Genomic DNA, 57,671 nt, shown 5'->3' on the forward strand with positions numbered 1-57,671 from the left:
CTGGTGACTTTAAACTTTCCAAACTAGATGAAGCTCCCAATATGTTGACGTTATCGGAGGCTACTTACGCTCTTAGAGAACAAATGGCTAAGTATAACGTTGCTGCAATCACCAAGGTAAATGAAGAGAGCCTTAACATCATTTTTGGTGGGATTGCCGATAACCACTGGGGATTGTAATTAACCATAATTCAACGATTCCAACTTCTGGCGATTATAGCCATATCGGTTTGAAATACGATGTTGTTCAAAAAGTTTCAGACAACAGCTTTTACTATCAGACTAACTAAAAGTGGTTATTTCGCTTCTCAGTCGACTAATAGAGGTCCCCAAAATCGTAGGGACGACTCTGGTTTGACGTTTTATTTTACTATTTGCAGCGTTTGCTCGTTGTTAATTTGGGCAAATTCGCCCAGCTAGTGCTTGTGGGAAATTTCTTTCTAACGCTAGATTTTCTGCTCGTTCACTAATTTCCAATTCCGTTAAGTGGTTGCTAATAGAAACGACGCTGTTGAATGCAGTGTTGCTCGGCAACAACCCTTGCTCAATCAAATTATTGATAATGGTATGTGCCGCGGGTAATGCGGAAGACGCCTTAACAATCTCACATCTCGCATATTTATTTTGTTGAAAAGAGACGTCGGCTACCCGTAACGTCGGATCAACTCCAGGTATTTGTTGTGCGCCGAACATGGGAGGGCCGCCGACCGATGCGTCGCCAAAATTTGGAATAAACCCGGCCACTTTACCAATTGCTTTAATGGTTCGGTTATTAATGATTTGCGGATCCCATTGGCTATTTATTTTTGTTAAATATTTAGTTGGCAGTTGAGGCTGCGCGCTGCCTGATTTTGATGAAACAATGCCGTCTTTAAATAAGGTAACTTCAGGGGTCATTGCATGTATTTGAAAATAACCATTAGGGTATGGCGTTAATTGTGTCATGCCATGTTTGGTCCCTCTAGCACCATAAAAAATAATCTCAGGCCAATTATTCTGATGACTAGACCAATGACTAATATAGGCCGCTTTAAATTCCACCATACGTTTTGGTAGCAGGCCAACCATGTCGTCGATGGTACCAGTTTGAAAACCGCAGGCATTTATTAGGTAGTCGACTTCAAAGGGCTGTTTTTTTCCTTCGCGTTCTGCTTCGATTACCCATTTATTCTTGGCGCTATCTTGAGTAACAGAGGTGACTTTAGTATTTGTCAGTAGTTGACAGTTTTTGCTCTTTTCAAGCGCTAAACTTGTAATTGCCGCGAGTCGGAATACGCTGATCCCGTATTCTTGGACCAATATTAACGGAAACTTCAATTGTGTTAAATCGACGTTTTTGGCAAAGGCAATCATCCATTGCTCAGGTGTTTCGGGTTGGTTTGGTGTCGGTAACTGAGCTAGGATTTCGATTTCTTGACGTTCAAACAAGGTAAAATATTGCGAGGCTGGGCCCAAAACTTGGTTTTCTGGATCCGTGTTTATTAACTTCGCATATTCAGTCTGGAGCTTCTTTAGCCGCGTAATGACATCATTGGGGTGACCTTGATCGTGAATAGGTACTGAAACAATCGTTGGTCTATAGTCAATTGCATCGCGATAAAGTCTTACTGTACTTATCGATTGTTTTAACAACTCGATACATTGCTGATCTGAAATTTCTCGATATAGATTACCACCGGCGTGCAGGTGACACATTGGTGGCCCGTTGACTAAACTCGTTTCTTTTTCGAATAGTACAACATTTGCACCTTGCTTACTCAACTGCAATGCGATGGTTGCGCCCCCGACACCACCGCCAATGATACCAATGCGGATATTTGATTGTTTAGTATTTTGATCCAAAACGATTAGCTATTATTTGAAGTTAGATTACGATTGATGAAAACGCCGTGGTACTTCATTAACGAGCAACGACTGTTGTAGGTTCTAAAGAACCAAGGATATCTGCAAAACTCTCCAATACTAGGCTTGCTCCGTGCGTGTTTATGTCTTCACCATGGTTATAACCATAGGTTAAACCGATGCTTTCCATATTAGCGGCAGTCGCGGCAAAAATGTCATTTTTGGAATCCCCAATCATTAGACACTTTGATGGCGCAACGGATAGCTTGTCACAAACGTATTCTAACTGCATTGGATCTGGTTTTCGTTTAGGCAAACTGTCGCCACCAACCACTATTTCAAATAGGTTGTTTAAGCCTAGCTTTTCAAGGATTGGACGAACAAATTGTTCAGGCTTGTTGGTGACAATCATTAAGCGGTAACCGCTACTGTAAAGGCTTTCTAAAGTCGCTTTAACGTGTGGATAAACACTGGTATCTACACAAACATTTTTTTCATAGAAGTCTAAAAATATAGTAAGGGCCTTTGTAACAAATGAAGGATCAAGTTCTGGGTTTATTTCAATATTTCCAGATAAGGCTCTTTTGGTTAAAACCTCTGCACCGTTACCCACCCAGCTGCGGATCACCTCGGTAGAAAACGCAGACATGTTCAATGCTTTTAACATCTGATTAATGCTAAGTGCCAAATCAGGTACGCTGTCAATTAACGTCCCGTCCAAATCAAATATCAGCACTTCTTTATTTGTAAATTTCAACGTCAAATTCCAATGTTTTCTCACATAATAATGTGATGTATTCTATCTTTTATCTAGGTGGGTTTCTACGCTTTAACTCTGACAAAGAGGAGCTGTGGGGTCAGAGTTGGTGAAAATTAGCGCCATTTTAAAACGAACAATAAAATTCACTAGGACTTGGTTTGATATACGAAGAATTGCTCCGCTTCCTATTGTCAAGTTAATAGCCTATTGGCAAGTTAATATCAATGCTAACTAATTAAACTTGCCATAGAATTGAGACTATATTTTGTTCGTTTTACCCACTATCGGTCTATATTAAGCGATGTCCTAAGGAAGCAATTGCTCAATTTTTTGGCAACAGTTGTTAACGATTCCTGACCTGTTAGACAAATGTCCGCTTGGTCTTTTTGCGCGACAATATATTGTTTATAACCTAGGATAACGGTTTCTTTAAACTGTCTTTCGACACATTCTTCGGTCCGGCCACGTTCAACTATATCTCGACGTTTTCGGCGTTCTAAACAGGTTTCGATGGCGATATCCAAGTAAAATTTGAGGTCGTAACTTTGCGCTAACTCGTCATTGCAAATCGGTAAAATGCCTTCAATAATGCAGATATCTAAAGGTTCAATTACGTCAGTTGTCTGACATCGGGTATGCACAGTAAAGTCATAATTAGGCTTATAAACGTGTTTGCCGGATTTTATTTGCTCAAGTTGAGTCGCCAGTAAAGGTAAATCAAATGCCGCTGGCTGGTCGTAATTTGTACGCTCACGTTCAACCATTGGTAGGTCGTCTTGCGCATTATAATAATCATCCATGCTGATGATATCGACGTTGTATTTTGAACCCAATTGGCTTTTTAGTTTTTCTGCTAAAGTTGTTTTACCAGAACCCGAAGCGCCGGTTATCGCGATAAGAATGGTCATTATCAGCGTTTCCCCTGCTTGATCTCGTCAATCTGACTTGGTGTTAAATCGGTAAAGTCTAGGGTTCTTTTTGGTTTGGCCGTTAGGTAAAGCCCAACTGCAAAAATTAAAAGAATACCGGCGATAATAGGCCAGTCTATATAAAAAAGGTAGCCACTAAGGACTGCTGCAAAAATCGCGGTAATAACAGGCATGTGTTCGGTTCTGCTCTAATCTGTTTTTTCTTTAAATTCACAAAGATCTTCAATTATACACGCACCACATTTAGGTCTGCGAGCCGTGCAAACGTATCGACCATGTAAAATAAACCAATGGTGAACGTCAACTTTGAATTCTTTAGGAACAAATTTAATAAGTTTTTTCTCAACTTCTACCACGTCTTTCCCATGGGCAAAACGGGTTCGGTTGGATAATCTAAAAATATGGGTGTCTACAGCAATTGTAGGCCAACCAAATGCGGTATTTAGTACCACATTTGCCGTTTTCCGACCTACACCTAAGGCAAAGCTTCGAGTGCTTCGCGGTTTTCTGGTATTTGTGAATTGTGTTGTTCAACCAAAATTCGACACGTTTTTATGGTGTTTTCAGCTTTTGAATTAAATAAGCCAATTGTTTTAATGTGTTGTTTTACACCATCGACTCCAAGTTTCAACATTTCGTCTGGGGTTCTAGCAATTGGAAATAATTTCGCCGTTGCTTTGTTAACACTTACATCAGTGGCTTGGGCCGACAATAATACGGCAATAAGTAGCTCAAAGGGTGAAGTAAAATCTAATTCGGTTGTCGGGTTCGGATCATTAGCGCGCAACCGAGTGAGGATTTCGTAACGTTTTTCTTTATTCATAACGTATCTTTTTACTAATTAACGTGAGTAACACGGGCGCGTGTAACTGACTTTTTCGGTTTCGAACTTGCTTGACGTTGAGCGATTTTGTTATCGATGTAGTTTTTTCCAGCGATAATAAATCCCATACCGATAAAGGCGCCTTAGCGGTAAAATCGCGAGTAAGAACGCTTGGTCTACTTTAAATACTTCTATTTTTAGTGCTTTTGCCCAATCCCCCAGTAAAAGGTGAGCACCGTCAAATAATGTACCTTGGCCTAGTACTTCACGGATCGCGCCTAAAAAGACTAAGACGATAGCGAACCCAAGCCCCATCATTAAGCCATCTAGAGCTGCTTCTTTTGGAGGGTTTTTAGAAGCAAACGCTTCCGCTCGTCCTATAATCGCGCAATTGGTAACGATTAAAGGAATGAAAATACCAAGTGATAAATATAACTCATAGGTATACGCGTTCATAAGCAACTGCACAATGGTGACAAAAGACGCAATGATCATAATGAATACTGAGATTCGGATTTCTTTTGTAACCCAGTTTTTGACAAGGGATACTGTTAGATTTGAGACAACCAAAACCAGTAATGTTGCCAAACCTAAACCCAACGCATTTGTGACACTATTAGTAACCGCGAGCAAAGGACACAAGCCAAGCAATTGCACTAACGCCGGGTTATTTTTCCATAACCCTTGGAAGGTAATACTGCGCCAGTCAAATGAGCTAGCCTAGGGTTGGTCATTATCGACTAAATCATCGATAGGGTCAGCGACATTGCTGTCATTACTCATCACTATTTTCCTTAGCTGTTAAGGACTGGTTTTGTTTATTTGACGAAGCCAAGCAGTCGTTGGGTGAGGCAAATATGTTATCGAAATTTTGTTGAGCTTGAAAAACGGACTGTCTTAGTTGCTTAACTATAGCCCGCGGGGTAATTGTTGCCCCAGTGAACTGGTCAAATCGACCACCATCTTTTTCACATTCCACTTGTCATCATCTTCACTGCGAACTGACTTTTGGTTAAAGCTTAAGATCCAGTCAGATTTAGCAAGTTCGATTTTGTCTCCAAGACCAAGGCGTTTCTTGATGCGTTAACGTTCGTGTACCTTGAACGACACCGTTATTATCAATAGCGACTAATAACTCAATTAACCCGTTGTAACCTTGTTCTGTGCGAGTTTGGAAAACGGTGGCGTAAGGTTGGCCATTTAATGTGGCGCGATAAAACGTTTGTGGCAAATCACTGCCTGTTATCTTAGGTACGCTTAATTTTGTGCAATTTAACAGAGGGTTATTGTCAAATTTTGCAGGATCTAACAACTCGTTTAGACTGTTTAGCACGGCTATCTGCTTTTGCTGCTCAATAAGCGGCGCTGTCCACATATGAGTAAGCGACACTGCAAGCGTACAAACTGTTGCAAAACTTGTCAGTAATAGGGCGTTTTGTTTTGTTTTAAGAAACGCTAATTTGTTTTTCATGATTTAGCTTCCCGACGACGTTTGTGGCCGTATGTCACCGGTTTAGTGTAGTGGTCAATTAATGGCACACACATATTTGCCAATAACACAGCAAATGCAATGCCATCAGGGTAACCGCCCCAAATTCGAATAATGTAAATCATAACGCCGATAAAGCAGCCATATACAATACGACCTTGATTTGTTGTCGACGCAGATACGGGATCAGTTGCGATAAAAAACGCCGCAAACATCGTTGCGCCGGATAGCAGACTAAAACTTAGTGGGTAAGTTTGATCGGGCGCAATAGTAATTCCTAACAAAGCACAAACCCCTAAACTACCGATAACAGCAGCTGGGATATGCCATCGAATAATTCCCAGTTTTAACAACGCAAGGCCACCGAGCAAAAAGGCTAGGTTTACTTCCAGCCAGCCGGTACCGCCATATTCACCATATAAAGGGGAATTAAGTATTTCGGTAGTTGTGTAATTTAAAATTTGTTCTGTTTTAAAATGGTCTAACGGTGTCGCCATCGTAATGCCATCCACTGACATTTTTAACTGCGTTAAATTGTAACCATCATAAGTAAAGCCGGTAAATACTGCTAAAAACGCATCACCAAAGGCCATCGGGTGTTGCAATAATTCTGTTGGTGGTAACCAATTTGTCATTGCTACTGGGAATGAAATTAATAACACGACATAACCTGCCATCGCAGGGTTAAATAAATTAAATCCCATTCCGCCATACAACTGTTTGACTACGATTATCGCAAATACAGTACCTATTACGGCAATCCACCAAGGCGCTAATGGCGGGATACTCAGTGCCAGTAGCAAGCCGGTTAACATTGCAGAACCGTCGGATAACGTTCGACGAATTGGTTTTTCTCGCAAACTTAACACCACCGCTTCTGGCAATAAGAGCGGTGCTAATACACAAAATAGCTTGAATTAGGCTACCCCAACCAAAAAATAAATTTGTGCTGCTAGGCCTTAGTAACGTTGCATAGGCAACAATCCGCATCATCTGATTTGTTGTAAACCCTAAATTTCCATGTGGGGAACTAACAAACATATTAGTGAGTAAACTCAAGAGTTGTTGCTCCCATTGTCTGTGTCATTATTGGCATTTTTTTTGCTTTGGCCTTAGCTATTGCCGCAGCAACCTTATCTTTTCGAATTTGTTCAGGTGTTTGACTCAAACCGTCTGCAACGTTTAAATCAGGTGTTTCTTTATCACTAGTATTGGTTGAATTTTCGCTTTCAGTTGCTTGCTTTTTGGCTTTGGCTTTAGCTACTGCTGCGGCAACCTTGGCTTTTCTTTCATCATCAGCAGAGCGTTTTTTATCTTCATTAGATATTTTGGCACTTGCTTTATCGACGAAGTCTAACGTTGGCTCTTGATTAGGCTCATCGGCAGCCGCTTTTTGTTTTTTGGCCTTTGCCTTAGCAACAGCAGCCGCGACTTTGGCTTTTCGTTCTTCCGCAGCTGTTAATGTCTTGTCAACTTGCGCTTCGCTGACGGGCTTGTCAGCAGCGTCTGCGTTACCTTTATGGTCGGTCTCGTTTTTAAGTTCAGCGTCATTTTTGACTTTTTCTTGCTCTTCTTTGGCAAGCTTTTTCGCTTTGGCGCGAGCGACAGCTGCGGCAACACGATCTTTATTAGGGTTTGTCGTTGGTGCCGTATCCGTTTCTTTTAGCGATGTTTCTAGGGATGCTTCTGGCGTTGAATCGGCTGAGTTATCAACAGATACCTTACTCGATTTTAACTTTTTGGCTTTCGCGCGGGCTATTGCTGCTGCAACTTTATCCTGAGGTGTATCACTCGCTGCTAAATCATCAGTATTTTCAGATGTTGCTTTTTTGGCTTTTGCTCGAGCAAGGGCCGCTGCAATTTTATCTTTTGCACTACCGTCTTGAGCCAATGCTTTTTTGCGTTTTTCAGCGGATTCTTTATGCCTTAATAACCGAGCTTGCTTGTCTCGCTCTAGTCGCTCTTGACGAACTTCAAATCTGCGTTTCGCTTTTTCAGCTTTGAGCTTTTCTTCTTCAGCTTGACGAATATCAGATTTTGCAATTCGATAATATTGCACTAAAGGAATTTGTGATGGACAGACATAGGCACAAGCACCGCATTCGATGCAATCAAACAAGTCGTATTCTTTAAGCTTTTCGTGTTCATCAGCTTTCGCAAACCATTGTAATTGCTGTGGCAATAATTCGGCAGGGCAAGCGTCAGCACATTGACCACATCGGATGCAGTTTTGCTCAACACCACGCTCTGGTAAATGAAAGTTACTAGGGGCCAAAATACAGTTAGTGCTCTTCACAACCGGCATCATGTCGTCGACAATATTAAACCCCATCATAGGTCCACCCATTATCAATCGAGGTGTTTTTTCTGGAGAATAACCGACGTTTTGCAGTAATGTTTTAATTGGTGTCCCTAAAGGCACCCATAGATTTTGTGGATTCTTCACCCGTTCGCCAGTTACTGTTACTACTCGAGAAACCAAGGCTTCGCCATCGATTGTTGCTCGTTTTACAGCAAAACTGGTTCCGACATTTTGCATCACAATACCAATGTCTGCCGGGATACCGCCTGATGGAACTTGCAGACCCGTGATAAGTTCAACTAACTGCTTTTCACCGCCAGAAGGGTATTTGGTGGGAACAATTCGTAGTTCAATATCAGCAACGTCAGCTAACACTTTTTCAATTGAAGCAATCGCTTCTGTTTTATTATCTTCAATTGCAATTACGCAGAGTTTAGCTGCAACTAAATGCTGGATGATTTGTGCACCCTGGACAATTTCATTGGCGTGATAACGCATTAAAACGTCGTCGGCTGTGATGTAAGGTTCACATTCAACGCCATTTAAAATGAGCAGGTCAATATTCTTATGGGGAGATAATTTGACGTAGGTCGGAAAACTCGCGCCACCAAGTCCACTAACTCCAGCGGCTTGTATATGCTTTACCACTGTATCTCGGTCGAGTTCTTGCCAATTTAACAGCGGGTTTTTGTTTACCCAAAGATCTTTGCCATCGGCTTCAAGGACAATAGTTAATACGGTTTTACCAGACGGATGTGCGTCTACGTGGTCAATGATATCTGAAATGACGCCAGACGTTGGTGCGTGCACTGGTAACGAAAGGCCTTCACCAGGACTCGTTAATGCCTGACCTTTTAATACGGATTCACCCTTAGTAACTAATAGGCTCCCGGCGACACCAATATGTTGTTGGATAGGGATATATAAAGTATGAGTGGTAAAATTGCCAATCTCAGTTTGGTTTGACAACGACTTTCGCTCAGGTGGATTTATGCCACCGGGAAATTCCCAGATCTTGCCGAGTTTAACTTGTTCAATAAGGGTGAGTTCAGATTGCACTATTTACCTACCGACTACGCTACGGTTTTTGTTGGGATCACAAGCGAGTCCCATTTCCAATTTGCTGCTCCAGTATGAAGCGGTACCATGTCGATACAGTCGACAGGGCAAGGCTCTACGCACAAATCACAGCCAGTACATTCGTCTACAATAACGGTGTGCATAACTTTTGACGCTCCGACAATGGCATCGACTGGGCAAGCTTGAATACACTTAGTACAACCAATACATTCATCTTCTCGAATGTAGGCGACTTTTTTAACATCTTCTTCGCCATGTGCGGCGTCCAACGAGACGGCTTCGACTCCCATTAGGTCTGCGATTAGTTTAATCGTCGCGTCGCCACCAGGAGGGCACTTATTTATGTCATCGCCATTGGCAATGGCTTCGGCATAAGGTTTACAGCCCGGATAGCCACATTGGCCGCACTGAGTCTGAGGCAATAGCTGGTCGAGCTGTTCAACTAATGGATCACTTTTAACTTTAAATCGAACCGACGCATAGCCTAAAATAGCACCAAAAATTAATGCCATTAAAACCAGAGCAGACAAGGCATAAAATACACTAACCATTATATTTTAACTAACCCCGTAAATCCTAAAAATGCCAGAGACATCAAGCCCGCAGTGACCATTGCGATAGCGGAGCCTTTAAATACTTGTGGAACGTCGGCAAAAGCTAAACGTTCACGCATTGACGCAAACAAGACGAGAACAATTGAGAAACCAACTGCTGCGCCAAAGCCATATACAATAGATTCTAAAAATCCATGGTGCGCATTTACATTGAGAAGGGCAACACCTAATACAGCGCAGTTCGTTGTGATCAGAGGTAAAAATATACCTAATAAACGGTAAAGCTTAGGACTTGTTTTGTTAACGACCATTTCAGTAAATTGCACGACAACAGCGATAACTAAAATAAAGGCGATGGTTCTTAAGTACTCTAGGCCTATCGGCATAAGAATATAGTGATTTAATAAGTAAGAAAACGTCGATGCCAAGGTCAATACAAACGTTGTCGCCATTGCCATGCCTATGGCCGTTTCTAATTTACTAGAAACCCCCATAAATGGACAAAGGCCCAAAAACTTTACCAAGACAAAGTTATTAACCAGAACTGTACTAACGAGAAGTAAAAATATTCAGACATTGATCAGTTTACCGTAAAAATTCACTCGACATTATCCGGTTTTAACGACCTTTTAACAACAGTTGAATCGGTTGGTTATTGGAATATTTTGTTGAAACAACTCAAAAAAGCTAAATTTTTGATGAACTATAGGGATAAAGCCATTTACTACAGGTAAAGTCAGTGATGTAAAAATTATTATAGGATCCGCATTCGGGTTTCAAAACGACAATGAATTTGAGCGGCAGATCTGTCTGTTCGTTAGAATACGACGGGTTTATGCTTGGGATGTGATTTTGTCAAAGCCTTACTGTTGTTCAATAATAACAGTAAGGCCGAATGACCTATAACGGTCCAGGTATTACCTAAATAATAGCCCTGACAACCGTCAACAAACAATTTCTCTAATACGTGTTTTTCTTCTTGAGTTTCAACACACTCAGCCAGTACGTTTACACCGATACGATGCGATAAATCGACAATCATACGAATAAAGTACTGATTGTTCTTTTCATCTTCAATGTTGCGAGTGTAACTGCCATCAAGTTTGATGAAATCAGGTTTAAGTTCTTGGAAAAACTTAAAGGATGTAATACCTACGCCAAACTTCTCAACCGTTACCCGAGCACCGGCACGATGGATCATGTTGATGAAACGACGACTTGAATTAATATTTTGTTGCAAGCCAAACTCACTCACTTCAAATACTAATTTTGTCGCTATTGACGCTTCTTTTAATAATTTTCTTTCCAACCAAATCATAAACTGGTCATTGTGAACTGAGGCCGGCGTTACATTGATCCCAAAAAATTGGTCAGTAATGCTCTTCGTTTTAATCAGCTCTAGGACTTTTTCAACTATGAGTTGGTCAATCTCAACCACGCGGTTCAATTTTTCGGCCATAGCTAAAAATGACGCTGTCGGCAACACTTGCGCATCGTCTGATTTAAATCGAGATAAAACTTCAGAATAGGCTTTTGTTCCGCGATTTGCCGCTTTAATTGGTTGGAACAGCAAAGTGACATTGCCATTGCTAATGACATCATCAATAACAGCACGCCAATTTTGGTTACCAAATGTGGTTGCTGATGTTTGACCGAGGTTGTTGTCTTTATGCACATGCCAAGCATTTACGTGTTTGGTTTGCGCTAAACTAATTGCGGTATCGGCAGATGCCAGTAACTCGCCCAAAGGTTTACCATGACCATAAGTAACAATGCCCATGCTGCCAACAGCTGATAATTCAGAAATTCGCATATATTCGTTCAATCGAGAGTGAATATTTTGCGCCATAGTGTCTGCTTCTTTTGCCGTAATATTTGGCAAAATCATGCCAAAGTCTGAACCATTTAAACGGTAAAGTTTGGCGTTAGAGTATGTACCAACCACGCTGACCAGAATATCTGAGATGCCCTTAACGTATTTATCACCCGACTGATAACCTTTAGATTGGTTAATATGCTGCAATTCCGTCGCACGCAATAAAAGTAAGACGCCAAATTGATTATGTTTGTCTGGCTGGCCAATTTCTTGTTCAAACTCTTCAACAAATCGTGTGCGGTTTGGCAAGTTCGTCAGGCTATCTTTATATGCTTCTGTTTTTAATTCAGATGCAGAGTTTTCAAATTCGACTAATTGATTTTCAAAAAGGCTTTTAATTTTGCCGTTGATTTTTCAATTAATTTAAATTGTTTAGGTAACTCCTGTAGCTCTACTTCAGATTTGTCAGTCATGACACTTTCAATATTTTTAGCGCAGTCTTGCGCAACTTGTCTAAAAATTTGACCCATTGAAATTCGAAACAGCAAAAAGCTAATTAAGACAATGATGAGTGGCGTTGAAATAGCGACGATAAGCGCAGAGAGGGCAGGGGTTAATATGTCGTCATAAGAAGAGTGGAAGTCTATTAACAACGAACCTTCAGGGCTTGCTAAGGTTTTTGGTGTGGTGTGTAAATCGGCTTCTTTCAAAATACTGGTCAACACAGGCATGTCTTCTTGGGCTTTATTGAAGCTATAAAGCACATGGCCTTCACGATCTTTGATCGTTAAATATTCAAACTCAATTGATGCTTTTAACTGTTTGGACAGCAGCTTAGGTTCATCAATTAAATTACCAATAGAAAATTGTTGGATCAATTCTTTATGATACTGCTGTTCGCTATGTATTAATGTAGAAATTGTAAAGAGGCCTGCGCCGGCAACAGCTACACCTATTAAAAGTCCTGTTAATAATTGAATTAAAAGCAGATTTCTCAGCTTATTCATATTTGCTCCCTCAAACAGCACGGGTATTTGCATTTGATTTTAAATGCAGTGGAAATAATAAGCACTTATTTAAACAGAAAAGGTCAGTTAAATAAACAATTTAGAGTGAATAGCGGACAGTTTGTTTGTTAACAAATATTGCGGTGGCTTAAGGGAATCGTGATTTTAGCCAAAAGAAGTGGCTCCCCCTCCCCGACTCGAACGGGGGACCTGCGGATTAACAGTCCGTCGCTCTAACCAACTGAGCTAAGGGGGAACTATAAAACGGTATATATTGTAAATGATATTTTGAAGTGGCTCCCCTCCCCGACTCGAACGGGGACCTGCGGATTAACAGTCCGTCGCTCTAACCAACTGAGCTAAGGGGGAACAAATATCAAATTGTAGTACGTTGAAGTGGCTCCCCTCCCCGACTCGAACGGGGGACCTGCGGATTAACAGTCCGTCGCTCTAACCAACTGAGCTAAGGGGAACAAAGTGCCATCTGACAACGGGGCGCAATGTTAATTACCCGCCCCTACCTGTCAACCTCTTTTATGGCTAAAGTGACAGTTTTTTAACTGTTTGCTCAGTTCCTAATCAAATTTGTCAAACCATAAGTGAAAAGTGGCACGATAACGTCAATCGATATTGCAATTATTGCAATTGAAATCTCAAAAATATAATTATTTTTTTGCCAAAAAGATCCGTTGATCTTTGTTACTCATGGCTTACAGAATGTTATCCACTGTTTCTGTGGATAAGTTTGTGAATGAGTTTGTTATATATTGCTTCAGGCCAGTAAGAACGTGTGTCAATACTCTAAGTTGAAAAAATGTTACATTTTTAATATATCCATTTATATCAATGGGTTAAATTGTTTTTGTGGGTAACTTTCATGATCGGGATGAATATTAACCGTAATGTCATTTTTGTAAACAACCGCTGTGCACAACGCGCCATTTTTGTGCAATAAATAGGATCAATATGCCTAAATATTATATTAAACCACATATTAAAAGTGGGCATCATTTGGGCCACTTTGCGCGGCAATACCATAATGATATAAGAAACGCATTCGATATTAGATCAAGTTTCTTACATTTATTTAAAATCAATAGGTGTAACCACTTGAGAAGTTCTTTAAAATGGCTTTTTTAAATTAATGGCTCAGAAAATATGTCTGCTCAGCAGGATCTATTAACCGCTCCAATTTCTCCAATCTTGTCTAAAATGACTAAACAAGTCGTGGTCGGCATGCTGATGTTGATGTCATTCAATTTGATTGATACTTATTTTATCGGTTTATTAGGGACTGAGCCGTTGGCTGCGATCAGTTTTACCTTTCCTATCACATTTACCATAATCAGTTTATCAATCGGGTTAGGTATCGGAACATCCGCTGTTATTGCTAAAGCCCGCGGCAGCGGTAACATAGATGCAGCAAAAGATGACGGATTTGCCGCTCTGATTTTGTCGTTTTTGTTAGTATCTGTTTTAGCATTTGTGACCTTTTTATTCACCGATTTGATCTTTACCTCACTTGGCGCTGGTCCAGAATTATTGCCACTCATCCACGAGTACATGGATATTTGGTATATCGGTGCGGTTTTTTTAATGTCACCGATGGTGGGTAATTCAATATTGCGAGCATTCGGTGACGCCAAAACACCTAGTGTGATTATGGCGTCCTGTGGTTTCATTAACGCGATTTTAGATCCTTTGCTTATATTTGGTTATGGCCCATTCCCAGAACTCGGGATCCAAGGCGCAGCTATTGCCAGCGTGATTGCATGGTCGGTGGGTTTTGCTGCGGTATTTTATGTATTAGCGGTTCAGAAAAAGTTGATCAATATTCGACGTTTATCTCTTGGTGAGTTTGCTGGCATTAGCCGTCGAATTTTGGGGATTGGATTGCCAGCTGCTGGGGCAAATATGTTAACGCCAATTGCGATGGCAATACTTACGGCGATGATTGCGGTACATGGTAACGCCGCAGTGGCCGGCTTTGGGGTAGGGACTCGAATAGAGTCGATGGCAAGTATTGTGGTATTGGCCTTATCGATGACATTACCGCCTTTTATTAGCCAAAATTTTGGTGCGGGTAATTGGGATCGGGTCGAACAGGCTTACAAAATGTGCATTAAATTTGTATTAGTGTGGCAAGCCGCTGTTTATGTCGTATTGCTGCTCGTTGCAGGTTATATTGCAATCGCGTTTGGTAAAGACGATCCGGAAGTGATGGAGGTCATTAAATTGTTCCTTTGGACTCTGCCATTAGGCTATGGCTTACAGGGCATCATAATTTTATCTAATTCGTCGTTTAATGCTTTACACAAACCGATGGTGGCGTTGGTGTTAAGCGTTATTCGTCTGTTTGTCTTTTATGTGCCATTTGCTTTTGTAGGTTCCTATTTTTATGGCTTGCCTTGGACTTTTTGTCGGGGCTTTAATCGGCAACGTATTCACCGCATTCATTGCGTACTTTTGGTTTATTAAAAACCTTCCTAAACCCGATTTGGTAACCACTTAATTATGTTAGAGAAACAATCAAAACCATTTGAATTACATAGTGAATATAAACCAGATGGAGACCAACCAACGGCAATTAAAAAGCTAGTTGAGGGGCTTAATGACGGTTTAGCTTATCAAACCCTACTTGGTGCAACGGGGACCGGCAAGACATTTACCATGGCGAATGTCATCTCACAGGTTTCTCGTCCAACGTTAATAATGGCCCACAATAAAACATTGGCAGCCCAGTTGTACGGTGAGATGAAAGAGTTTTTCCCAAATAATTCAGTTGAGTATTTTGTTTCCTATTATGACTATTACCAACCAGAGGCTTATGTTGCCTCTACGGACACCTTCATTGAGAAAGATGCAACGATAAACGAACATATCGAACAGATGCGTTTGTCCGCCACAAAGGCGCTGATGGAGCGTAGCGACGTAATTATCATTGCGTCGGTATCTGCAATATACGGTCTGGGTGATCCCGAGTCGTATATGAAAATGTTATTGCATCTCAAAGTTGGGGATATGGTTGACCAGCGTCAAATCTTACGTCGGTTGGCAGAACTGCAATATAAACGTAATGACATCGATTTTCAGCGAGGTTGTTATCGTGTTCGCGGCGATGTTATTGATATTTATCCTGCTGATTCAGATAAGTTTGCCGTGCGGGTTGAATTGTTTGATGAAGAAATCGAGAAACTGACCTGATTTGATCCTCTCACCGGTGCTGTTGAGAAAAAGATCACAAGGGCGACTATTTTCCTAAAACTCACTATGTTACGCCACGAGCTAAAATTTTAGCCGCGGTTGAAGAAATCAAAGTTGAATTACAGAGCCGTAAAAAGCAACTTCGAGAGTCCCACAAACTGGTGGAAGAACAGCGACTAAGTCAACGGACATTATTTGATATTGAGATGATGCAGGAATTAGGTTATTGCTCTGGCATCGAAAACTACTCTCGCTATTTATCAACTCGAAACCCAGGTGAAGCGCCTCCGACTCTCATTGATTATTTCCCATCAGATGGCCTACTAATTATTGATGAATCCCATGTTACCGTGTCACAAGTTGGCGCTATGTACAAAGGAGACCGTTCAAGAAAAGAAAATTTGGTTGAATTTGGTTTCAGGTTGCCATCAGCATTAGATAATAGACCACTCAAATTTGATGAATTTGAGCGTTTAGTGCCGCAAACGATTTATGTTTCAGCGACCCCAGAGTAACTATGAAATTGAAAAGTCCGATGGCGAAGTAGCCGAGCAGGTAGTTCGCCCGACAGGCTTATTAGACCCAATTATCGAAGTGCGTCCGGTCGGTACTCAGGTCGATGATTTAATGTCTGAGATTGGTATTAGAGTTGAAAAAAATGAACGTGTACTGGTAACGACATTAACTAAACGTATGGCCGAAGATCTGACTGATTACTTAGCTGATCACGGCATCCGTGTTCGTTACTTGCATTCGGACATAGATACTGTTGAACGTATCGAAATTATTCGAGATCTGCGGGCGGGTCACTTTGATGTATTAGTTGGTATTAACTTACTCCGAGAGGGCCTAGATATGCCTGAGGTTTCTTTGGTTGCAATACTAGATGCCGACAAAGAAGGCTTTTACGCTCGGAACGATCTCTTATCCAAACCATTGGTCGCGCCGCGCGGAACGTCAATGGTAAAGCAATTTTGTACGGTGATCGGATCACAAAATCAATGCGTAAAGCGATTGATGAAACAGACCGCCGTCGTGAAAAGCAACATGCGCATAATGTAAAACATGGGATCACTCCTCGGGGTGTTATCAAAAAGATTGGTGACATCATGGATCTTGGCGAAGGAAAAGCGCCGAATAATGCGGCGATGAAAATTTTGGTTAAAGAAGGTTTGGTTGATTACCGTACGAAATCTCCAAAAGAAATTGCCAAAGAAATTAAAACACTAGAGGCGCAAATGTTAGAACACGCTAAAAACCTAGAGTTTGAAAAAGCGGGTGAGTTGCGTGATCAAGTGAAACGACTTCACGAGCAATTAATTAAAAATTCATAGAAGATCATTACTTGAATTGTCAGCCACTAAATTAGCTGACAAATGTTTAGCTCAACCTAGGCTGATGAGACTTTGAACTGCTACGTTCATTATAAGGAATGGGATTAATAAACTGAATTGCATAGTATGACATCTAATTGATATTTATAAAAAGAGACGTCCTTGTCTATCAAATGTATGAAACTTAGGTATTCAAAGTAAATCAGATTAGCGCATTCTTTAGTTTGATTTACTGCATTTGGTTATTTGAGTAGTTGCTCGGTCATAGTGTTATTTCCCGCAAGTTCCAGAATTATACTAATCTTTCGTGCTGACGGCTTCGACAGTCGCTGAATTGCATTCAAAACCCGATCTTGTTGATCAAATGGCATATTAATGTCAGACATAAATTCTGCGAGCTCAAGGGATTTATGATGGCAAAAATATTCATTAATTGTAGCGGCTTGGCATTTCATTACGTTATTCATGGGATCCTCCGAATACATCAATGTCGCTATATGATCTTAGTTCAGAGGATTTGCTTCGTTAGATTATTTAAGATTAAAGGCGATGGAATTTTGAAGTTTGAATTTTAAACTCTGTTTTACAACAGTATTTTTATGAGAAAAGGTCCGGGTGTCGTGCCCGGACCTGATTTTATCGTACGTTAGGCGTTCAATTCATCTTCCCAAATGACTTGATTGCCTTTTAGTTCATCTACTTTTTCATTATACATTTCGTGGAGAACATGGCGTTTAATCTTAAGCGTTGGGGTTAAAATACCATTTTCTGGTGTCCAACTTTCTTTAACAACTACCATTGCCCCAATGCACTCATGGGACTCAAGTCTCTTATTAATACCTTTAAGCGTATTGGCTAATGCACTGCGAACTTGTTCTCTTGGCTGATGGCTCGCACCTTCAGACAATTGTACTAAGCAGACCGGTGCTGACATGCCAGAACCGACAACACAAAGCAGTTCAATGTGTGTATCCTGTGCTAACATTTTTTCAATAGGAACTGGTGATACAAACTTGCCTTTGCGGTCTTGAAGTTATCTTTTACTCGGCCAATTAACTTCACTTCGCCTAATTCACCAATTTTAGCTAAATCGCCGGTGCGGAAAAAACCATCTTTATCAAATGCTTCTTTGGTTGCTTCTTCGTTTTTGTAGTACCCAGAAAATAGCCTAGGACTTTTAAATAGCAGCTCGTCCTCATCCGTGGTTTTAATTTCACAACCATCAAGTACCGGCCCGACACTTCCAATCATGCGTTCATTAAACGGAAAGTTACCTAAAGCGTAGATGCAATTTTCGGTCATTCCCCAAGCTTCACAAATGTTAATACCTACTTTTTGGTACCAACGAATAATAGCCGGTGAAATTGGAGCAGATCCCGACGCTGTTAGACGTGCATGTTCTAGCCCTAGACCTTTTTGGATTTTACTTCTTATTAAGCCACTAACAATCGGAATGGATAACAAGATGTTAAGTTTGGTATTGCCAATTTTGTCGATAATATTTTTTTGAAATAGGCTCCATAGTCGTGGAACACTAAAGAAAATAGTCGGTTTGGCATATTGCAGGTCACTAACAAAATGCTCGAGCGACTCGGTAAAATAGAGCGTCATATTCGAGTGATATGCTGCACCCTCTACAAGTACGCGTTCGGTAATATGGGCTAATGGCAAATAGGACAAAAATCGTTCTTTCTCATCAATGCCAAGTACTTTAACAATTTGTTGGTTTGCCCAACCGTATGCACTGTAATTTACCATTGCACCTTTTGGATTACCTGTGCTCCCAGACGTATAAATAATCGACATTAGGTCGTCAATATGGGGAACAAAATCCGGAATAGGGCTGCCAAAATTGTCTAATTGTGCCCAACTGTATTGGCACGGCATGGTTTTGTAACCCATATCTATGCGAATTATGTTTCCAGTAACGCCAGGCTCTGCGAGCTCCCATTTGTCAATTTTGCCAATAAAAACGGCCTTTGACTCAGAATGTTCTAAAACATATTGAACAGTTTCAGCGTTTGCTGAAGGGTAGATTGGAACACTGACCATCCCGGCTCTCATAATAGCAAGGTCGGCAATAATCCATTCGGCACAGTTTTTTGCAAAAATAGCGACTTTATCTCCACGTTTTAGTCCAAGTTGGAATAAACTTGAAGAAACATGATCTACTTTTGCCTTTATTTGCGACCATGTATGCGTTTGATAGGTGCGATCGACAGGCTGCTCTAAGAATATTTTATCTGGAGTGGTTTCTGACCAATGGTTTAACCAATGTACTGGTGTAAACTGAGATGAGTCCATCTTCATTCCCTTTATGATTGAGTACGATTACTAATTATTATTATTGGATGTTCAAACTCATTATGAATAAAAATAACGAGTTAAGCCAATTTTTAAGACCAATTATTTTCATTATCATTACATTGAATAGTTGGTCGACAAATGCAGCTCAAAACCAACACGTCGCATTGTGGTTAGGTTTGGATACTTATCATGTAGATAGGACAAACGATAACGCGACTAATGAAAACAATAAAATTACATCTATTTTTTATAATAGGTGGTTTATAAGCACATTTATTAATAGTTACAACAAGCGTAGTTATTTGTTGGGGTATCAAATTTGGTATAACCAAATGCCATTTTTTGACTCCAATATTGAGATTAGTTATGGCGTGTCAATTGCTGCGGCGACGGGTTACGGTCGAAATTTGGCAACCAATATAGATGGTATTGTGACATTAGGAGTGAGTCCATTTGTTGGAGCTGAGTATGATGTTAACCAAGATTGGACAATTGGCGGGGATTTACTTTATATACCGACCGACAATGGCGGTGTTCTGACAAGTGGCCTTAAGCTGCGTTATCGGTTTTAGCGTTTGAGGCAGTTGGCTTGACAATTTGCAGTCTAATACAAAAAGCCAGCACGACGGCTGGCTCTAATATTTATTTATACAAGCTACATAACTCGCATACTAGGCTGGGCGCCTTCGTGTGGTTCTAATATCCACAACTCTTTGCCACCAGGTCCGGCCGCTAAGATCATGCCTTCAGACATACCAAATCGCATTTTTCGTGGTTTCAGATTCGCCACGACAACGGTTAGTTTTCCTTCTAAATCTTCAGGCGAATAAGCAGCCTTAATACCAGATAGAATTTGGCGTGTCTCACCACCAATATCAAGTTGGAACTTCAGCAGTTTCTCTGCCCCTTCAACATGTTCCGCCTTTATAATTTTAGCGATACGAAGGTCAATTTTGGCAAAGTCGTCAAACTCAATTTCATCGGCAATTGGGTCATCTGCTAATGGTCCTGTTTTTACAGGTTGCGTTGCAGCTAAGCTTTCTTTTGAATCTTCAACCATTGCAGCAACTTTGTCCATGTCGACACGTTGCATTAAAGCTTTAAATTTGTTGATTTCGTGCCTAACAAGTGGTGCGTCTACGCCGTCAAAAGTAAGCTCGTTATTCAAGAATGTTTCAACTTCTTTCGCCATCGCTGGTAATACCGGTTTAAGATAGATCATCAAAATTCTAAATAGATTAATCCCCATAGAACAAACATCTTGTGTTTGTTGCTGCAGGTTTTCATCTTTAACGGTTACCCATGGTGCCTTTTCGTCAATGTATTTATTGGCTTTATCTGCCAACGCCATGATTTCGCGGATTGCTTTCGCAAATTCGCGGTTTTCATAGTTTGCTGTAATAGATGCTTTGGCTTGTTGGAACTCAAGTAATAATTCTGGGCTGTCGATAGTGGCCGACAACTGACCTTCAAAGCGTTTTTTAATAAAGCCGGCACATCGACTTGCGATGTTAACTACTTTACCTATTAAGTCTGAATTCACTTTCTGACCAAAGTCGTCAAGATTAAGATCTAGGTCGGTGATCCCGCTATTGAGTTTCGCCGCAAAATAATAGCGAAGATATTCTGGATTGAGGTGGTCTAGGTACGTTCTTGCTTTAATAAACGTGCCACGAGATTTAGACATTTTTTCGCCATTAACCGTAACAAACCCATGGGCAAATACATTAGTCGGTTTGCGGAAGTTTGCGCCTTCTAACATAGCAGGCCAAAATAGGCTGTGGAAATAGATGATGTCTTTACCTATAAAATGGTATAGCTCAGCCTCTGAATCCGCTTGCCAAAACTCATCAAAATTTACATTGTTATTATCACAATAATTTTTGAAACTGGCCATGTAACCGATTGGTGCGTCAAGCCAGACATAAAAATATTTGCCCGGCGCATTTGGAATTTCAAATCCAAAATATGGCGCGTCGCGGCTGATGTCCCACTGTTGTAGTCCTTGCTCAAACCACTCTTCTAATTTGTTTGCCATTTCGGCTTGAATGCTGCCGCTGTGCAACCATTCTTTTAACATAGGCTCAAATTTTGGCAGGTCAAAAAGTAATGTTCAGAATCTTTCAGTATAGGTGTTGCACCAGAAATAGCCGACTTAGGATTTTTTAAATCTACTGGACCGTATGTAGCGCCGCACTTGTCACAGTTATCACCATTTTGATCTGGTGAATCACATTTAGGACAAGTTCCAGTTACAAAACGGTCTGGCAAAAACATTTCTTTTTCAGGATCAAACAGCTGACTAATCGAACGACGAGCGATATAACCCGCATCGTTTAGTTTGTTATAAATTAATGAAGCAAGCTCGCGGTTTTCATCGCTATGCGTACTATGATAATTGTCAAACTCGATATGGAAGTCGGCAAAGTCTTGAATTCGTTCTTTTCGAACTTCAGCAACCATATCTTCAGGAGCTATGCCCTGTTGTTGTGCCCTTAACATAATAGGTGTGCCGTGCGCATCATCGGCACAAACGTAATAACATTCGTTACCCTGTGCTTTTTGGAAACGGTACCAAATATCGGTTTGCACATATTCCATCAAATGGCCTAAGTGCAAAGAACCATTTGCGTATGGTAATGCACTCGTAATAAGGATTTTGCGAGTCGCTGTCATAATGTTGAAAAAACCTTTAGTGGCCTGTGGTCAGGCGGACTTAATAAGTAGAAAAAGATAGTGCAGTTAACACTACTAATCAAAGCCGTGATGTTACATAATTTAGCCTCAATATGCACCCATCTATACACCTAGAAATTGAATAAAATGAATCTAACTAAACTATTTACCGGTAAAGATCTCTCTGAACAAAAAAATCAGATACGAGATAGACTCAAATCAGTTAACAACAAATGGTTTCCTAAGGGGATTTTTGGTCAGATCGAAATTGAGCAAAAAGGCAAAAGATTAGTCGTGTCATTGCCTTTCGAATCTGCAACAGTATCAACATTTTTGGCAGAGTACGTAAACGATATTTATCCCCATGTTGAATATGTCTACAAGCCAACGGTAGGAAATCATTCAAGCGTCAGCGGCGTTAAAAGTATCGTCGCGGTTGCGTCTGGTAAAGGCGGAGTGGGTAAATCAACGGTTACAACAAATTTAGCTGTAACCTTGGCCAAATTAGGCCACAAAGTCGGTGTGCTTGACGCGGATATTTATGGGCCATCGATGCCAATGATGTTTGGTTTGGAAGGGGAATCGGTTACCACGAAAGATGAAAAAACGATGGAACCACATGTTAAGTTTGACGTCGCGCTCAATTCTATAGGTTTTCTTATTCCAAAAGACAAAGCGGCAATCTGGCGAGGACCGATGGCATCACGCGCTTTGATGCAGGTCGTCAACGAGACTAATTGGCCTGAGTTAGATATCTTATTAGTTGATATGCCGCCGGGAACTGGTGATATACAACTGACGATGTCAGAAAACGTTAAGTGTGACGGAGCATTAATCGTCACAACACCACAAAATGTGGCGTTGGCTGACGCTGAAAAAGGCATTGAGATGTTTCAAAAAGTTGCTACTCCGGTGCTTGGCGTTGTCGAAAATATGAGTCAATTTGTTTGTGATAATTGTGGCCATATCCATCATCTTTTTGGTACAGGTGGTGGCGAAAAGTGTGCGTCTAATCATAACGTTCCTTTGTTAGCTGAATTGCCGTTAAATCCATTAGTACGCAGTTCTGGCGATTCAGGTGTACCGTTTGTAATGTCAGAAAATGAAGATAAAGAGTACCAGCAATTGGCATTTTCACTTATGATGCAACTGTCTAAACAGACTCAACAAATTATTACGCTGGCGTAACAGCCAATACCCAATAGGAAAAACTCATGCGTCTTTGCGATACCGACATAATCAATCATTTAAACGAGGGGCTTATTGCCATTTCGCCTAGACCTTCGGACGATTATATCACCGGGGTTACTGTCGATTTAACGTTAGGAAATCGCTTTCGTGTATTCCAAGATCATGCCGCGCCTTACATTGATTTAAGTGGTCCGAAAGCTGAGACTGAAAAAGCGCTTGAATCGATAATGAGTGACGAAATTATTATCAGTGAGGAAAAAGCGTTTTTTCTTCACCCTGGACAACTTGCATTAGCGATGACACATGAATCTATCACGATACCAGACAACCTTGTTGGTTGGTTAGATGGCCGTTCTTCATTAGCCCGTTTAGGATTAATGGTGCACGTAACGGCTCACCGCATAGATCCAGTACTGGTCAGGTAATATCGTACTAGAATTCTACAATTCAGGTAAATTGCCATTGGCATTAAAGCCGCATATGAAGATTGGCGCACTTAGCTTTGAAACCTTATCAGGACCTGCGGCTAACCCGTATCGTTCTCGAATAGATGCAAAATACAAAGACCATGGACGGAGCAATTGCGAGTCGTATTGACCGAGACGAAAAGTCTTTAGGATAAACGCCAAGTGCATTTCTAAAAATCGAAGTGAAATCAAAGCTTTGATTTTTAGAAAAAATCATTTCAATTATTTTTAACTGTTCTAAACTGTAACTATTAAACGTGTTGAAATTGATGCTTGCGAGAGGCAAACGGAGTTGACTTTGGTCATAAAACGATTGGAAAGATACAAAGGTGGATATTTACTCGCAGCCTTAATATTTTTATTAACATTAAGTTCAAGCTTTGCCAACGACATAGTCGCAATCGACGGCACGGATCTTCGTAATAGCATTGATATATTATACGTTGATGACTCCACAAGTCCTTTAAACATTGAACAAATTCAGAGACTCCCTGTAGGGATGTTTGCTGATAGTAAAGTTCATATGCATAAACCACAGTCGCTCGATTTTTCCGTATGGTACCGATTGAGCCTCAACGACTTTGCCGCACCAATTGACCAAGCCTTTGCCGTTACCGTCGATAACCCTACATTAGATACGATTTCATTTTATCTAATTGAAAATGGTAATGTAATTGATGAACGCCATCTTGGAGATAAGTCCACTAACGACTTAACTCTTGATTATGTCGTCCCTCAAATTAACATCTTTAAACTATTCGATGGTACTAAATCAATATACATCCATGTTCAAACCAATGGTGCCAGTGCAAGTCCAATAATCATCGAGCCAATTAAAGATTCAATTTTTAGAAGTACCGCGCAATTTTTACTTTTGGGATCGTTTCTTGGCGTATCCTTGATCATGATCATCTATAACTTCTTTATGTTCAGAGGTATAGGCGATACGTCTTACATGAACTACATCGGTTATGTATTTTTTGCGTGTTTTACATTATCCCTAATAAACGGCTTTATTTTTTACATACTGCCTATCAGTATTGCCCAGTGGTTTAATCAGCATCTCATGATTTCGCATTTTTGTGGGTTAGCGTTTGCTATCCGATTTGCGATTTCCTTTTGAGAATGGATAAGATTGAACCTTGGTTTATTAATTTAGGCCGAAAATTGTCGTCACTGATGTTTGTTTTTGCCGCAAGTGGTTTTGTTTTTACTGAAGCCACATTAACACCTTATTATTTTGCTGCAGTGGCGAGTGTTTATTGCTATGCCGTCATTTTGATAATGAATTGCGTCAAAAGTAAAATGTTGTGGGTTAAATATTATATTGCGAGTTGGCTTCCTTTATTTGTGGGAGTAGGGGTTGGCGTTGCAGCCTTTAATGGTGGTGTGCCGTACAACTTTGTCACGCGAAATGGCGCTGTTTTAGGGGTATTAGCTGAAATATGCATTATGTCTGTGGCATTGATGGACAGATTCCGTGCTAATGAAATTGATAAGGAGTACCGAATGCATCACGACGGTGTGACCGGATTGCCTAATTCGTTGGCATTGGAGAAAGCCTTGAAAAAGCTAGTTGATGCCCGCATTCCATTCAGTCTTGCTGTGTTTGAAGTACCTCAAGCAAAAGAAATCATTCCTGCTTTAGGGATAGAAAGTGCAAATACGTTTTTTAAAACTTTATTTAAAAATGTTGCCGATTACGCAAAAGGTTTTAGCACCACACATTTTTTTGATGAAGTCGATAGCCAAGCAGAGCAATACAATATCGCTCGAATTTCAGATTCTAACTTTGCAATTCTCTTTATGGGAGAGTTAGATGATGAGGCACTTAACTACAACTTTTTGACGATACAAGAAGGGGTTTCTTCTTTAATTGAAATAAATGGCGTTTCACTATCAGTCAGCTGCGTTGCCGGTATGGTGAATTACCCTACCGATATTAAAGAAAGAGATAAATTACTAATTTCCGCCTATCAGGCGATTCGTGCGACAAAAAACAATGACTTGAGTTGGGTTAAGTTTGATCAATCTCGGTCTGATGATATGCACAAAAGATTCGCGTTAGCTGCGGAATTACAGAAAGCGATAGAAGATGACGATTTAGAATTATACCACCAACCACAGATCCATATTGCCACTGGAGACGTTGTCGGTAGTGAATTGTTATTACGTTGGATGCACCCTGAAATGGGCTTTATCCCACCAGATTATATTATCGATATTGCAGAAGAAACCGGTGTTATTCATCAAGTGACTGAATGGGTTATTGAGCGTGGGTTATCGCAGCATAGTAAACTGCTGAAATTAGGATTTGAACACACAGTATCGATTAATATTTCGGGTAAAGATTTAAATGATAATAGTCTCGTCGCGCATATTTTAACAACAGTCAGTCGTTTTAGTATCCCACCGGCATCAATCATTTTTGAATTAACCGAATCAGCGACAGCAGAAGATCCTAAATTAGCCAAACGTATTCTGACCGATTTATACGAACAAGGATTTAAAATTGCTATCGATGACTTCGGTACAGGTTATTCGAGCCTAGACTATTTGTCGCAGTTACCATTCCATGAATTAAAAATTGATAAATGTTTTATGAATATTGATGTGTCGGAGCGGAACCAAACAATTACTGACATGACAATTACGTTAGCAAGCCGACTGAAAGTCAAAGCTGTTGCAGAAGGTATTGAGACAGAAGTCGTCGCAAATATGCTTAAAGACTATGAAGGACTCATTGGCCAAGGGTATTTTTACTCAAAACCAATGCCATTTATTGAATATATGCGATGGTTGCAAGAGTCAAATCGACTAGATTTACGTCGTTAGTCCAAACCATAATGAAGAACGATAGGTAAACGCCAGCAACGAGACTATATTAGCTTTTAGGCTACTAATATGAGGTTGCTGGTTTTAGCCGGTATTTAAATACCGGCTAAGTGCGCACCAAAGCCTATTAAGCCGCCAAAAACACCACCCCACACGACCAACCAACCTAAATGTGTACGGATCATATCTTGGATGATTGTTTTCACCATTTGCGGCGTTAATTCATCAAGACGTTGGCTGACAACGGCATCTACCTTTTGTTTTATATCTGACATGTGCTGCGGATCAGATAGGTTAGTTAACAGCTTTTGTTGAAAATCATCTGTTTGACTAATTTCTACTATTGATGTTTTTAAGTTTTCGACAAATGGTTCACGCATTGGTGCTAGCGCTTCTACACCACCAAGCATACCTAACATGCTACCAAATGAACTGTTTTGAATTGTAACAATGAGAGAGTCAAAAGCGGGGGATAGGTCAACATCTTCGATGATCGGCTTTAGATCAAAACCAGCTGGTTGTGGAGAGGTATTTTGCTCAGACATAAACTTAGATAAGTTTTCTTCTGTAAAAAACTGCTCCATTATTAATGTTTGGATACCGTTTTTAAACTGTTTAAACTTAACTTGCACAACACCAGAGCCATATAGCCCCGGTATTTTTTCAAATAACATATGTACAGCTAGCCAGTTAGTAACTGCACCAGACAAAGCGAAAAGCGCGGTAATAAATAGCCATTCAATAGAAAATTGCCATCCAAGTAAACAGGCGACAAATGCAATTAGGTTTGTTAAAAGACTTTTATTCAAGGTTAAACTCCACAAGAGACGCGTTAAACTAAATTAATTGGCTCTTTATGGAGTTAAATCAATTAAATATCAAGCAGCTTCGTCTTTTTCTATAACAAAATCGACAAGTTTGTCGTCGCTGTCTGTTTCAGCAACCGACTTGCTTTGTTTATTTTTACTGTCTTTTTTAACGATTAAAGTGTCTGACAAACTCTGATTACTGATCTGCTCTTCGTCTAGTAAATCTGCCTGATTTTTATCAGTGGCTTTCGCCTTTACTGATTTTTCACTTTTTTTGGCACTGGTTTTTCTTCGCTTGAAGGGCTATAAGAACCTCTTCGCGCTCTTTGGCAAGAAAAATACTGAGTTCTTCACATTGTTCTTCAGACAAGGTTACGTCTGAATTATGCAGAAGTTCAAACATGCCGTCTGCCATATCTAACATTTTGTCGTAATCGTCAGCGGCACGCTTGTCGGTAAATGTCATTACTTCTTGCTCCTCATTTTGTCTAGTCGTACGGATCACAACATATTGGGTTGCAACAGCCATAGTAAACTCCTGATGTAGATTATTTAAACAAAAGACTGTTTAAATATACAGTAAATACTACTGGTGTAAAGCACCACTTGAAAATTTTTACAAATAAAAAGCCGAGTTAAAAAACTCGGCTTAATTTTATCGTCATTTTTGTATGGCGAGAGCGAATGCTTAGTGAAGTATACGAGCTTTAACTGTACCTTCGATGGCTTTTAGTTCTTTAAGAGCCACTTTACGATCATCGGCGTCAATGTCGATAACAACATAACCTAGAGTGTCGTCAGTTTGTAAATACTGAGCCGCGATATTGATATTGTGTTTAGCAAATGCTTCATTTATCTTTGTTAAAACACCTTATTGGTTTTTGTGAAGATGTAACAGGCGGCTTCGACCAGTATGTTCAGGTAAGGATACTTCAGGAAGTTTACCGCGCTAAGGGTTGAACCATTGTCTGAATATTTTGCCATTTTTCCAGCGACTTCTATGCCAATGTTTTCCTAGGCTTCTTGAGTTGATCCCCAACATGTGGCGTTAAGATAACATTGTCTAATCCACGAAGTGGTGAGACAAACTCTTCATCATTTGATTTTGGTTCAACAGGGAATACGTCTATTGCTGCACCAGATAATTTTTTGCCTTTGATAGCTTCAGCCAATGCGTCAATATCAACAACTGTTCCACGAGATGCGTTAATGAAAATAGCGCCTTGTTTCATTTGTTCGAATTCTGCGGCACCAAACATGTTTTGGGTTTGCACAGTTTCAGGAACATGAAGTGAAATGACATCAGACGTATTTAGCAATTCTTGCATTGATGCGACTTGCGAAGAGTTACCAAGACTTAACTTAGTTTCAATATCAAAATATTGGACTTTCATACCAATATTTTCAGCCATAATACCGAGCTGAGTACCAATGTGACCGTAACCAACGATACCAAGTGTTTTACCACGAGCTTCAAATGAGCCAACAGCAGACTTATTCCATTCTCCACGGTGCGCTTTAGCACTTTTTTCTGGAACGCCACGGATAAGTAAAAGAATTTCACCTAAAACTAACTCGGCAACCGAACGGGTATTAGAGAAGGGCGCGTTAAAAACCACGATGCCTTTTTCTTTAGCCGCTTTTAAGTCAACCTGATTTGTACCAATACAAAAACATCCAACAGAGACTAGTTTCTTAGCGTGAGCAAATACATTTTTAGTCAATTGTGTGCGAGAACGAATACCAATGAAATGAACGTCTTTGATCTTCTCGATCAACTCATCCTCTGGAAGAGACGTTTTAAGGGATTCAATATTGTTGTAGCCCTGTGCTTTAAGTGTATCTACTGAACTTTGGTGTAAACCTTCAAGTAGTAATATCTTAATTTTATCTTTGGCTAGTGATACGTTGCTCATTCTTTTATTTGTCCCCACGGTGAAGAAATTGACTTAATTTAGAATTAATACTCTATTTTGCGTCTTTAATAAAGTAATTTATTGGTATAAATTAGAAATTCTAATGCGTATTTCAAAATAATTTACACCTTTAAACAACTTTAGTTAAAGACGAATTAGCGATAGCAAATATTAGGATAGAATTTCGACGCCATCGGGATTACCAACGATCACGACATCAGCGCAGCGATGGGCAAACAATCCATTGGTCACAACACCGACGATATTATTCAATTGTTCTTCAAGTTTTCTTGGTTGCGCTATTTTCATGTTGAAGACATCTAAGATGACATTGCCGTTGTCGGTAACAACACCGTCACGATAAACCGGGTCACCACCAAGTTTGACAATCTCACGGGCAACGTAGCTGCGAGCCATTGGAATGACTTCAACTGGTAGAGGAAACTCGCCAAGAAATCGAACCTGTTTTGTGTTGTCTACGATACAAACAAATTTTCGAGCAACGGCTGCGACAATTTTTTCACGAGTTAAGGCAGCGCCGCCCCTTTTATCATAGCCTTATCAGAATTGATCTCATCCGCACCGTCGACGTACACATCTATATAGGAAACTTCATTTAAGTCGAAAACTTCGATTCCGTAATCCTTTAACTTTTTAGTGGATGCATCTGAACTTGAAATGGCACCAGTAATTTTGTTCTTAATAGTGGCTAAGGCGTCGATAAAGTGATTTACAGTGGAGCCTGTGCCAACGCCGACAATCGTATCAGGTTCAATAAAATCGAGGGCAGCATAAGCCGCGGCTTTTTTAATTCATCTTGTGTCATTTGTGTTCCAGATTGTAGGCTGTTAATGAGCTTTCATTGTGGGCTTATTATGTACTAAGTAAAGCGTATTATAACGGCAGCTCGAATAACTTTTCACCGTGTTTTGTGATTAATTTTTGGCTTGGCGTTAAAATGATATGCAAAGGTATGTCCCAGACTTCAACAGGAAGCCTATCAACTTGCTGGCAATCATGCGCGAGGCCTATAAGAACTGGCTTGTGTGGTGCGACGGCGCTTAATGTTCGGTCATAATAACCGCCACCCATGCCGAGTCTATTGCCCTGTGAGTCAAATCCAACGAGTGGCATAAAGATGATATCAATCGTCGTGATATCGACAATTTCAGCTGGGTCATATTTAGGTTCAGGAATGCCGTATTGATTTAGGGGTAATTTTGTATCTTGTTCATAACGCTGGAAAATGAGATGACCTTTATTGTTTGGGTCTATGACCGGTAATAACACATGTTTATTGTGTTGCCATAAATGTTTAATCGCTAAGGTTGGATCAATTTCGCCATCGTTTGGTAAGTAAAGTGCAACAACTTGGGTGTTTTTGGACAAGCTGTTACAGGCCAAAGCTAAGGCTTCACTGGCCAATTGCTGGGCGTTAGGCGATAACGATTGCCTTAGTGCCCTAAATCTTGCTCTGAGCGTTGTACGAATTGATTTAGTGTCTGTCATGATTCTCGCTTTTAATCTGACGGAATTACTTTTAGGATGAGAGTTATAACGAAGAACGATATCATCTGCAATCACTTAGGTAGAGATTAAAATATTATGTGCGAATTATTAGGGATGTCGGCAAACGTGCCAACTGACATTGTATTTAGTTTTACAGGACTCGTGCAAAGAGGCGGTAAGACAGGACCTCATACCGACGGCTGGGGGATTACTTTCTACGAAGGAAAAGGGTGTCGAACATTTAAAGACCCAAGGCCCAGCGCTGAATCAAAAATTGCTAACTTGGTTATGGATTACCCAATAAAAAGTTGTTCGGTTATTTCCCATATAAGACAAGCAAATAGAGGCGGGATAAAGTTAGAAAATACCCATCCTTTTATTCGCGAATTTTGGGGAGGCATATTACTTTTGCGCACAATGGCCAGTTGTCGGGGTATAAAAACTCAGCTTGTCCCAGTTTCATCCTGTGGGGGATACTGACAGTGAGTTTGCATTTTGCTGGATAATGGATCAGTTAAAGGCTCGATACAAAACAAAACCGAGAAATTGGCAAAGTGTATTTAAATATATCGCTGGGTTATGTAAGCAGTTGAATCAGTACGGTGTTTTCAACGCATTGATTTCTGATGGCGAGCATTTATTGGCGTATTGTAGCAATAATTTGAGTTGGATTACCCGTCGTGCGCCATTTGGTGAGGCGAATCTGATCGACACAGAGTTTAATGTCAACTTTAACGAAGTCACAACTGAAAATGATATTGTAACTGTAATCGCAACGAGGCCACTAACCGACAATGAATGTTGGACAAAGTTGGCCCCAGAAGAATACGTATTATTTAAACTAGGTGTTCAAATACATTAGCTTTGGTGGTGCGATGTAGACTTAGTGTTGAGTATATTGACTTATCACTAAGTCATATTGCTCTACACCTTTTTTCATTCTCCACATACGGGCAAGGGTATAGTTTAGCTCTGGAACAAACCATAGGCATGCTGGGCATAAAACTTTTGCTTGTCGTAAACTCTAGCGACTTTAACTGCGTTAAATCGACCTAAGCCAGTGCTAATAATTTCGTGTCCGATGACTTCTAATTTATAGGTTCTTAGCGTTCCGCGATTTGAAATTAAGCTATATTCAAAAGCCGTTTTACCTGCAATCAGGTCTGCTTGAATTTGTACATGCAGTGACATTTCGTCTAACCAACCATCTTCCCATTTATCTGGAGATTCTTTTGCTTCAGGTTTAACGATGAGATCTTTATTTTGACGAAATTCGATTGTCAGCTCTTTGTCTGAACCTGTGCCACTGCGTTCGTAAGAATAAGACAGCGGTGAAACTTTACCGTCTACATAATTGAAGATACTTAACTCTGAACGACGGTCTGAAAATATTAACCATTCAATGTTGCTTGTCAGCTCTATCGAAAAGTTATTGTCGCCAAGGGACGTCATAATGCGACTCCCTTGACCAAGTTTATCACCTTGACGATACATATCGTAAATAGCCGTAAAGGGCTTAATCGTATTGTCATCAGGTAATTCGGCGGCTGCAATTGCCGTGGTAAATAATCCTAATAACAAACTTGTTATCGCCAAGTTGTAAACTCGCTTAATCATCAAAAGCATATCCTTGAATTGGGAGCCGTTCATTATCTAAATAGGCACCATCAGTTGCCATTTTCAATCGGTCTTCACACATCCATTTAACCACCATAGGATAGATTAAATGTTCTTGAACATGGACTCGTTGTGCCAAGTCGTCGGCATCGTCGTCACTAAACACAGGAACCTTAGCTTGCAAGATAACTGGCCCACCGTCGAGCTCTTCCGTAACAAAATGCACACTACAACCATGTTCTTCATCACCTGCGTCAATAGCTCTTTGGTGCGTATTTAAGCCTTGATATTTAGGTAATAAAGATGGGTGGATATTGATCAGTTTCCCTTTATAGTGCTCTACAAAGTTTGCCGTTAATATCCGCATAAAACCGGCCAGTACAACAACTTGTGGTTGGTATTGGTCAATGACTTCGACTAACGCTTGATCATATAGTTCCCGAGATTCGAAATCTTTATGACTTACAACATGCGTATTAATGTTAGTTTGCGCTGCACGGACGAGTCCGTAAGCATCTGCTTTATTACTAATCACGGCATTTATGTGGCCGTCGATTTTGTTTTGCAAACAAGCGTCGATTATGGCTTGAAGATTACTGCCACTGCCAGATATTAATACAACAATTGACGGTGCTGACGCATCAGCACCGGTAGTAGATTGAGTTGATGACATTTAAATACCTGAAATCTCAACTTGCTCTTCATTATCGTTTGCAGAAGCAATTGATCCGATGTGCCATGCTTTTTCGCCAGCAGCAGTTAATATGTCAATACTGTTCGCTAGGTCGGCTTCGTCAACTGCGATGATCATGCCAACACCACAGTTAAAGGTACGATACATTTCATGTGTTTCGATGTTGCCATTATCTTGCAACCAGTTAAACACGGCTGGCCACTGCCACGAATCACCATCAATTACAGCTTTAGTTTGCGTCGGAAGTACGCGAGGAATATTTTCCCAGAATCCACCACCTGTGATGTGCGAAAGCGCATGAACATCAACGGTTTCTAATAATTTCAATACAGGTTTAACGTATATTTTAGTTGGGGCCATCAAATGGTCAGCTAAAGGTTTTCCTTCATATTCAGCGCTTAAGTCTGCTTTTGAAACTTCAATGACTTTACGAATTAAAGAATAACCATTTGAATGAGGACCAGAAGAACCTAAGGCAATAAGTTGATCACTAGGCTTAACTTTGGTGCCGTCAATGACTTTAGCCTTTTCTACCACACCAACACAGAAGCCCGCGAGATCATAATCATCACCTTCGTACATACCTGGCGATTTCAGCTGTTTCGCCGCCAATCAATGCACAGTTTGACATGACACAACCGTCTGCAATACCACTTACAACATCGGCAGCCACATCTACATTAAGTTTACCCGTGGCGTAGTAATCAAGGAAAAACAGAGGCTCTGCGCCTTGTACGATCAAGTCATTCACACACATCGCAACTAAGTCGATACCAACGGTGTCGTGTTTTTAAGATCAATCGCTAAACGTAATTTTGTGCCAACGCCGTCATTACCCGCTACAAGAAGGGGCTCATCGTAACCTTTAGGAATTTGACATAAACCACCAAATCCACCCAAACCACCCATAACTTCTGGACGAGTCGTACGTTTTACCGCACCTTTAATACGTTCAACTAACAGGTTACCTGCATCGATATCTACACCTGCGTCTTTGTAGCTAAGAGATTGATTGTCGCTCAATGTTGTTTCCTCAAAATGGAGTGAAGCAATTTGGTGATGTTTTGTACACTAAATTGTATATAGACTATTGCGCGGGATTTTATACCAAAACCGCGCAAGTTATAAGATAAAATGGCCAAATAGCCCTCAATTTTTACGCATTGGCGATAAAAATTGCCCGTTTAGGGGCTGGATAGCCTTCAATTGTTTTTGTAGGGTCACTCGGATCGAGGAAATCTTCGAGAGACTCAGTGTCGATCCAATCTGTTTTTCTTTGTTCATCTAAAGTTGTTTGGTCAATATTAACCAAACGAATATTACTAAACCCAACTTTCTTTAGCCACAATTCTAATGCACTGGCGCTTGGGATAAACCAAACATTACGCATTTTTGCATATCGGTCTTCTGGAACTAAAACAGTTGTTTCGTCACCATCGACGATAAGTGTTTCTAAAACAAGTTCACCACCTTTGACTAATTGATTTTTAAGCTGTTGCAAAAAGTCCATAGGTGATTTGCGGTGATACAATACGCCCATTGAGAATACGGTATCAAAACCTTTTATTGCTGGAAGATCATCTATGCCAAGCGGTAGAAGGTTTACGTCTTTATCTTGAATGAAGTGTTGTACAGCCCAAAACTGAGCTAGAAATAGTTGAGTCGGATCTATGCCCACCACAAATTTAGCACCAGCACCGCGCATACGCCACAAATGGTAGCCACTTCCGCAACCAACATCTAATACGTATCGGTCTGTTAGATCACTTATAAAAGGGGCTAGTCGATGCCATTTAAAATCACTGCGCCATTCCGTATCGACATTTATGCCGTGTAATTGATATGGCCCTTTGCGCCATGGCTTCAATTGCATTAAGTGATGAGTTGTTTTTTCTTTAAACCATCATTCATTGTTGCAGCCGATCCAACTGAAACAGAATTGACTAGGTCGACCTGACTTGGCTCAACAGGGGGCAACAAATCAATGTTCTTAACCCAATCTTTAAATTCACCATGAAGGGCATTTTTGTACCAGTGATTTATTTGCGCCGGCAATATCTCTAACCAAGGTGCTAATCGGTTGCCCGCAATTTGTTGGTAAAACGAATTAAATAGTTGGGTCATGGTAGCGTTCCGGTTAGGCTTTAATGGCAATAAAAGAAGCAAAATTAAAACATTGGTACCAGATTGATTGGCTAGTAAATCCAGCTTGTTGCAACCTAGTGATGTGGGTCTGTTCGGTATCAATTTTCATCACGTTTTCTATTGCTGAGCGTTTTTGGCTGATTTCAAGTTCGCTATAGCCGTTCGCTCGTTTAAAGTCGAGATGCAAGTTATTGATAGCGTCGTGTATTTTGCTGTCATCCCATTTTAATTTTTCAGACATTACAAACGCGCCACCGGGTAATAAGGCATTATGTATTTTTGATAATACTACTGAACGTAATTCCGGCTCGATAAACTGCAGTGTAAAATTCATCACAACAAATGAGCAGGGTTGTAGCTCTACTTCAAGTATATCGGCTAGATCAACAATGACTTCTACATCTGATTTATACGCTTTTATATTATTTCGGCAACGTTCGACCATAGGCACAGAGTTATCTAATGCGATGATTTTGCAATTGGGTTTGTCGATATACTTACGCATCGATAAGGTTGCTGCACCCAATGAACAGCCAAGGTCATAGACTGCACTATTGGGTTGTTGGAATTGTTGGGCAAGCTTACCAATAGCGCTCACCATAGTGGAATAGCCTTGTGACACTGCGTTGTATCATGTCAGGGAAAACTTCAACGACGGACTCGTCAAATGTGAAATCTTTAACCTTGTTTAAACTGTCTGCGTATAGGTTGTCGCGCATTGAAAAATCTTTTATACCGTGGAAATAGCCGCATTTTAACTTAAAAATCACATAGCCTAAAGAAAATGTGATTGCCGAATTGTAAAGAAACGTTCTACACTGAGCTTAATAATAATTTAATTAGGTTCGCATGACTCGAATTCGCTTTCTTTTTTCCTTTCTATTATTGATGATGTGGACATCTTTGGTATTAGCGACCCCGCTAATTGTTAAACCTGAAAAAATTAAGGTTGCCGTAGCCAACAATATTGTCCCGTACCAATTCTCTGATGAAAAAATCAGCCAGTTGGCTACGTTATCGATTTTTGGCGTTTATGGCAGGAAAAACCGGAATAGAAGTCGAATTTGTCACCTCCAGTTGGCCGAATACATTAAAAAATGTAAAAAATGGGAAAGCAGACGTCCACGGTGCGCTGGGACAAAATGCCGAACGTGAAGCAACGTTTACTTTTAGCGGTAATATTTACACTTCGGCGCTTAGTATTTATATCCACCGAGATCTAATTGGTCTTTCTAGTATTAATGATGTGGTCCCGTACCGCATTGGTATTTTAAAAGACTCAGTATTTGAATCCATTTTAATCGACAAAAATCCCGACCTAAATTTTCGTTTCTATGACTCCCGTGAAGCCATGTTGAGTGGTATTCAAAGGGAGGAAGTCAAAACGTTTGTGACTTTTGATTATTACACGTTTAGTGACGCTGGTTATGCCTCCCTAAATCAGCTTTACCCTGCATATAAGAGGATCAGTGTAGGTGCAGTCGACGCATCTTATGCCGTCACTAAGTTAAACGAATATCTGTTGCCGTTTGTCGACGCAGGTATCGCCCAAATAACAGCAAAAGAGCGCGGTTCACTTGATCAGAAATGGTTTGGTACCTCGAATGTTAACGCGGCTCTTCGACTTGGTTTTACAACGGGCAATGAACCATATATGAGTATTACGCCTAATGGTGAGGCAACCGGATTGTTTGTCGACCTGTGGCGTAAATGGGCAGAAAAAACCAAGACTGAAGTTGAGTTTATGCCTAATTCAATGGATTTGTCGTTACAAGCTTTGCAAGAAGGTAAGTCAAATGTCCATATTGCCTACCCTGAGAGCCAGATAGTAAATACCGGATTACCACGAGCATTACACCTTTATTCTGTATTCTCGAATCTATTTGTCAGTGGGCTGTATGACCCTAAAAAGGGTTGTCGCAGTTGGATGGAAAAAAATAGGTTTGTTTAAAAGTGCTCCTTATAAAACTGAATTCCAAAAGCGATTTCCTAAAGTTGATGTTGTGTGGCTTGAGTCGTTAGACGCCGGGATAACCATGGCGATGAATAATGAAATTTTGGGATTTATTTCAGCCAACCAAGTTGCTCACGTGCGGTTAGTTCAGAATAATGTTGAGAATAAGTTTTCAGTTATAAAAGACGTTACATACGAAGCAAAAATTTACTCTATAGTTAACGACGAAAATCGAGCACTAATCCAAAAAATCCAAGCGGGATTTGACTTAATAACACTTGAAGAAAAAATAGAGATTGAAAGTCGCTGGATAAGGGAAGAAAGCGATCAGTATTTTCAAAGTAGAAAACATCGCGTTTCTATAACCGATGATGAAAAACATTAGGTTAAAATGGTGCCTGAACTTACGGTCGGCATGGTAAAGGATTGGTTCCCTTACGAATTTATTGATGACGAGGGAAATCCGCAGGGGATAAGCATTGATATATTTAAAATTGCGACAGAGCTAACTGGGCAGCACTATAAATTTGTTGTGTTTGACAGATGGGGTGACTTAATGACGTCATTCCGTTCTGGTAAAATCGATATGGTGGCCAATATAACGGCAAGTGAAAGTCGCAGTAAGTTTGCGGATTTTACCTCTAGTTATTGGCAAACACCTTGGTCAATTACTACCCATAAGTCCCAGGAAAACGTCGACTCGATTGAGAAGTTCTATGGTAAGCGCATTGCGTTAATCGAGGGATATCAGATGATAAAAGAATTAAGCGAGCGATATCCGCAAGTAATCATCCAAGTCGTCGAAAGCTTTGACGAAGCGCTCACCTTATTAAAAGCGGGGGTTATTGACGGCGTATTAGACAACATGTTGGTGTCTGCCGGCTACCTGCAGGAAAACAATCTTTATCAATTTAAGATCCATGTCATCGAAGATCTTCCATACGATATTTCAAATATTGGCGTCCGCCAGGATCTAAAACAACAATTGCGAATGATGGAAAAAATTGTCAGTTCAATTACCGACAAAGACCGGGAGAAAATAATTACTCGTTGGTCAAAAATTGATGTTGTACAGGGAATAAATTCAAAAATATACCTCCGCAATGTTATTGCGTTTATCTTCATCGCGACGGTCGTAATTGCCAGTGTATTGTTTTGGAATCGACGATTACAAAATGAAATCAAACTTAGAATTACCGCAGAAACAAAATTAAAGCATTTGGCTTCACACGACCTAATGACCGGACTGCCCAATCGGGCGTTATTTAATGACAGACTAAATCAGGCCATTGTCAGCCATCGGAGAAACAACAAAGTGCTGGCTGTGATGTTTGTTGACCTCGACGGTTTTAAACAAGTTAATGACACTTTTGGCCACGATGTTGGTGACGAGTTATTAATAATGGTATCTGATAGATTGCGGGTTGTTGGCAGGGCGTCGGATACAGTGGCGCGTATTGGTGGTGACGAATTTGTTATTTTAGTGACCGACTTAGATGATACGGCACAGGCAAGTAAAGTAGCAGAAAAATTATTACGGACTTTGTCCGTCCATTTGATTTGTCCGCTTCAATTATTAATGTTGGTGCTTCTATCGGTGTCGCTTGTTTTCCTGAGCATGGCGAAACCGTTGATGAATTGCTTAAAGGTGCCGATGACGCTATGTATGTCGTTAAAGATACTGGTAAAAACAGCTATCATTTTGCCACACGCTAAAACTCACATCTTATTTTGTTAAAGCGGTGACTTTAGCGTTCAAATCCTTATAATGTCCGCCATTTCCGCTAAGTTAAACTGCTTAGCGCGGTTATTATTTTAGAAATAGGATTTGCAATGCGTTCTCATTATTGTGGCGAGTTAAATAAAAGTTTAGTTGACCAAAATGTTACTCTTTGTGGTTGGGTGAATAAGCGCCGTGACCTTGGTGGTTTGATCTTCATCGACTTACGTGACCGTGAAGGTATTGTGCAAGCAGTTATCGACCCTGATGAAACTGCTATTTTTGAAAGTGCAAATAAACTACGTAACGAGTTTTGCATCAAATTGTCTGGTGTTGTACGTGCACGTCCAGAAAGCCAAGCTAATAAAGATATGGCGACTGGTGAAGTTGAATTGTACGTTAAAGATTTAGAAATTCTTAATGCTTCTGCACCAGTGCCTTTAGATTTCAATCAAGATAACTCTGAAGAACAACGTTTAAAATATCGCTACTTAGATTTACGTCGCCCAGTGATGAATCAACGTCTTCAGTTCCGCTCAAAAGTTACCAGTGCTGTTCGCAGATATTTAGACGACGCCGGTTTCTTGGATATGGAAACCCCAATACTTACTAAAGCAACGCCAGAGGGCGCTCGTGATTATTTGGTGCCAAGCCGAACTCATAAAGGTCAATTTTTTGCGTTGCCGCAATCCCCGCAGTTATTTAAACAGTTGTTAATGGTTGCTGGTTTTGACCGTTATTATCAAATCGTTAAATGTTTCCGTGATGAAGATTTACGTGCCGACCGTCAACCAGAATTTACTCAAATCGATATTGAAACCACCTTTATGTCTGGCGAAGACGTAATGGCAATGGCTGAAGGCATGGTACGTTCAGTATTTAGCGAGTTGCTTAACGTTGAGTTAGGTGACTTTCCAACCATGACCTACTTGGAAGCGATGACACGTTTTGGTTCAGATAAACCTGACCTTCGTAACCCATTAGAAATGGTTGACGTAGCCGATATCATGAAAGATGTCGACTTTAAAGTTTTTGCCGGCCCAGCCAACGATCCTAAGGGGCGTGTTGCGGTAATTAAAGTGCTAGACGGTGCTTCAATGACACGTAAAAACATTGACGGCTATACCGAATTTGTTGGTAAATACGGAGCAAAAGGTCTGGCTTGGATTAAAGTGAATGACTTAGAAGCTGGCTTAGCAGGCTTACAATCACCAATTCTTAAGTTTTTAAATGAAGAAGTGGTTAATGCTATTTTGGCTCGAACCGGCGCTCAAACGGGTGATATTTTATTATTTGGTTCTGATAGCTACAAAGTGGTAACCGATGCACTTGGTGCACTTAGATTGAAAGTTGGTACTGACTTAGAGCTCGTTGAAGACAAGTGGGCGCCTTTATGGGTTGTTGACTTCCCAATGTTTGAAGAACTTGAAGGCGGTGCATTAACTCCGCTTCACCATCCATTCACTGCACCAAGCAACATGACACCAGCTGAACTTGCTGCCGACCCAGCTGGCGCATTGTCAGACGCATATGACATGGTTCTTAATGGATGTGAATTAGGTGGTGGTTCGGTTCGTATCCACAAACAAGATATGCAATCTGAGGTCTTTAGAATTCTTGGTATTGGTGAAGAGGAAGCGCAGGAGAAATTTGGTTTCTTGTTAGATGCATTACAATTTGGCGCGCCACCACATGCTGGTTTAGCATTCGGTCTTGACCGTATGTTAATGTTGATGGTTGGGGCTGACTCAATTCGTGATGTTATGGCTTTCCCGAAAACAACAACGGCGGCATGTCCGTTGACTGCAGCACCAGGCTTTGCCAACCCTGATGCGCTAAAAGATCTTGGAATAGAAATAGTAAAACAAAACTAAACTTGTTTTATTAGCCATATAAAGAAGGCCCGAAACCTTAGGTATTCGGGCTTTTTTGTGTTTAAGTAGTTAATGAATCAAAGCCGTCTTTACTTCAAATAAGTGGTAAGGCTAAGCATTAGATCAGTAGAAGTTGAATTTTTATGGCGCGAACGTTATGGCACTAATTTTAGGGATTGATCCCGGTTCTCGGATCACGGGCTACGGCCTAGTCGACCATGTAGGTTCTAAATTCAGTTACGTAGGAAGTGGTTGTATTCGGACCCCCGATACTTGTTTAGCGGATAAGCTCGACACAATATTTTCTGGGATCAGCGAAATCATCTTACAATATAAGCCTGATAACTTTGCCATTGAACAAGTGTTTATGGCTCATAACCCAGATTCAGCACTCAAGCTGGGTCAAGCACGTGGCAGCGCGATAGTTGCGGCGTCACAGGCAAAATTGCCTGTATTTGAATACTCCGCAAGACAAATAAAACAAGCCGTAGTTGGCAGTGGAGCTGCAGATAAAAGCCAAGTTCAGCATATGGTTCAACAGATTTTAAAACTAACGGGAAAACCTCAGGCCGATGCAGCCGATGCATTAGCCGTAGCAATATGCCATGGCAACACAAATCAAAGTTTGATAAACATGGCTGGTGTAGCGAAAAAACCGTCAGAGGTCGCCTAAGGCGATAAATTTTAAGCTAGGGCTTTCAACTGTATGGATAACTGGGTATATTTACAGTAATTGAAGGTAAATATAAAAGTTAACTATGATTGGAAGACTCACTGGCATCGTTGCCGACAAACAAGCCCCTGACGTATTAATTGACGTTAACGGTGTAGGCTATGAAGTGCAATTACCGCTAACAAGCTTTTATGAATTGCCTGAAGAGGGGTTCAAGCGACTATTTATACCCACTTTGTGGTTCGAGAAGACGCTCAGTTGTTATACGGATTTAGCTCTAAGCAAGAGCGCAGTTTATTTAGATTATTGATTAAAGCTAATGGTGTAGGTCCTAAGTTAGGACTCACTATACTTTCGGGGCTTACCGCAGAGCAGTTTGTAACTTGTGTTGAACAGGATGATGTGACGACATTAGTTAAACTGCTCTGGCGTTGGTAAAAAAACAGCGGAACGATTATTGATTGAAATGCGAGATCGGATCCAAGGCACTTAACCTCGCACCAGAATTTAGACCGCTTGAACCTATAATGACCGGTTCGGTGATGAAAAAAGCAAACGAATTTGACGATGCTGTCTCCGCACTGGTCTCCCTTGGGTACAGTTCCCAACAAGCCAATAAAGCAGTAAAATTGATTTTCAAAGACGGCGACGATTCAGAAACCCTGATCCGTTTAGCCTTAAAAAACATGCTGTAGAGTGAATAATGATTGAAGCAGATAGATTAGTCGGCGCAATTGAAACCCGCGAAGACGAAGTGATAGACCGTGCAATACGTCCAAAGTTATTAGCAGACTACCGTGGTCAACCGCATGTTAAAGAACAGATGGAAATATTCATCCATAGCCGCAAAAAATCGGCAGGAAGCTCTCGACCATTTGCTTATTTTTGGACCTCCGGGACTGGGTAAAACCACCTTAGCCAACATAGTCGCAAACGAAATGGAAGTCAGCATTAAAACTACATCAGGTCCGGTTTTAGAAAAAGCTGGAGACCTCGCAGCATTGTTGACTAATCTCGAAGAAAACGACGTTTTGTTTATTGACGAAATCCACCGACTTAGTCCTGTTGTTGAAGAAGTTTTATACCCTGCAATGGAAGATTATCAGCTTGATATTATGATTGGCGAAGGTCCTGCTGCCCGGTCAATTAAGCTGGATCTACCGCCGTTTACTTTAATTGGCGCGACAACGCGTGCCGGAGCGCTTACATCACCTCTTCGTGACCGATTTGGCATTGTACAACGCCTCGAGTTTTATAAAGTTGAAGATCTTGCTTTTATTATTGAGCGCTCAGCCAATGTGTTAAATATGGAAATGACCACAGATGCGGCATTAGAAATCGCTCGACGTGCCCGTGGAACGCCTCGGATAGCAAACCGCTTACTGCGAAGAGTTAGAGATTATGCAGATGTCAAAAGCGAAGGGCGGTTAGATCAAGATATAGCCAAACAAGCACTTAATATGGTTAATGTAGACAGCGAAGGTTTTGACTTTATGGATAAAAAAATGCTGATTACTATGATCGAAAAGTTTGACGGCGGTCCGGTTGGTTTAGATAATATTGCTGCTGCAATAGGCGAAGAACGGGAAACGATTGAAGATGTCATTGAACCTTACTTAATTCAACAAGGCTTTTTGCAACGTACGCCGCGCGGTCGAATTGCGTCACCAAGGGCTTATCAGCATTTAGGTTATGACTATAACCAAGAATAAATTGCTAATATGACGAGCAGCATGGGTTCATGAATGCTGTCAGTCCTTAAATTAAGGCAAAAAAAACCCGTTCAAATTGAACGGGCAAAATATAAAGGAGGAATAAATTCCAGGGAACATGAATAGGAGAAGTTTACAAAATTCGATAACTTCACATCTGAACGACACAACCCGTCCAGAAGATGTGCGTATATTAATTATCTAGAGCAATTACTTCAAACTAAAAAAATTGATATTTCGGATTAGAATTACTAATCTGATTTTTGCTGTGTTCATACAAATATGACGTTAATATTAAATTTAGACCGGCTGAGCCTTTTTATTTGTAGCGCGTGTGGCGATTTGTTTTTTTATTGAACGATACAAAAATAAGTAATGTCAAAATTATTTCACCAAATAAAAATGCAACTTTATGCAGAGTTTTTACTCTACAGAGGGGATAATCGGCTTATTATTCATCGGACGTGCATAAACATGAGGGAGTGAAGTGTTTAAATTACCTATCCGAATTTATTATGAAGACACAGACGCAGGTGGTATCGTTTACCACGCAAACTATTTAAAGTTCTGTGAAAGAGGTAGAACTGAGTATTTAAGGCATTTGGGTATTGAACAAGACGAATATCTTAAGCAGAATATAGCCTTTGTCGTAAAGTCCATGCAAATTGACTTTAAAGTCGCCGCAAAATTTAATGATGAAGTTGTGGTACTAACAGAAATAAAACAAATTAAACGCGCTAGTGTTGAATTTATTCAAACAATTATAAATAACAAAGAGCAATCTGTTTTTACTGCAGATGTACAGGTTGCTTGTATTGATCTGACGAAGATGAAGCCTAAGGCTATCCCGTCAGACATTTTAGAGGTTTTAGAAAGTGCAAGCTGATATTAGTTTTTGGGGATTGTTTTGGGAAGCCAGCTTTATTGTTAAGTTGGTAATGTTAACGCTGTTGGGATTGTCGATAGCGTCGTGGGCGCTTATTTTCCAACGTCGAAAAGTCCTTGCGGATGCAGAAATAAATACAAAAAAGTTTGAAGACAAATTTTGGTCGGGTGTTGATTTAAGCCGTTTATATAGCGAAATGACCGCGAGACAAAATGTTGATGGCTTAGAAGCATTGTTTAAAGATGGATTTAAAGAGTTTGCTCGCCTAAAGAAGAACAGTGTCAGTTCTGCTCAAGTATATATGGACGGAACCCACAGAGCCATGCGTGTTCGCTTATCTCGTGAAGTGGAGCAACTGGAAAGTCATCTTAGTTTTTTGGCGACGGTTGGTTCAATTAGCCCATATATTGGGTTGTTTGGTACGGTTTGGGGATCATGAATGCTTTCCTAGCCCTTGGTCAAGTTCAACAAGCAACACTAAGCATGGTAGCACCTAGTATTGCAGAGGCGCTTATCGCAACCGCGATGGGGTTATTTGCAGCTATCCCTTCGGTTCTAGCCTATAACAGCTTTGCCCGTCGAGTCGAAATTCTTGAAACGAGCTATGTTAACTTCTGTGAAGAGTTTGCCAACATTTTGCATCGTCAAGTTACTGCTAACGTGAGCACAACCCTTTAAATGTCGATGCAATATAACAAACGAAAACGAAAGCCAGTCGCTGAGATCAATGTTGTTCCTTACATTGATGTTATGCTGGTATTGCTTATTATCTTCATGGTTACCGCGCCTTTGGTTACGCAGGGCGTGAAAGTCGATTTACCACAAGCGTCTGCTGAACCATTAGAAGATGAATCTAAACCACCGATGATCGCTTCGATTAACGATAAAGGGGAATACTTTTTATCGACCGGCGGCGAGCCTTCAGAAGATCCGATGTCAGCAACAGACCTTGCTGTCTTGGTGGCCGCGCAATTGCAAATTGACCCAGAAACCCCAGTAATCGTTAAAGCTGATCGTAAAATTGCATACAACTATGTGATAGAACTTATGGTCTTATTACAACGAGCTGGCGCGCCTTCTGTTGGGCTTATGACGGAGCCAAAAGAGTGATGAGTCAGTCAACATCGTTAGTCCATTTAGCGAAGTCTTTTGGTATTCATATCGTATTTGGAACGATCTTGGTCGCCAGTTTCAGTTTTGAAGCACCAAAAGAAACCCCAGATGAATCTCCTGAAATTTCAACTATCGACGCTGTTGTTATCGACCAAACGTCGTTAGATCAGCAAGTGAAACGTATTCAAAAAGAGAAAGCGGATAAAAAAGCCGCGGAAGAAAAGCGGGTACGTGAACTCGAAAAACGTGCCGAGCAAGCTAAGCGAGATCTGAAAGACTTGGATAAGCAGAAAAAGACAGTAAAAAAGCTGCGGAAGACGCCAAGAAAAAGCTAAATTAGAAAAAGAAAAAGCAAGAAAAGAACAAGCGAAAGCAGATAAAGCCAAAAAGAACGTGTTGAACGTGAAAAAGAGGCGGCAAAAGCAAATCAAGCAGCAGCAGAAGCTAAGCGTAAAAAGAGCGTGAACAAAAAGCGCTTAAAGATGCAGAGCAAAAGCGTAAAGCTGAAGCTGAACGTCTGGAAAAAGAAAGGCTAGAAAAAGAACGAAAAGAAAAAGAAGCCAAAGCGTTAGCCGCGGAACAAGCTATTCAGGAAAAAATGTTGCAAGAACAATTGCAACAAGAGCAAGCAATTCGTAATAAAGCGCGACAAAAAGTTGTACTTACAGAGGTCAACAAGTATAAAGCGCTTATTACCTCGAAAATTAAACAAAAACTCATTGTGGATGAGAGTATGAGAGGTAAATCGTGCCTTCTTAATATTAGATTGGCATCAAGCGGCTTAGTTATTAAAGTAACTGTGCTATCTGGGAAACCTCTATTTGTGAGGCGGCCCAGCGAGCAGTATTAAAAGCCGACACGTTACCTGTATCAAAAGAAGACGATGTCTATCAACAATTAAAAGACATCAATTTAACTGTAAAACCGGAGCTGTAAATGAGTCGTAAACTGTTTTTAATTTTAGGTTTGACGTTGTTGGCGTTCTCTCAAACGTCCAAAGCCGCCCTAGAAATAGTAATTACAGAAGGAATCGATACTGCTCGTCCAATAGCAGTAGTGCCATTTAAGTATGAAGGTACAGCTAATATTCCGTTGAATATTTCTGAAATCATCGCAGCGGACTTAATGCGCAGTGGTAAATTTAAGCCTTTATTAATTGATCAAATGCCGCAGTTGCCAAAAAATGATGGTGAAGTGGATTATTCGTCTTGGACAGCCGAAGGTGTTGAAGCGATATTGGTCGGTGAAATTACTGATAACGCGCTTGATCGTTTTACCGTTAGTTTTGAATTAATTGACGTACTTCGTGGTCAAATTACAGGTGGTGCAGTACAAGTTTTACAAAATGGTCGTTTGGTAGAAACAAAAGATCATATTATGGATAGCCGTCAAGTTGTTATCAGTACTGGCCAGTTCCGCCGTTATGCACATCGCATTAGTGATATCGCTTATGAGAAATTAACCGGTGAGCGCGGCGCATTTTTAACACGTATAGCATATGTCACAATTAATCATGAGGACGAGAGTTACCCATACAAACTAATTGTAGCTGACTACGATGGTGCGAATGAGCAAATTTTACTTCGTTCTAAAGAGCCGCTAATGTCACCATCTTGGTCACCAGATGGCGCTAAGCTTGCGTACGTTACGTTTGAGAACGATCGTTCGCAGATTTACATCCAGGATATTTATACGGGGAAACGTCAATTAGTCACCTCATATGACGGTATTAATGGTGCACCACAATGGGGGCCATTGGGTAAACGTTTAGCATTAGTTTTGTCGAAAGACGGCAATCCTGAACTTTATGTGCTAGAACTAGCAAATAAAACCTTGACGAGATTGACACGACATCGCAGTATCGACACCGAGCCTAGTTGGTCTCCAGATGGTAAATTTATCGTTTTCAGTTCAGAACGGGGTGGAAATGCGCAACTTTATAGCGTAAATTTGGCGACTAAACGAGTTAAACGTTTAACATTTGAGGGTGAAATGAACCTTGGTGGTTCGATTACCCCAAATGGAAAAGAGTTGGTTTTAGTTAACAGGACACAGGGTAAATACCATATCGCTAAACAAGAATTGGCGACGGGTAACTTTCAAGTCCTGACAACAACTCGATTAGATGAAAGTCCGAGCATTGCACCAAACGGTTCAATGATTATTTATAGCACCATGCATGGCAATGGGCAGGTATTGGCATTAGTGTCGATAGACGGACGATTTAAAGCAAGATTACCGGCTGCGAACGGACAAGTTAAGTCTCCGGCGTGGTCACCATTTTTTAAATAATTAATTAACGTATTACAAAAAAAGGATACTAAATAATGCAATTTAGCAAAATTACTAAAGGTTTATTAATCGCTATTCCAGCTTTAGTATTAACTGCATGTGGTTCTACTTCAGAAGAAGAACTTCAAGGTGCAGCGCAACAAACTAATGGTCAGCAAGCACAGTCTGCACAAACAGAATCTATGGCCGCTGAAACAAACAATATTGAAGTTGCTACTGTTGAAAAAGCGTTAACGCCAGCAGAAGTACAACAGCAAAAATTTGCAGCATTAATGCAAACACAAACAATCTATTTTGATTATGACCGTTCAAAGGTCGATGCAAAATATCTTGAGTTGTTGCAAGCACATGCTGACTACCTAATTAAAAACCCTTCTGCAAAAGTGAAAGTTGAAGGTCACTGTGACGAACGTGGTACTCCTGAGTACAACATCGCTCTTGGCGAACGTCGTGGTAAAGCGGTAGCACAATACCTACAAAGCTTAGGTGTTTCAGCAATGCAGATCTCTACTGTTTCTTACGGTGAAGAGAAGCCAATTGATTTAAGCCGTACAACTGAAGGTTTTGCTAAAAACCGTCGTGCTGAATTAGTTTACTAATCTTCCATTTGGATGCATATGAGATTCTCGCTTATAGCGTTGATGATTGTGAACGGAGCAGCCTTAGCGGCTGCTCCTGTTTCTGATCTTTCATCGAGTTCTACTACCTCTAGTCAAATCGAACAACTGCAACGTCTGATTCAGGCGCGTGGTGCTTCGCAAGTTGCCTTACAGCAACAGCTAAATGAATTGCAAGAGGAAGTCAGTGAACTTAGAGGGATAACAGAAACTCACAGCCATAAACTTGAACAAATAGTGGATCGACAACGAGAGCTTTATCTTGAAATCGAAAGACGTTTATCATCTGTTCAGGCAATTGAACCCTAGGTTGAGGAAACAGTAAACGATACTGCTGACTCAAATGAAGTGTCTTATGGCGGTACTTTAGGCGAAAATGAAGCCTACGACCAAGCTGTAAACTTGATCTTAAAAGAACGTCGTTATGACGACGCAATTCCTGAGTTTCAATCCTTTATAAAAACATTCCCAAATTCTATCTATATTGCCAATGCGCATTATTGGTTGGGTCAGTTATTATTTAATAAAGCGAAGTATGACGAGGCAAAAGTACATTTTGACAAAGTCATTCGTTCATTCCCTGATTCTAATAAGCGCAGTGACGCACTATTGAAGCAAGGAACAGTTTATCAAAAGCTGGATAATAATAGTGAAGCTAAAAAGCTGTTTGAACAGGTTATTAGTGAATACCCAGATTCAAACGCAGCAGGCTTAGCAAAGTCTAGATTGACGAGTTTAAATTAGATAAGTATGTTTTTTAACGCTTTCGTACGATATTTGTCCGAAAGCGTCTAAAATCAAAAATTATTGATAAAATAACTTGCACCAGACTTTTAAATAAGTATTATATGCGCCCGCGGCAAGGGGAAGATACTTCCTTTCGAGACGCAGTTTTAACAGAATATAGTGGGTCATTAGCTCAGTTGGTAGAGCAGTTGACTTTTAATCAATTGGTCGATGGTTCGAATCCATCATGACCCACCACTTATTCTGACTTGTTTTGATGGGTCATTAGCTCAGTTGGTAGAGCAGTTGACTTTTAATCAATTGGTCGATGGTTCGAATCCATCATGACCCACCATCAAACAAGCACTCCAATTTTAAGTGGGTCATTAGCTCAGTTGGTAGAGCAGTTGACTTTTAATCAATTGGTCGATGGTTCGAATCCATCATGACCCACCACTTAAAACCTCCCTTTATTACATCAAAACTAAATCCTTATAAATATTGCACTTGTCATGATTGGATGAAAATCATCGATATGGTTCTTCTATTTTGGATTAGAAACTCAATTAAGCTTCTAACTATAATTAGAAAGGCATTGAAATTTACATTGCAGTAGACGCTGTTCAGGCTTCTGTAAACTTTTAGTCGATAAACAAAAAGTTGCAGACATATGTTATTTGCATTTTGCACAGTGTTCACTTTGCCAATTGAGTGACATTAGAACTCAGTCCTGTATAATTATTCGAAGATTTTTTAGCTTAATTAAATTAGATATGAGCCTAGCAAAAGCCGTTAAACAAGATTACCCATTTCCTGCAAAACCAATACCTCTTAATGATAGCGAGCAACAAGCTTATAAAGATCGCATCAAGCAGTTATTGATTGAAAAAATGCAGTACTTGTCGCCCATTATTATACCGATCCTGAAATTCAAGCTCTTGCCGAAGAAACCGGCGGTTGTGTTGCCGATTCATTGGAAATGGCACGTTTTGGCAATCAGCACGAAGCAAAAACCTTATTGGTCGCTGGCGTTAAATTTATGGGCGAAACGGCAAAAATCCTGACCCCAGAAAAAACAGTGTTGATGCCAACATTAGAAGCGACTTGTTCTTTAGATTTGGGGTGTCCTGTTGACCGCTTCTCTGCGTTTTGTGACGCTCATCCTGACCATACAGTCGTTGTTTATGCAAATACCTCTGCGGCGGTTAAAGCACGTGCCGATTGGGTTGTAACATCGAGTATCGCACTTGAAGTTATTGACCACCTAGAGGCTGAAGGTAAACCAATCATTTGGGGGCCTGATCGCCATTTGGGCAGTTATATCAATAATCAAACCGGCGCTAATATGCTGTTGTGGGATGGGGAATGTATCGTTCACGACGAATTTTCGTCAAAAGCGTTAGCCGATCTTAAAAATGTATATCCTGACGCAGCGATATTAGTTCACCCAGAATCGCCAGCTTCTGTTGTTGCGATGGCAGACGCCGTCGGATCTACATCACAGTTAATCAAATCTTCTACAGAAATGAGCAATGATACTTTTATTGTCGCGACTGATCGTGGCATTTTTTATAAGATGCAACAAGCTAACCTAAGGCAAGACGTTTATAGAAGCTCCAACGGCTGGTAACGGCGCAACATGTAAAAGTTGTGCACACTGTCCGTGGATGGCAATGAACGGTCTTAAAGCGTTAGAGGAAGCATTGGTTAACGTTGTCGGTCACGAAGTTTTTGTCGATGAAACATTAGCTGAAAAAGCGATGATCCCACTGACTAGAATGCTCAATTTTGCCGCTGACAACAAAGTAAAAGTTAAAGGTAACGCTTAGCCTATTCGGTTGAATTATCACCAACTAGCAGGTGGTATCAATAAATAGGCTTGCAGAAAGCCGCGTAATTCAATAGTATGGCGCGGCTTTAAAAAGCAATGCGGAGAGGTGGCTGAGTGGCTGAAGGCGCACGCCTGGAAAGTGTGTTTAGGGTAAAACCTAACGAGGGTTCGAATCCCTCTCTCTCCGCCATTATTTAGAAAACCCGTTAATCGAGAGATTAACGGGTTTTTGCTTTCTGAAGATAAAATAAACTAAAACCAAGCATATTTGAGTTTGTGCAACTCGCCATAACAACTCCTAGATTTTCTTAAATCTTAGCCTGCGCTTCATTTTCGATATTCTATAGAAAGTATTTGACCGACTGGTCGTTGATAATTTTTGCGTTAAACAATTTCTAATGTTTTTCTAAGTGTAATTGTGCCAACAAAAATTGATCCACTCGCATCTATGCATTGCCTAAAATTGTATGTGCTAAGGATTCATCTGGATGTTGGTTAGTAAATTCCTATGATGTTTTAATTGCTTCAATATTAAGCTGAGTTGTGGCGCAGTGATATAGACTGATTAGTTTGAGATATTATGGGTATTTGACATTTCGCTTTGGTTAATAGTTTTTTGTTATGTACTTGCTCTGTACACATTAAAAAACAAATTTGATAATTATAGAGTTCTTGCCGTGATTGCCGGTATTCTGGGGATTATTTTTCCAGCTTCTTTAGTTTATATCGCGATTTTATCAGCAATAGGTGAAAGTAAAATCCGGCAAATTTATTTACCGGATTTTTGTATTGCTTTCTTCAAAAATATACTAGTGTTAGTCGATTAATTATCGACTTATAAATCTAAGCCAAACCAAATGAGCAATCTAGATCTCGTGGGTGAAAGAATCTCTATATTAGATCAAATCGGTCCAGATTCATTACTTTGGTCCAAGGCACTAACAAAGTCTTTTACAAACTTATCTTTAGCATCTTCACTCGCGTAGACTTCCGCAATGGCTCGTAATTCAGAATTAGAACCGATGGCTAAATCTACGCTAGTCGCGGTCCATTTTACATTATTTGATTTACGGTCTAGCCCTTCAAAGTGGAAGCGTTTATCTGCTTTTTGCCACTTGGTATCCATCGATAACAAATTAACTAAGTAATCATTGCTCAAAGCACCGACATTGTCTGTAAGAACCCCAAGGCTATTTGACTGATAGTTGACATTCATTACCCGTAAACCAGCTACTAACACAACCATTTCTGGGGCGGTAAGATTCAATAATTGGGCTTTGTCGAGCAAAACTTCTTCTGGTGAAATTGATGCGGTAGTCGAAACAAAGTTACGGAATCCATCCACTTTAGGTTCAAGTACAGCAAATGATTCGCTATCGGTTTGCTCTGCGGTAGCATCACTGCGACCTAGGGCAAATGGCACTGTTAGCTTTGTACCAGCGGCTTCTGCGGCTTGCTCTACCGAAAGGTTCCCGGCTAAAACAATTAGGTCGGCAATAGAGACTTGTTTACCTGAATGCTGGCCGTTAAATTCTGCTTGAATGGTATTTAACACCGTTAACACTTTTTGCAATTGAGCAGGTTGATTTACTTGCCAATCTTTTTGTGGTGCTAAACGTATACGAGAACCATTGGCGCCACCACGTTTATCTGAATTACGATAAGTCGAGGCTGAAGACCACGCGGTATAAGCCATCTCAGTGCCTGATAAACCAGAATTTATTAAACGTTGTTTTAAGCTGTCAATATCAGCTTCGTTTATTAACTCACTATGGCGTGGCAGGTATTGGATCTTGCCAAATTAACTCTTCACTCGGTACGTCAGAACCTAAGTAGCATGACTTTGGTCCCATATCTCTGTGGGTAAGTTTAAACCATGCACGGGCAAATACGTCTGCAAATAACGCCGGGTCTTGATGGAAACGTTTTGAGATTGGACCGTAAATCGGATCCATTCTCAGCGCCATATCCGCCGTCGTCATTATCGTGGTGACTTTTTTAGAACTGTCATGTGCACTTGGTGCTAAATGCGCTTGATCAGGGTTTATCGGAACCCACTGCCAAGCACCGGCTGGGCTTTTACTAAATCCCAATCATAACCAAATAGGACATCAAAATACCCCATATCCCACTGCGTTGGGTTTGCTGTCCATGCGCCTTCAATGCCACTTGTAATGGTGTCATCGCCACTACCAGAGCCATGAGTGCTTATCCAACCAAGACCCATTTGTTCAAGCGGAGCGGCTTCTGGTTCTTTTCCAACATGCGCTGCATCGCCAGCGCCGTGGCATTTACCAAACGTATGACCGCCTGCAATAAGGGCAACTGTTTCTTCATCGTCCATTGCCATTCGAGCAAAGGTTTCTCTTATGTCTTTACCAGAAGCAATAGCACTTGGTTCGCCATTTGGCCCTTCTGGATTTACATAGATAAGCCCCATCTCAACCGCAGCTAAAGGGTTTTCCAAATCACGTTCACCGGTATATCGACCGTCAGTTAGCCATTCAGTTTCTGCTCCCCAGTAAATATCTTCTTCTGGATGCCACACATCTTGGCGACCACCACCAAAACCAAAGGTTTTAAGTCCCATCGATTCAATTGCGCAGTTGCCAGCCAAAATCATCAAGTCAGCCCATGAAATTTGCTTGCCGTACTTTTGTTTTATCGGCCACAATAAACGTCGTGCTTTATCAAGGTTACCATTGTCGGGCCAGCTATTGAGGGGGCAAATCTTTGTGTGCCGGTAGAGGCTCCACCACGACCATCGCCTGTACGGTATGTGCCGGCACTATGCCAAGCCATACGAATGAAAAATGGTCCGTAGTGACCATAGTCAGCTGGCCACCAATCTTGAGAGTCGGTCATTAGAGCGACTAGGTCTTGCTTGATTTGTGGTAAATCTAATTTTTTGAATGATTCTGCGTAGTCAAAACCTTCGTCCATTGGATCCGATTTGGTATCGTTTTGACGAAGGATTTTTATGTTTAATTGTTCTGGCCACCAATCCATATTTTTGGTGCCGTGACCGCCCATTTGAGTATTGCTACCATGAACAAAAGGACATTTGCCGTTTGAATTGTTATCCATATTCTTCCCCTTTTCGGGTTTATTAATTGTAGTGACATATCAACTGTAGTTGAAAGTTGTGTAATCTCTAATCACAAAAAGCGATTGAGCAAAGTACAAAAATAAATGGAACCTTGTTCGCCGCGCTTGTTTGAGTTTTTGCCATAACCTTTCTGTCTTTTTAAGGTGATGTTAAAAAGACAATTAACCCGTAATTCAAGGGGTTATGTCAGCTTTTAATCTTTTTCCTTTTTGTTTGACAACGTGGTTTGACAGGGCAAGAATAATATTAGGGAATTTCGATAATTAAGTATAATGAGCAAAATCAATAATTACGATTGATAAAATAGAACGTTCGACAATTGCTTAAATTCGTTGTTAAAACTGACATCCCGTATAAATTTAATACACATCTAGACTTTACTTAAGCACGATAGTTGGAAATTCCCCATAGTAGAGTTACTTGATGAGGAGATAGGTTTAATCTTTATACGTGTACATACTTCCAGTTATTGTCTGTACAGGTTGGCGACATGTACAGTATCTACAGGGAACGACGATGACATGGATGTTAAACATAGTGGTTGGAAAGGGATTTCTAAGCACTTAATTTTGAAAAGGAAGTTGAAATGACCAGATTAAGCGCACCCGACGTAATTGCTTGCCCATATTGTGGTCAAAAACATGAACGAAGTCAGCCTGACTTCATTTAGTAATTTTTGGTCAGTCGAATATTCCGATGGTGGGTCGACATTTGCGCCTTACGACTGCGGCGTTGTCATTGGTCGTTGTACGGTATGTGACGTACTCATTCCAAATGTAGGTGGTTTAAAATCACTCGGTGAGGTCGTAACGATTAAACGGGTTTACCCTTCATTCTGGCGGAGTTTGTTTGGACTAGATTTGGTATTTGATGTTGAAAAACCATTTCAATTACCTGAGCTACCCTTACCTGAATTACCCGATTGGTTCGAGGCGGCGACAATAACAACAGCAAGTCTAATTCCTGTGCCACTGCAACGTCAGTGTCAACTCATTGCCATGCACAAATATAATCAATTGTTGGTGGCGAAACGGAGTTGGCAGCATCAAGATTTTATTTGGAAAGTCCAATATCGAGCTAAACACCAAGAAATCGAAAATCAAATATTGTTGCGATTTAATAGGCAAAGTAATAAGGCATCTAATTGTAACTTAGTGAAAGGTGGTGATGACTCATTTGAGTTTGACGCTATGGTGGCTGCTGATATTTATCGTAGAAGGGGCTGTTTGATAGCGCTAAACGCTGTTTGGAAAAGGTAACCGACGATAGCTATCAATATCGTAAAACCTTATTAATGCAATGGATCCTCGATAAAAATAGATACTTGATGATAGTGCCAAATCAACGTCTTTGTGATTAGCGCAGGTATTTGTTTATTGAGCAAAACATATAAAGACTTTTTCATCGGTTTTTGTACCATTTGATAATCGCAAAAAATGGTGTGTAACGTGTATTCAAACCTTCAGCAACAAGCATTAGCAGAACTTGGGATCCAAGTTTTAGATTTGCAATCAAATCACTAAGGTGACTCAACAGCAAGTCCCGGCTGATCTGAAAGTCACATCGCTAAACCACGAAGCAAACAATACAAGTACAATACAACCGAATCGTGCTAACTCTTCGACAACGATATCCAGCAGTCGCCCATCGCTCTCAAGTTTATTATCAAAACAGAATACCCAACAAGCCGCTAAACCCACTATCGTTTATTTACCTTGGGATAAGGTAGATAAAGAGTGGTTAACTGACTTACGGGTGTTGTTTCCTAATTTAGTTGTTGAGGCCGATAAGTTACAACTTAATGGGCAGCTAGCGTGGCGATTAATATCGGAGCCAAATCAAGTCAGTTTTGAATTTCCGCAGTTAACAACATCCCCATTAGAGTCATTGTCAGTCCACAATAAAAAAGCCATATGGGCATTTTTATCCGACTACGTACAAGACCCTAAATAACATGAAAATCATTGAGTTAAATTTAAGTCACATTACCCAAATCGTCAGTGTTGAACAGCAAAGTCACCTGACACCTTGGAGTGAAAAAACCATTGAGGGAAGTTTTGGTTCTCGCAGTCACAATTTTGGTTTGTTTAAAAAAGCTAAACCGCTTGATGAACTCGTCGGTTATTGTTTTACTGACTTGGTCGCAGGTGAATTGAGTATTGAAAATATTTGTATTGCGAAACAACATCAAAATAAAGGTCATGGCGGCCAGTTATTAGGACAAGTATTAGAACAAGCTGTTGTCCTAAATGCAGACCAAGTCTTTTTGGAAGTCCGAGCTTCTAACCAAGCGGCGATTGCCTTGTATCATCGTTATGGTTTTGTCGAGTGCGGGCGAAGAAAACAATATTATTCTATCCCTGATTCAAACCTCAAAGAAGATGCGATTATGATGTCGCTAAAGTTAGGTTAGCGAAATAATAAGGCTTTGCTTGTTAACGACAGCGACAGCGACAGCAAACCCACGTATCCATGTGGGAAATTCTTCATAAAATTTTGATATTGCTATGGCTTCAAACCAAGCTTTCAAGCTAAGCCTAGTTTGAAAATTCAGCTTGATAGCGTTGAAGAGAACCAATTTGCTCATTTTCATGATCAATAATGCCCGAAGTCACTTTTTTACCCGCCAAAGTATCAACCAATTGCATTAAAACTTCCTTATCAACCGAGTCGTGGAAGTTGCCCTGAGCAGTTTTAAATGCACCGATATCTCTTGTTGTGATTAGAGCATCAATAATCGATTTTGCAGACTGATTTGTCTCGTTTACATGCGCGAATCTCTGTGAGGCCGAGTTAAAAATAGACTCAGTAAATAAGCTAGGAACAGCAGAAGGTTTGATTTTTTTCTTTTATTGTCTCTCACAATCACGCCAAGTAAATTATCATCAAGCCAGCTTTTACCAAAATAGTCATTGCCACTAATATACGCCTGCGCCGATGTTAAACGGTCACTAAACCATAAATCTAAAAAGCGTTCAGCTGTTGTATTTGGCCTATAGTAGATAATAGTTGTTTACCAAGCTGAAGCGGCCATTTTCACTGCCGTACACCGAGTTTTGTCCCCAGTTATAAATGACGTTGTTTACCAACTCTACATATTCTTTATCGATTGGATATGGCGATTTAAGTCTATGGCCATTTAATCTGGGTGTTCGGCTTTTATGATTGGCAACAAGGTTGTTAATGAATGACGCGTTTTGCCCGCCCCAAATACCACCGTAACCATGTTCACCTTTTGGGTGAATCGATTTGTTCAGGCTATTGGAAATAATTGAATATTGCAGAGTGAAGTTTTCATTGTTGTATAAACTGGCGGTTTCGTCTGTACCCCAGCTTATTGAACAATGATCAACAATAACGTTTTTGGTATTTCGAACGGTAAGGGCATCCTCAGCATATCCATAAGTCCCTAAACGAAATCGCATGTGTTGAATAATCACCTCGTCAGCAGATACCACAAATGGTGCACCCACAATAGCAATGCCGCGGGGCGACGATTGGCCTTCGATGGTGACATGGCTGTTATTTATCTTAAGGGGTTTTGATAACTTGATAACCCCCGAAACTGCAAACTGAATAATTCTCGGGTGTTTTTGTTTTAAGGCATGACGCAGTGATCCTGCAGACTCATTATCCTCCAGTGTCGTTACAACATAAATCTCACCACCGTGGCCACCTTGAGTATATTTGCCAAAACCTTTTGCGCCAGCGAATGCAAGCTTGTCAGTTTGAGCAAGCTCAAACGAATGACAACTGATAGGTCCAAACAATAAAGTCTGGAGCAATAAAAACAGCACAAATTTCATAAATGGTTGACCTTTAATCGAGAATTCTGCAAATAAAAATAGATGTTGACATC

The 57,671-nt window shown here is 40.5% G+C and carries 34 protein-coding genes, 7 tRNA genes and 22 pseudogenes (1 of these 63 running past the window's edge); 32 read left to right on the forward strand and 31 right to left on the reverse strand.

The annotated features are described in order from the left end of the window. Positions 1–179, forward strand: the 3' end of a protein-coding gene (locus PN838_RS21855; protein ID WP_272181970.1) for a hypothetical protein. 259 nt of this gene lie to the left of the window's left edge; only the last 179 of its 438 coding nucleotides appear in the window; its start codon lies beyond the left edge, outside the window; its stop codon occupies positions 177–179. 213 nt (positions 180–392) lie between these two features. Here PN838_RS21855 and PN838_RS21860 read toward each other — a convergent pair whose 3' ends face one another. The 16 genes and pseudogenes from PN838_RS21860 to PN838_RS21935 all read right to left on the reverse strand — a co-directional run bounded on the left by PN838_RS21860 (position 393) and on the right by PN838_RS21935 (position 13,073). Next, positions 393–1,841 carry an FAD-dependent oxidoreductase gene (locus PN838_RS21860; protein ID WP_272181971.1) on the reverse strand — a complete coding sequence of 483 codons (1,449 nt, stop codon included), beginning with the start codon at positions 1,839–1,841 and terminating at the stop codon, positions 393–395. 58 nt (positions 1,842–1,899) lie between these two features. After that, complete coding sequence (locus PN838_RS21865) at positions 1,900–2,598, reverse strand: phosphoglycolate phosphatase (RefSeq protein ID WP_272181972.1); 699 nt, start codon at positions 2,596–2,598, stop codon at positions 1,900–1,902. A gap of 284 nt (positions 2,599–2,882) precedes the next feature. Further along, the gene (gene udk / locus PN838_RS21870; RefSeq protein WP_272181973.1) at positions 2,883–3,509 is read right to left on the reverse strand and encodes a uridine kinase; all 627 of its coding nucleotides are present in this window, start codon (positions 3,507–3,509) and stop codon (positions 2,883–2,885) included. A gap of 2 nt (positions 3,510–3,511) precedes the next feature. Further along, positions 3,512–3,703: a hypothetical protein gene (locus PN838_RS21875; protein ID WP_272181974.1), complete on the reverse strand. Its 192-nt coding sequence runs from the start codon at positions 3,701–3,703 to the stop codon at positions 3,512–3,514. Between the two features lie 15 nt (positions 3,704–3,718). Next, a pseudogene (nth, locus tag PN838_RS21880) lies at positions 3,719–4,353 on the reverse strand (endonuclease III). 14 nt (positions 4,354–4,367) lie between these two features. Continuing rightward, positions 4,368–5,049: pseudogene (locus PN838_RS21885) on the reverse strand (electron transport complex subunit E). Between the two features lie 340 nt (positions 5,050–5,389). Beyond that, a complete protein-coding gene (locus PN838_RS21890; RefSeq protein ID WP_272181975.1) occupies positions 5,390–5,824 on the reverse strand; it encodes an RnfABCDGE type electron transport complex subunit G in 435 nt (144 codons plus the stop codon). Continuing rightward, positions 5,821–6,883: pseudogene (rsxD, locus tag PN838_RS21895) on the reverse strand (electron transport complex subunit RsxD). The gene PN838_RS21890 and the pseudogene rsxD overlap by 4 nt, the downstream one beginning before the upstream one ends. A 1-nt stretch (position 6,884) precedes the next feature. Then, a complete protein-coding gene (gene rsxC / locus PN838_RS21900) occupies positions 6,885–9,203 on the reverse strand; it encodes an electron transport complex subunit RsxC (RefSeq protein ID WP_272181976.1) in 2,319 nt (772 codons plus the stop codon). Positions 9,204–9,217: 14 nt separating this feature from the next. Beyond that, positions 9,218–9,775: an electron transport complex subunit RsxB gene (gene rsxB / locus PN838_RS21905; RefSeq protein ID WP_215965071.1), complete on the reverse strand. Its 558-nt coding sequence runs from the start codon at positions 9,773–9,775 to the stop codon at positions 9,218–9,220. Beyond that, positions 9,775–10,347, reverse strand: coding sequence for an electron transport complex subunit RsxA (gene rsxA, locus PN838_RS21910; protein ID WP_272182685.1), 573 nt, complete (start codon positions 10,345–10,347; stop codon positions 9,775–9,777). Before rsxA ends, rsxB begins: the two co-directional genes overlap by 1 nt. A 248-nt stretch (positions 10,348–10,595) precedes the next feature. After that, complete coding sequence (locus tag PN838_RS21915; RefSeq protein ID WP_334313551.1) at positions 10,596–12,005, reverse strand: EAL domain-containing protein; 1,410 nt, start codon at positions 12,003–12,005, stop codon at positions 10,596–10,598. Further along, positions 11,966–12,601: a hypothetical protein gene (locus tag PN838_RS21920; RefSeq protein WP_272181977.1), complete on the reverse strand. Its 636-nt coding sequence runs from the start codon at positions 12,599–12,601 to the stop codon at positions 11,966–11,968. The genes PN838_RS21915 and PN838_RS21920 overlap by 40 nt, the downstream gene beginning before the upstream one ends. A 179-nt stretch (positions 12,602–12,780) precedes the next feature. Next, positions 12,781–12,857: transfer RNA gene (locus tag PN838_RS21925), tRNA-Asn, on the reverse strand. Between the two features lie 38 nt (positions 12,858–12,895). After that, positions 12,896–12,970, reverse strand: a tRNA-Asn gene (locus PN838_RS21930). A 28-nt stretch (positions 12,971–12,998) separates the two neighbouring features. Then, positions 12,999–13,073 (reverse strand) — tRNA-Asn (locus tag PN838_RS21935). Between the two features lie 668 nt (positions 13,074–13,741). Between PN838_RS21935 and PN838_RS21940 the strand changes: the two are divergent. After that, positions 13,742–15,113, forward strand: a pseudogene (locus PN838_RS21940) (MATE family efflux transporter). 2 nt (positions 15,114–15,115) lie between these two features. Beyond that, positions 15,116–17,139 (forward strand): annotated as a pseudogene (gene uvrB, locus PN838_RS21945) (excinuclease ABC subunit UvrB). A gap of 242 nt (positions 17,140–17,381) precedes the next feature. Here uvrB and PN838_RS21950 read toward each other — a convergent pair. Both PN838_RS21950 and PN838_RS21955 read right to left on the reverse strand, forming a co-directional pair. Further along, positions 17,382–17,606, reverse strand: coding sequence for a hypothetical protein (locus tag PN838_RS21950; protein WP_215965066.1), 225 nt, complete (start codon positions 17,604–17,606; stop codon positions 17,382–17,384). A 179-nt stretch (positions 17,607–17,785) separates the two neighbouring features. Beyond that, positions 17,786–19,443, reverse strand: a pseudogene (locus PN838_RS21955) (AMP-binding protein). Between the two features lie 47 nt (positions 19,444–19,490). Here PN838_RS21955 and PN838_RS21960 point away from each other — a divergent pair. Beyond that, positions 19,491–20,018, forward strand: coding sequence for a hypothetical protein (locus PN838_RS21960; RefSeq protein ID WP_272181978.1), 528 nt, complete (start codon positions 19,491–19,493; stop codon positions 20,016–20,018). Between the two features lie 83 nt (positions 20,019–20,101). Here PN838_RS21960 and metG read toward each other — a convergent pair. Then, positions 20,102–22,047: pseudogene (gene metG, locus PN838_RS21965) on the reverse strand (methionine--tRNA ligase); the annotation flags it as partial. A gap of 222 nt (positions 22,048–22,269) precedes the next feature. On the opposite strand from metG, the gene PN838_RS21970 reads away from it, so the two are divergent. The 3 genes and pseudogenes from PN838_RS21970 to PN838_RS26700 form a co-directional block, all read left to right on the forward strand. Continuing rightward, entirely contained in the window at positions 22,270–23,310 is a 1,041-nt protein-coding gene (locus tag PN838_RS21970) for an Mrp/NBP35 family ATP-binding protein (RefSeq protein ID WP_272181979.1), read from the forward strand. 26 nt (positions 23,311–23,336) lie between these two features. Next, positions 23,337–23,935: pseudogene (dcd, locus tag PN838_RS21975) on the forward strand (dCTP deaminase). Positions 23,936–24,231: 296 nt separating this feature from the next. Next, positions 24,232–26,612, forward strand: a pseudogene (locus tag PN838_RS26700) (7TMR-DISM family protein); the annotation flags it as partial. A gap of 98 nt (positions 26,613–26,710) precedes the next feature. Here the strand turns inward: PN838_RS26700 and PN838_RS21990 are convergent. The 5 genes and pseudogenes from PN838_RS21990 to PN838_RS22010 form a co-directional block, all read right to left on the reverse strand. Beyond that, positions 26,711–27,424, reverse strand: coding sequence for a DUF445 domain-containing protein (locus PN838_RS21990; protein WP_215965059.1), 714 nt, complete (start codon positions 27,422–27,424; stop codon positions 26,711–26,713). Between the two features lie 265 nt (positions 27,425–27,689). Beyond that, on the reverse strand, positions 27,690–27,953 hold the full coding sequence (locus PN838_RS21995) for a YebG family protein (RefSeq protein WP_272181980.1): 264 nt from the start codon (positions 27,951–27,953) through the stop codon (positions 27,690–27,692). A 159-nt stretch (positions 27,954–28,112) separates the two neighbouring features. Continuing rightward, a pseudogene (serA, locus tag PN838_RS22000) lies at positions 28,113–29,340 on the reverse strand (phosphoglycerate dehydrogenase). A 171-nt stretch (positions 29,341–29,511) separates the two neighbouring features. After that, positions 29,512–30,166 (reverse strand): annotated as a pseudogene (rpiA, locus tag PN838_RS22005) (ribose-5-phosphate isomerase RpiA). 68 nt (positions 30,167–30,234) lie between these two features. Then, positions 30,235–30,849, reverse strand: a complete 615-nt coding sequence (locus PN838_RS22010) for a 5-formyltetrahydrofolate cyclo-ligase (RefSeq protein WP_272181981.1) — start codon at positions 30,847–30,849, stop codon at positions 30,235–30,237. Between the two features lie 96 nt (positions 30,850–30,945). Here PN838_RS22010 and PN838_RS22015 point away from each other — a divergent pair. Next, a pseudogene (locus PN838_RS22015) lies at positions 30,946–31,711 on the forward strand (class II glutamine amidotransferase). A 104-nt stretch (positions 31,712–31,815) separates the two neighbouring features. Here the strand turns inward: PN838_RS22015 and PN838_RS22020 are convergent. The 5 genes and pseudogenes from PN838_RS22020 to cmoA all read right to left on the reverse strand — a co-directional run bounded on the left by PN838_RS22020 (position 31,816) and on the right by cmoA (position 36,024). After that, positions 31,816–32,466, reverse strand: coding sequence for a DUF3108 domain-containing protein (locus PN838_RS22020; protein ID WP_272182688.1), 651 nt, complete (start codon positions 32,464–32,466; stop codon positions 31,816–31,818). Next, on the reverse strand, positions 32,459–33,139 hold the full coding sequence (gene purN / locus PN838_RS22025; protein ID WP_215965052.1) for a phosphoribosylglycinamide formyltransferase: 681 nt from the start codon (positions 33,137–33,139) through the stop codon (positions 32,459–32,461). The genes PN838_RS22020 and purN overlap by 8 nt, the downstream gene beginning before the upstream one ends. Next, positions 33,140–34,183 (reverse strand): annotated as a pseudogene (purM, locus tag PN838_RS22030) (phosphoribosylformylglycinamidine cyclo-ligase). Positions 34,184–34,316: 133 nt separating this feature from the next. Next, positions 34,317–35,284 (reverse strand): annotated as a pseudogene (gene cmoB / locus PN838_RS22035) (tRNA 5-methoxyuridine(34)/uridine 5-oxyacetic acid(34) synthase CmoB). 13 nt (positions 35,285–35,297) lie between these two features. Beyond that, positions 35,298–36,024, reverse strand: a pseudogene (cmoA, locus tag PN838_RS22040) (carboxy-S-adenosyl-L-methionine synthase CmoA). A gap of 269 nt (positions 36,025–36,293) precedes the next feature. On the opposite strand from cmoA, the gene PN838_RS22045 reads away from it, so the two are divergent. From PN838_RS22045 to PN838_RS22145, 21 genes and pseudogenes are all read left to right on the forward strand, one after another. Then, entirely contained in the window at positions 36,294–37,256 is a 963-nt protein-coding gene (locus PN838_RS22045) for a transporter substrate-binding domain-containing protein (RefSeq protein ID WP_272181982.1), read from the forward strand. Next, positions 37,249–37,644, forward strand: a complete 396-nt coding sequence (locus PN838_RS22050) for a type 2 periplasmic-binding domain-containing protein (RefSeq protein ID WP_272181983.1) — start codon at positions 37,249–37,251, stop codon at positions 37,642–37,644. The genes PN838_RS22045 and PN838_RS22050 overlap by 8 nt, the downstream gene beginning before the upstream one ends. 6 nt (positions 37,645–37,650) lie before the next feature. Next, a complete protein-coding gene (locus PN838_RS22055) occupies positions 37,651–38,997 on the forward strand; it encodes a diguanylate cyclase domain-containing protein (RefSeq protein WP_272181984.1) in 1,347 nt (448 codons plus the stop codon). Positions 38,998–39,092: 95 nt separating this feature from the next. Further along, positions 39,093–40,853, forward strand: a complete 1,761-nt coding sequence (gene aspS, locus PN838_RS22060; RefSeq protein WP_272181985.1) for an aspartate--tRNA ligase — start codon at positions 39,093–39,095, stop codon at positions 40,851–40,853. Positions 40,854–41,010: 157 nt separating this feature from the next. Then, positions 41,011–41,534: pseudogene (ruvC, locus tag PN838_RS22065) on the forward strand (crossover junction endodeoxyribonuclease RuvC). A 77-nt stretch (positions 41,535–41,611) separates the two neighbouring features. Next, positions 41,612–42,221: pseudogene (gene ruvA, locus PN838_RS22070) on the forward strand (Holliday junction branch migration protein RuvA). Positions 42,222–42,229: 8 nt separating this feature from the next. Beyond that, a pseudogene (ruvB, locus tag PN838_RS22075) lies at positions 42,230–43,238 on the forward strand (Holliday junction branch migration DNA helicase RuvB). A gap of 487 nt (positions 43,239–43,725) precedes the next feature. Beyond that, the gene (gene ybgC, locus PN838_RS22080; protein WP_215965043.1) at positions 43,726–44,124 is read left to right on the forward strand and encodes a tol-pal system-associated acyl-CoA thioesterase; all 399 of its coding nucleotides are present in this window, start codon (positions 43,726–43,728) and stop codon (positions 44,122–44,124) included. Further along, a pseudogene (gene tolQ, locus PN838_RS22085) lies at positions 44,114–44,802 on the forward strand (protein TolQ). Before ybgC ends, tolQ begins: the two are co-directional and overlap by 11 nt. Further along, on the forward strand, positions 44,803–45,234 hold the full coding sequence (tolR, locus tag PN838_RS22090) for a protein TolR (protein ID WP_370661060.1): 432 nt from the start codon (positions 44,803–44,805) through the stop codon (positions 45,232–45,234). Then, a complete protein-coding gene (locus PN838_RS22095; RefSeq protein WP_272181986.1) occupies positions 45,234–45,572 on the forward strand; it encodes a cell envelope integrity TolA family protein in 339 nt (112 codons plus the stop codon). Before tolR ends, PN838_RS22095 begins: the two co-directional genes overlap by 1 nt. Before the next feature lie 182 nt (positions 45,573–45,754). Continuing rightward, a pseudogene (tolA, locus tag PN838_RS22100) lies at positions 45,755–46,173 on the forward strand (cell envelope integrity protein TolA). After that, a complete protein-coding gene (gene tolB, locus PN838_RS22105) occupies positions 46,174–47,529 on the forward strand; it encodes a Tol-Pal system beta propeller repeat protein TolB (protein ID WP_272181987.1) in 1,356 nt (451 codons plus the stop codon). It abuts the pseudogene before it with no gap. Between the two features lie 35 nt (positions 47,530–47,564). Further along, positions 47,565–48,128 (forward strand): peptidoglycan-associated lipoprotein Pal, encoded by a 564-nt coding sequence (gene pal / locus PN838_RS22110; protein WP_215965039.1) that lies wholly within the window; start codon positions 47,565–47,567, stop codon positions 48,126–48,128. Between the two features lie 48 nt (positions 48,129–48,176). Beyond that, on the forward strand, positions 48,177–48,455 hold the full coding sequence (locus tag PN838_RS22115) for a YbgF trimerization domain-containing protein (RefSeq protein WP_272181988.1): 279 nt from the start codon (positions 48,177–48,179) through the stop codon (positions 48,453–48,455). Positions 48,456–48,494: 39 nt separating this feature from the next. Then, positions 48,495–48,890, forward strand: a complete 396-nt coding sequence (ybgF, locus tag PN838_RS22120; RefSeq protein WP_272181989.1) for a tol-pal system protein YbgF — start codon at positions 48,495–48,497, stop codon at positions 48,888–48,890. A 164-nt stretch (positions 48,891–49,054) separates the two neighbouring features. Next, positions 49,055–49,130, forward strand: a tRNA-Lys gene (locus PN838_RS22125). Between the two features lie 21 nt (positions 49,131–49,151). Further along, a tRNA-Lys gene (locus tag PN838_RS22130) sits at positions 49,152–49,227 on the forward strand. A 25-nt stretch (positions 49,228–49,252) separates the two neighbouring features. Next, positions 49,253–49,328, forward strand: a tRNA-Lys gene (locus PN838_RS22135). A gap of 317 nt (positions 49,329–49,645) precedes the next feature. Further along, a pseudogene (gene nadA, locus PN838_RS22140) lies at positions 49,646–50,701 on the forward strand (quinolinate synthase NadA). Between the two features lie 102 nt (positions 50,702–50,803). Continuing rightward, positions 50,804–50,893: transfer RNA gene (locus PN838_RS22145), tRNA-Ser, on the forward strand. Positions 50,894–51,594: 701 nt separating this feature from the next. Here the strand turns inward: PN838_RS22145 and katG are convergent. After that, positions 51,595–53,790 (reverse strand): annotated as a pseudogene (gene katG / locus PN838_RS22150) (catalase/peroxidase HPI). Positions 53,791–54,453: 663 nt separating this feature from the next. On the opposite strand from katG, the gene PN838_RS22155 reads away from it, so the two are divergent. From PN838_RS22155 to rimI, 3 genes are all read left to right on the forward strand, one after another. Further along, a complete protein-coding gene (locus tag PN838_RS22155; protein WP_272181990.1) occupies positions 54,454–55,071 on the forward strand; it encodes a hypothetical protein in 618 nt (205 codons plus the stop codon). Between the two features lie 265 nt (positions 55,072–55,336). Then, positions 55,337–55,765 (forward strand): hypothetical protein, encoded by a 429-nt coding sequence (locus PN838_RS22160; RefSeq protein WP_272181991.1) that lies wholly within the window; start codon positions 55,337–55,339, stop codon positions 55,763–55,765. A gap of 1 nt (position 55,766) precedes the next feature. Next, positions 55,767–56,225, forward strand: coding sequence for a ribosomal protein S18-alanine N-acetyltransferase (gene rimI, locus PN838_RS22165; RefSeq protein ID WP_272181992.1), 459 nt, complete (start codon positions 55,767–55,769; stop codon positions 56,223–56,225). A 580-nt stretch (positions 56,226–56,805) separates the two neighbouring features. Here rimI and PN838_RS22170 read toward each other — a convergent pair. Next, a complete protein-coding gene (locus tag PN838_RS22170) occupies positions 56,806–57,618 on the reverse strand; it encodes a pectate lyase family protein (protein WP_272181993.1) in 813 nt (270 codons plus the stop codon). Between the last annotated feature and the right edge of the window lie 53 nt (positions 57,619–57,671).

Source organism: Psychrosphaera algicola, from assembly GCF_028401425.1.
Lineage (GTDB): Bacteria > Pseudomonadota > Gammaproteobacteria > Enterobacterales > Alteromonadaceae > Psychrosphaera > Psychrosphaera algicola.

Bases quoted from the DNA above. Each gene is read 5' to 3' on its own strand.
- udk (WP_272181973.1), bottom strand. From the start codon at position 3,509: ATGACCATTCTTATCGCGATAACCGGCGCTTCGGGTTCTGGTAAAACA.
- PN838_RS21875 (WP_272181974.1), bottom strand. From the start codon at position 3,703: ATGCCTGTTATTACCGCGATTTTTGCAGCAGTCCTTAGTGGCTACCTT.
- PN838_RS21890 (WP_272181975.1), bottom strand. From the start codon at position 5,824: ATGAAAAACAAATTAGCGTTTCTTAAAACAAAACAAAACGCCCTATTA.
- rsxB (WP_215965071.1), bottom strand. From the start codon at position 9,775: ATGGTTAGTGTATTTTATGCCTTGTCTGCTCTGGTTTTAATGGCATTA.
- PN838_RS21920 (WP_272181977.1), bottom strand. From the start codon at position 12,601: ATGAATAAGCTGAGAAATCTGCTTTTAATTCAATTATTAACAGGACTT.
- PN838_RS21950 (WP_215965066.1), bottom strand. From the start codon at position 17,606: ATGAATAACGTAATGAAATGCCAAGCCGCTACAATTAATGAATATTTT.
- PN838_RS21960 (WP_272181978.1), top strand. From the start codon at position 19,491: ATGTTCAAACTCATTATGAATAAAAATAACGAGTTAAGCCAATTTTTA.
- PN838_RS21970 (WP_272181979.1), top strand. From the start codon at position 22,270: ATGAATCTAACTAAACTATTTACCGGTAAAGATCTCTCTGAACAAAAA.
- PN838_RS21995 (WP_272181980.1), bottom strand. From the start codon at position 27,953: ATGGCTGTTGCAACCCAATATGTTGTGATCCGTACGACTAGACAAAAT.
- PN838_RS22010 (WP_272181981.1), bottom strand. From the start codon at position 30,849: ATGACAGACACTAAATCAATTCGTACAACGCTCAGAGCAAGATTTAGG.
- PN838_RS22020 (WP_272182688.1), bottom strand. From the start codon at position 32,466: ATGATTAAGCGAGTTTACAACTTGGCGATAACAAGTTTGTTATTAGGA.
- purN (WP_215965052.1), bottom strand. From the start codon at position 33,139: ATGTCATCAACTCAATCTACTACCGGTGCTGATGCGTCAGCACCGTCA.
- PN838_RS22045 (WP_272181982.1), top strand. From the start codon at position 36,294: ATGAAAAAATCAGCCAGTTGGCTACGTTATCGATTTTTGGCGTTTATG.
- PN838_RS22055 (WP_272181984.1), top strand. From the start codon at position 37,651: ATGGTGCCTGAACTTACGGTCGGCATGGTAAAGGATTGGTTCCCTTAC.
- aspS (WP_272181985.1), top strand. From the start codon at position 39,093: ATGCGTTCTCATTATTGTGGCGAGTTAAATAAAAGTTTAGTTGACCAA.
- tolR (WP_370661060.1), top strand. From the start codon at position 44,803: ATGTCGATGCAATATAACAAACGAAAACGAAAGCCAGTCGCTGAGATC.
- PN838_RS22095 (WP_272181986.1), top strand. From the start codon at position 45,234: ATGAGTCAGTCAACATCGTTAGTCCATTTAGCGAAGTCTTTTGGTATT.
- tolB (WP_272181987.1), top strand. From the start codon at position 46,174: ATGAGTCGTAAACTGTTTTTAATTTTAGGTTTGACGTTGTTGGCGTTC.
- pal (WP_215965039.1), top strand. From the start codon at position 47,565: ATGCAATTTAGCAAAATTACTAAAGGTTTATTAATCGCTATTCCAGCT.
- PN838_RS22155 (WP_272181990.1), top strand. From the start codon at position 54,454: ATGAACGAAGTCAGCCTGACTTCATTTAGTAATTTTTGGTCAGTCGAA.
- rimI (WP_272181992.1), top strand. From the start codon at position 55,767: ATGAAAATCATTGAGTTAAATTTAAGTCACATTACCCAAATCGTCAGT.
- PN838_RS22170 (WP_272181993.1), bottom strand. From the start codon at position 57,618: ATGAAATTTGTGCTGTTTTTATTGCTCCAGACTTTATTGTTTGGACCT.